Annotated in this window: 56 protein-coding genes, 2 riboswitches and 1 other annotated feature (1 of these 59 running past the window's edge); of the genes, 11 read left to right on the top strand and 45 right to left on the bottom strand. The window is 37.8% G+C overall.

The features are described from left to right. From ATZ99_RS07800 to nhaC, 4 genes are all read right to left on the bottom strand, one after another. Positions 1-16, bottom strand: partial view of a DUF488 domain-containing protein gene (locus ATZ99_RS07800; protein WP_068748679.1) — the start only. 434 nt of this gene lie to the left of the window's left edge; 16 of the gene's 450 nt are visible here — the first part of the coding sequence; the start codon lies at positions 14-16; its stop codon lies off the left edge, out of view. A gap of 117 nt (positions 17-133) precedes the next feature. Next, entirely contained in the window at positions 134-805 is a 672-nt protein-coding gene (locus ATZ99_RS07795) for a M48 family metallopeptidase (RefSeq protein ID WP_068748678.1), read from the bottom strand. A 447-nt stretch (positions 806-1252) separates the two neighbouring features. Further along, the gene (locus tag ATZ99_RS07790; protein WP_068748677.1) at positions 1253-2389 is read right to left on the bottom strand and encodes a M20 family metallopeptidase; all 1137 of its coding nucleotides are present in this window, start codon (positions 2387-2389) and stop codon (positions 1253-1255) included. A gap of 42 nt (positions 2390-2431) precedes the next feature. After that, the gene (nhaC, locus tag ATZ99_RS07785; protein ID WP_068748676.1) at positions 2432-3814 is read right to left on the bottom strand and encodes a Na+/H+ antiporter NhaC; all 1383 of its coding nucleotides are present in this window, start codon (positions 3812-3814) and stop codon (positions 2432-2434) included. A 181-nt stretch (positions 3815-3995) separates the two neighbouring features. Between nhaC and ATZ99_RS07780 the strand changes: the two genes are divergently transcribed. After that, positions 3996-5186, top strand: a complete 1191-nt coding sequence (locus ATZ99_RS07780; protein ID WP_068748675.1) for an MFS transporter — start codon at positions 3996-3998, stop codon at positions 5184-5186. Between the two features lie 7 nt (positions 5187-5193). Here ATZ99_RS07780 and aroQ read toward each other — a convergent pair whose 3' ends face one another. From aroQ to ATZ99_RS07730, 10 genes are all read right to left on the bottom strand, one after another. Continuing rightward, complete coding sequence (gene aroQ, locus ATZ99_RS07775) at positions 5194-5643, bottom strand: type II 3-dehydroquinate dehydratase (RefSeq protein ID WP_068748674.1); 450 nt, start codon at positions 5641-5643, stop codon at positions 5194-5196. Further along, positions 5643-7295, bottom strand: coding sequence for a 3-dehydroquinate synthase (gene aroB / locus ATZ99_RS07770; RefSeq protein ID WP_068748673.1), 1653 nt, complete (start codon positions 7293-7295; stop codon positions 5643-5645). The genes aroQ and aroB overlap by 1 nt, the downstream gene beginning before the upstream one ends. After that, positions 7289-8377, bottom strand: a complete 1089-nt coding sequence (aroC, locus tag ATZ99_RS07765; RefSeq protein ID WP_068748672.1) for a chorismate synthase — start codon at positions 8375-8377, stop codon at positions 7289-7291. Before aroC ends, aroB begins: the two co-directional genes overlap by 7 nt. Then, positions 8377-9261, bottom strand: a complete 885-nt coding sequence (locus tag ATZ99_RS07760) for a shikimate dehydrogenase family protein (RefSeq protein ID WP_068748671.1) — start codon at positions 9259-9261, stop codon at positions 8377-8379. Before ATZ99_RS07760 ends, aroC begins: the two co-directional genes overlap by 1 nt. Continuing rightward, positions 9248-10558 (bottom strand): 3-phosphoshikimate 1-carboxyvinyltransferase, encoded by a 1311-nt coding sequence (gene aroA, locus ATZ99_RS07755; protein WP_068748670.1) that lies wholly within the window; start codon positions 10556-10558, stop codon positions 9248-9250. Before aroA ends, ATZ99_RS07760 begins: the two co-directional genes overlap by 14 nt. After that, the gene (locus ATZ99_RS07750) at positions 10542-11429 is read right to left on the bottom strand and encodes a prephenate dehydrogenase (RefSeq protein ID WP_068748669.1); all 888 of its coding nucleotides are present in this window, start codon (positions 11427-11429) and stop codon (positions 10542-10544) included. The genes aroA and ATZ99_RS07750 overlap by 17 nt, the downstream gene beginning before the upstream one ends. A gap of 1 nt (position 11430) precedes the next feature. Next, positions 11431-12444, bottom strand: a complete 1014-nt coding sequence (aroF, locus tag ATZ99_RS07745) for a 3-deoxy-7-phosphoheptulonate synthase (protein WP_068748668.1) — start codon at positions 12442-12444, stop codon at positions 11431-11433. Next, positions 12441-13310 carry a prephenate dehydratase gene (pheA, locus tag ATZ99_RS07740; RefSeq protein ID WP_068748700.1) on the bottom strand — a complete coding sequence of 290 codons (870 nt, stop codon included), beginning with the start codon at positions 13308-13310 and terminating at the stop codon, positions 12441-12443. The genes aroF and pheA overlap by 4 nt, the downstream gene beginning before the upstream one ends. 44 nt (positions 13311-13354) lie before the next feature. Next, positions 13355-13598: a binding site (T-box leader), on the bottom strand. Between the two features lie 172 nt (positions 13599-13770). Then, positions 13771-15285, bottom strand: a complete 1515-nt coding sequence (locus tag ATZ99_RS07735) for a MutS-related protein (RefSeq protein ID WP_068748667.1) — start codon at positions 15283-15285, stop codon at positions 13771-13773. Then, positions 15282-16817, bottom strand: a complete 1536-nt coding sequence (locus ATZ99_RS07730) for a MutS-related protein (RefSeq protein WP_068748666.1) — start codon at positions 16815-16817, stop codon at positions 15282-15284. Before ATZ99_RS07730 ends, ATZ99_RS07735 begins: the two co-directional genes overlap by 4 nt. A gap of 101 nt (positions 16818-16918) precedes the next feature. After that, a riboswitch (Fluoride riboswitch) is annotated at positions 16919-16977 on the bottom strand. A gap of 223 nt (positions 16978-17200) precedes the next feature. Between ATZ99_RS07730 and ATZ99_RS07725 the strand changes: the two genes are divergently transcribed. The 3 genes from ATZ99_RS07725 (at position 17201) to ATZ99_RS07715 (ending at position 19326) form a co-directional block, all read left to right on the top strand. Continuing rightward, positions 17201-17695: an NUDIX domain-containing protein gene (locus tag ATZ99_RS07725; protein WP_068748665.1), complete on the top strand. Its 495-nt coding sequence runs from the start codon at positions 17201-17203 to the stop codon at positions 17693-17695. Between the two features lie 193 nt (positions 17696-17888). After that, positions 17889-18362 (top strand): C-GCAxxG-C-C family protein, encoded by a 474-nt coding sequence (locus ATZ99_RS07720; protein ID WP_068748664.1) that lies wholly within the window; start codon positions 17889-17891, stop codon positions 18360-18362. 22 nt (positions 18363-18384) lie between these two features. Further along, complete coding sequence (locus tag ATZ99_RS07715) at positions 18385-19326, top strand: TDT family transporter (protein ID WP_068748663.1); 942 nt, start codon at positions 18385-18387, stop codon at positions 19324-19326. Between the two features lie 49 nt (positions 19327-19375). Here ATZ99_RS07715 and ATZ99_RS07710 read toward each other — a convergent pair whose 3' ends face one another. Next, a complete protein-coding gene (locus ATZ99_RS07710; protein WP_068748699.1) occupies positions 19376-19771 on the bottom strand; it encodes a pyridoxamine 5'-phosphate oxidase family protein in 396 nt (131 codons plus the stop codon). 289 nt (positions 19772-20060) lie between these two features. Here ATZ99_RS07710 and ATZ99_RS07705 point away from each other — a divergent pair, with 289 nt between their 5' ends. Genes ATZ99_RS07705 through ATZ99_RS07690 form a run of 4 tightly spaced genes read left to right on the top strand, consistent with a single transcriptional unit; the run spans position 20061 to position 23061 of the window. Next, positions 20061-20411: a winged helix-turn-helix transcriptional regulator gene (locus ATZ99_RS07705; protein ID WP_068748662.1), complete on the top strand. Its 351-nt coding sequence runs from the start codon at positions 20061-20063 to the stop codon at positions 20409-20411. Next, positions 20412-21374 (top strand): DNA adenine methylase, encoded by a 963-nt coding sequence (locus ATZ99_RS07700; protein WP_068748661.1) that lies wholly within the window; start codon positions 20412-20414, stop codon positions 21372-21374. It begins immediately after the preceding gene. Between the two features lie 5 nt (positions 21375-21379). After that, a complete protein-coding gene (locus tag ATZ99_RS07695; RefSeq protein WP_068748660.1) occupies positions 21380-22294 on the top strand; it encodes a type II restriction endonuclease in 915 nt (304 codons plus the stop codon). After that, positions 22282-23061: a TRM11 family SAM-dependent methyltransferase gene (locus ATZ99_RS07690; protein WP_068748659.1), complete on the top strand. Its 780-nt coding sequence runs from the start codon at positions 22282-22284 to the stop codon at positions 23059-23061. The genes ATZ99_RS07695 and ATZ99_RS07690 overlap by 13 nt, the downstream gene beginning before the upstream one ends. Here ATZ99_RS07690 and ATZ99_RS07685 read toward each other — a convergent pair. Next, positions 23053-23838, bottom strand: a complete 786-nt coding sequence (locus tag ATZ99_RS07685; RefSeq protein ID WP_068748658.1) for a PhzF family phenazine biosynthesis protein — start codon at positions 23836-23838, stop codon at positions 23053-23055. The two genes, ATZ99_RS07690 and ATZ99_RS07685, sit on opposite strands and share 9 nt — an antisense overlap. A 115-nt stretch (positions 23839-23953) precedes the next feature. Here ATZ99_RS07685 and ATZ99_RS07680 point away from each other — a divergent pair, with 115 nt between their 5' ends. Beyond that, positions 23954-24838, top strand: a complete 885-nt coding sequence (locus tag ATZ99_RS07680) for a foldase protein PrsA (RefSeq protein WP_068748657.1) — start codon at positions 23954-23956, stop codon at positions 24836-24838. Between the two features lie 65 nt (positions 24839-24903). Here ATZ99_RS07680 and ATZ99_RS07675 read toward each other — a convergent pair whose 3' ends face one another. From ATZ99_RS07675 to ATZ99_RS07660, 4 genes are all read right to left on the bottom strand, one after another. Then, a complete protein-coding gene (locus ATZ99_RS07675; RefSeq protein WP_068748656.1) occupies positions 24904-25731 on the bottom strand; it encodes a transglutaminase-like domain-containing protein in 828 nt (275 codons plus the stop codon). Positions 25732-25744: 13 nt separating this feature from the next. Continuing rightward, positions 25745-25832: riboswitch (cyclic di-GMP riboswitch) on the bottom strand. 73 nt (positions 25833-25905) lie between these two features. Continuing rightward, a complete protein-coding gene (locus ATZ99_RS07670; protein WP_068748655.1) occupies positions 25906-26589 on the bottom strand; it encodes a class D sortase in 684 nt (227 codons plus the stop codon). Positions 26590-26651: 62 nt separating this feature from the next. After that, complete coding sequence (locus ATZ99_RS07665; RefSeq protein ID WP_068748654.1) at positions 26652-28448, bottom strand: MucBP domain-containing protein; 1797 nt, start codon at positions 28446-28448, stop codon at positions 26652-26654. A 185-nt stretch (positions 28449-28633) separates the two neighbouring features. Then, positions 28634-29737 (bottom strand): AfsR/SARP family transcriptional regulator, encoded by a 1104-nt coding sequence (locus ATZ99_RS07660; RefSeq protein ID WP_281178175.1) that lies wholly within the window; start codon positions 29735-29737, stop codon positions 28634-28636. A gap of 293 nt (positions 29738-30030) precedes the next feature. Between ATZ99_RS07660 and ATZ99_RS12385 the strand changes: the two genes are divergently transcribed. Further along, a complete protein-coding gene (locus ATZ99_RS12385; RefSeq protein WP_157074738.1) occupies positions 30031-30165 on the top strand; it encodes an iron-containing alcohol dehydrogenase in 135 nt (44 codons plus the stop codon). A gap of 46 nt (positions 30166-30211) precedes the next feature. Here ATZ99_RS12385 and ATZ99_RS07655 read toward each other — a convergent pair whose 3' ends face one another. From ATZ99_RS07655 to cdaA, 7 genes are all read right to left on the bottom strand, one after another. Continuing rightward, positions 30212-31684, bottom strand: a complete 1473-nt coding sequence (locus ATZ99_RS07655) for a subtype B tannase (RefSeq protein WP_068748698.1) — start codon at positions 31682-31684, stop codon at positions 30212-30214. Positions 31685-32159: 475 nt separating this feature from the next. Beyond that, positions 32160-32297, bottom strand: a complete 138-nt coding sequence (locus ATZ99_RS11865; protein WP_157074737.1) for a hypothetical protein — start codon at positions 32295-32297, stop codon at positions 32160-32162. A gap of 650 nt (positions 32298-32947) precedes the next feature. After that, positions 32948-33703, bottom strand: a complete 756-nt coding sequence (locus tag ATZ99_RS07650; protein ID WP_068748652.1) for a gluzincin family metallopeptidase — start codon at positions 33701-33703, stop codon at positions 32948-32950. A 263-nt stretch (positions 33704-33966) separates the two neighbouring features. Next, positions 33967-35796 carry a glutamine--fructose-6-phosphate transaminase (isomerizing) gene (gene glmS, locus ATZ99_RS07645; protein WP_068748651.1) on the bottom strand — a complete coding sequence of 610 codons (1830 nt, stop codon included), beginning with the start codon at positions 35794-35796 and terminating at the stop codon, positions 33967-33969. 302 nt (positions 35797-36098) lie between these two features. Beyond that, entirely contained in the window at positions 36099-37439 is a 1341-nt protein-coding gene (glmM, locus tag ATZ99_RS07640) for a phosphoglucosamine mutase (protein ID WP_068748650.1), read from the bottom strand. Positions 37440-37464: 25 nt separating this feature from the next. Next, entirely contained in the window at positions 37465-38670 is a 1206-nt protein-coding gene (locus tag ATZ99_RS07635) for a CdaR family protein (protein ID WP_068748649.1), read from the bottom strand. Continuing rightward, positions 38663-39484: a diadenylate cyclase CdaA gene (cdaA, locus tag ATZ99_RS07630; RefSeq protein ID WP_068748648.1), complete on the bottom strand. Its 822-nt coding sequence runs from the start codon at positions 39482-39484 to the stop codon at positions 38663-38665. Before cdaA ends, ATZ99_RS07635 begins: the two co-directional genes overlap by 8 nt. 135 nt (positions 39485-39619) lie before the next feature. Here cdaA and hydF point away from each other — a divergent pair, with 135 nt between their 5' ends. Then, positions 39620-40843 carry a [FeFe] hydrogenase H-cluster maturation GTPase HydF gene (gene hydF, locus ATZ99_RS07625; protein WP_068748647.1) on the top strand — a complete coding sequence of 408 codons (1224 nt, stop codon included), beginning with the start codon at positions 39620-39622 and terminating at the stop codon, positions 40841-40843. 9 nt (positions 40844-40852) lie between these two features. On the opposite strand, the gene ATZ99_RS07620 is transcribed toward hydF, so the two are convergent. The 18 genes from ATZ99_RS07620 to ATZ99_RS07535 all read right to left on the bottom strand — a co-directional run bounded on the left by ATZ99_RS07620 (position 40853) and on the right by ATZ99_RS07535 (position 57345). After that, on the bottom strand, positions 40853-41482 hold the full coding sequence (locus tag ATZ99_RS07620; RefSeq protein ID WP_157074736.1) for a V-type ATP synthase subunit D: 630 nt from the start codon (positions 41480-41482) through the stop codon (positions 40853-40855). Between the two features lie 5 nt (positions 41483-41487). Beyond that, positions 41488-42861, bottom strand: coding sequence for a V-type ATP synthase subunit B (locus ATZ99_RS07615; RefSeq protein ID WP_068748646.1), 1374 nt, complete (start codon positions 42859-42861; stop codon positions 41488-41490). After that, positions 42858-44645: a V-type ATP synthase subunit A gene (locus tag ATZ99_RS07610; protein ID WP_068748645.1), complete on the bottom strand. Its 1788-nt coding sequence runs from the start codon at positions 44643-44645 to the stop codon at positions 42858-42860. Before ATZ99_RS07610 ends, ATZ99_RS07615 begins: the two co-directional genes overlap by 4 nt. Positions 44646-44650: 5 nt before the next feature. Continuing rightward, positions 44651-45265, bottom strand: coding sequence for a V-type ATP synthase subunit E (locus ATZ99_RS07605; protein ID WP_068748644.1), 615 nt, complete (start codon positions 45263-45265; stop codon positions 44651-44653). Positions 45266-45274: 9 nt separating this feature from the next. Further along, positions 45275-45583, bottom strand: a complete 309-nt coding sequence (locus ATZ99_RS07600; RefSeq protein WP_068748643.1) for a V-type ATP synthase subunit F — start codon at positions 45581-45583, stop codon at positions 45275-45277. Between the two features lies 1 nt (position 45584). Then, the gene (locus ATZ99_RS07595) at positions 45585-45986 is read right to left on the bottom strand and encodes an ATP synthase subunit C (protein WP_068748642.1); all 402 of its coding nucleotides are present in this window, start codon (positions 45984-45986) and stop codon (positions 45585-45587) included. A gap of 23 nt (positions 45987-46009) precedes the next feature. Next, on the bottom strand, positions 46010-48073 hold the full coding sequence (locus ATZ99_RS07590) for a V-type ATP synthase subunit I (RefSeq protein WP_083947416.1): 2064 nt from the start codon (positions 48071-48073) through the stop codon (positions 46010-46012). A 32-nt stretch (positions 48074-48105) separates the two neighbouring features. Continuing rightward, complete coding sequence (locus ATZ99_RS07585) at positions 48106-49143, bottom strand: V-type ATPase subunit (RefSeq protein WP_068748641.1); 1038 nt, start codon at positions 49141-49143, stop codon at positions 48106-48108. A gap of 5 nt (positions 49144-49148) precedes the next feature. Further along, on the bottom strand, positions 49149-49469 hold the full coding sequence (locus ATZ99_RS07580; RefSeq protein ID WP_068748640.1) for a hypothetical protein: 321 nt from the start codon (positions 49467-49469) through the stop codon (positions 49149-49151). Between the two features lie 230 nt (positions 49470-49699). Next, a complete protein-coding gene (dhaM, locus tag ATZ99_RS07575; protein ID WP_068748639.1) occupies positions 49700-50092 on the bottom strand; it encodes a dihydroxyacetone kinase phosphoryl donor subunit DhaM in 393 nt (130 codons plus the stop codon). A gap of 14 nt (positions 50093-50106) precedes the next feature. Next, positions 50107-50736, bottom strand: a complete 630-nt coding sequence (gene dhaL, locus ATZ99_RS07570) for a dihydroxyacetone kinase subunit DhaL (RefSeq protein WP_068748638.1) — start codon at positions 50734-50736, stop codon at positions 50107-50109. A 23-nt stretch (positions 50737-50759) separates the two neighbouring features. Beyond that, the gene (dhaK, locus tag ATZ99_RS07565; RefSeq protein ID WP_068748637.1) at positions 50760-51758 is read right to left on the bottom strand and encodes a dihydroxyacetone kinase subunit DhaK; all 999 of its coding nucleotides are present in this window, start codon (positions 51756-51758) and stop codon (positions 50760-50762) included. Positions 51759-51824: 66 nt separating this feature from the next. Continuing rightward, positions 51825-52181, bottom strand: a complete 357-nt coding sequence (locus ATZ99_RS07560) for a DUF1667 domain-containing protein (protein ID WP_068748636.1) — start codon at positions 52179-52181, stop codon at positions 51825-51827. Further along, positions 52174-53439 (bottom strand): NAD(P)/FAD-dependent oxidoreductase, encoded by a 1266-nt coding sequence (locus tag ATZ99_RS07555; protein WP_068748635.1) that lies wholly within the window; start codon positions 53437-53439, stop codon positions 52174-52176. The genes ATZ99_RS07560 and ATZ99_RS07555 overlap by 8 nt, the downstream gene beginning before the upstream one ends. Then, positions 53429-54895, bottom strand: coding sequence for an NAD(P)/FAD-dependent oxidoreductase (locus ATZ99_RS07550; protein WP_068748634.1), 1467 nt, complete (start codon positions 54893-54895; stop codon positions 53429-53431). The genes ATZ99_RS07555 and ATZ99_RS07550 overlap by 11 nt, the downstream gene beginning before the upstream one ends. A 169-nt stretch (positions 54896-55064) precedes the next feature. Then, positions 55065-56558 (bottom strand): glycerol kinase GlpK, encoded by a 1494-nt coding sequence (gene glpK, locus ATZ99_RS07545; protein WP_068748633.1) that lies wholly within the window; start codon positions 56556-56558, stop codon positions 55065-55067. Between the two features lie 44 nt (positions 56559-56602). Beyond that, positions 56603-56947: a Lin0368 family putative glycerol transporter subunit gene (locus ATZ99_RS07540; protein WP_068748632.1), complete on the bottom strand. Its 345-nt coding sequence runs from the start codon at positions 56945-56947 to the stop codon at positions 56603-56605. After that, complete coding sequence (locus ATZ99_RS07535) at positions 56947-57345, bottom strand: Lin0368 family putative glycerol transporter subunit (RefSeq protein WP_068748631.1); 399 nt, start codon at positions 57343-57345, stop codon at positions 56947-56949. The genes ATZ99_RS07540 and ATZ99_RS07535 overlap by 1 nt, the downstream gene beginning before the upstream one ends. Positions 57346-57671 lie beyond the last annotated feature (326 nt).

Genomic DNA, 57671 nt, shown 5'->3' with positions numbered 1-57671 from the left:
TAGTAAATATTTTCACCTAAATCTCTCCCTTTATTTTCGATTAATTATAAGCATTTTTTAAAAACATTCTATTAAATCAAATAATCATTACACCATTACATCGATTACAATACTTTCATTTTATATGCAAAACTTATATACGCAACAAATAACCGTTTTCTTTAAGCCATTTTTCGTATTTTTCATAATCAGACATAAGGTTTTTTACCTTAGCCCAGAAGGATTTTCCGTGGTTTTTTATTTCAAGATGAATAAGCTCATGGATTATTACGTAATCAACCACCGGTAAGGGTGCCATTATAAGCCTCCAGGAAAAGTTTAAATTTCCGTTAGGAGAACAGGAACCCCATCTCTTTTGGGCATTGGTTATATTGATTTTGTTATATTTGAATCCGTATTTTTTTGCAAATTCCGATGTCCTCTCGTAAATTTTTTTATACGCCTCTTTTTTGTACCATTTAATAAAAATTTCTCTTGCAAAGGGCAATGCATCCTTTGAAAGAAAAAATGCATCGTTAAAAACAAATGGCTCTTTTAGCTCATCAACTATTTTCAGTTTATAACTTCTTCCAAGATATAAAAAATCTTCGTCGGCCGTAAACTTCTTTTCAGGAAAATTCTTCACCCTTTTTTCTATTTCCTGCTTCTTTTTTTCAATCCAACCTCTGTGTTTTTCGATAACCTTTAAAATAACTTCCTCACTAACTTGAAACGGAGCCCTTACTATCAGGGCTCCATTTTCATTCACCTGCAGGCCTATGGTTTTCCTTTTTGACCTTATTATTTTTTCAATTTTTATTTCCATGGAATCACTTCCTATTTTAATATACCTGCCAAACAGTTTGTTTAAAAAGCAGCTCGAATCTGCTTCTTCCACGCTGCATTCACAATTTGATACAATGTCTATGTTTTTCTAAGTATTTCTTCTATTATAGCTTTATCCGCAATTCCTTTCACATGTGCTGCACCGCCCGGTAAATTATCAAAAATGATTATTTCCGGACCATAGGGATTCTGTGCATATGGGATAAAGTTCCGTCTGAATCCTGGCGCTCAATATCCAATGTATTGCTTGCGCCTTCCAAAATGCCATAAATAAGAGAATGCCAAAAACCTTTTCTTTCATCCCTGCTTATAATATTCCACATTTTCCTTAAAATTCCTTCACAGAATATTCAACATATTTCTACACAAAAAGCGGGGAAAACCCGCTTTAATAAAAATTTGTATACATTTTTTTTTTTTTTTTTTTTCAAAACATCAATTCCTTTATAGTCTCCAGATAGATTTGCCTGCACGCTATTATCTGGCTTATATAGCCGCATTCATTGGGTGAATGCATATTTTCTCCACCAGGACCGAAAGTAACTGTAGGGATATTGCCTATTCTATAAAGATAATTGGAATCGCAGACCGATTTATCATACCCAATAGGCAAATTTTTTCCAACCACTTCTTTATACTTATCCCTTATAATTTCTACCAGTATATGATCTTCAGATATTACAAAAGGTTCCATATAAGGAGTTTCTCTGGGTACTAAAAAAACTTTTACTTTTTCTTCAAGACCCAGTTTATTTGCTAAATCAATTATCTGCCTTATGCAAAATTCATAATCCTCTCCTGGGACTACAAACCTATCTATAAATAATTCGCATTTATCGGGGACGTTCAAAGTAGTTTTTATACCGCCGATAATATGGCGTATGCACCAGGAGCCACTTCCGAGTCGTGGATGTATCATTGTCGGCAGTTTTTCTATTTTTTCAGCTATTTTTGCCGCATAAATTATTGCATTTTCACCAATTTCAGGATATTTACTTGAATGAGCACTTTTTCCGTACACCTCCACTCCTATACTGTACCTTCCCCTAAAGCCAAGAGTTATCTCATTAAATCTGCATTCTGCCATTATGGCCATGTCAGCTTTCAAACCATTTTCCAATAAAGTAAAAGTCCCCCTTGAGAGATATTCCTCATCCGAAACAAATGCCGCTATTATACTACCTTTCAAATTAGCTTTTTCCTTCGAAATAATATTCAACACATCAAGAATACAGGTTAATCCACCTTTCATATCGCAGGCTCCAAGCGCATAAACTTTATCGCCCTCCACAATCGGTGTAAAAGGATCGGTATTCCAGCCCTGCTGTACTGCAACGGTATCTATATGTCCTATTAAAAGCAATGTGGGACCTGCTTTTTCTCCCTTCACAACCGTATACAATGAAGGGCCTTCCGGTTCATTATAGTAGTAAATTTTTGTTTCCAATCCCATATTTTTAATGGCCTGATTGATATACTGAGCTATATTTTTTTCATTTCCCGTAGTACTGTCTATCTTCAATAAATCAAAATAGGTTTTTAATAGTCGTTTCTCACTGAACATTTTAATCCCTCAATTCTAAAAGCATATTACGTGTAATTATTTTTAAACTTTATCTATTTTAATTATCTTAAATCCTGTTATTGAATAGGTTATACCTAAAATAATTCCGAGGTAAAGCATTGGAGCAAATAACGCAAATTCTCCCGTAGCCACTCCCAGGGTAGACGCCACGAAAGCTCCGGTTACGCTCCAGGGAACTAATGGTGCAAAGGCTGTCCCGGTATCTTCTAATAGTCTTGATAAATTTTTACCATGCAGATAATATTTATCAAACACCTTCTTAAAAATGGGACCAAAAGCTGAAAATGTCACGTAATAACTGCCTATTATAGTAAATAGCAATGAATGAAGTATATAGGTGGAAACCATAATTTGCTTGTCATTTTTTGCAACTTCTTGAATTTTATTTACAATCATATCTATAACACCTGCTGTCTTAAGCGGTGATCCGAACACTGCAGAAAAAATCAACAAAGCTACCGTGCCCAGCATACTGCTTAGTCCTCCGCGCATTAGCATTTTATCCACCGCTGCCACACCCGTAGATATCTGAAAGCCTGAGTTTAAAGTGGTAGCAATAGTTTTTACCCCCGCACCTTGAAACACCAGAGCAAAAATTGCTCCCAGGATAATCCCTGCACCAAACACTGGAATTGCCGGTTTTCCTTTGAATATTAAATATAAAACAATGATCGGCGGTAATAATAAGAGTATATTTAAATTAAATTTGTCCGCTATTGTCTTAATTATTAAATCAGTCATCTCGGCATTAAATGTGCCTTTTTTAAAACTTAGCCCGATAAATAAATACAAAATTAATGATATTATCCAACCCGGCAAAGTGGTATAAAGCATATGTTTCATATGTTCACGTATATCTACTTCTGCTACGGCAGAAGCAAGTACCGTAGTGTCGGATAAAGGTGATAACTTATCGCCGAATATTGCGCCAACGGTAACAGCCCCTGCAGTATAATAAGCTGGAATACCAAGACCGGCAGATACTGCCATTAAGGCAATTCCTACAGTGCTAAGCGTTCCCCAAGAAGTACCGGTAAAAATTGAAGTAATAGAACAGATAATACATGCCGCAAACAGGAAAATGCCCGGGCTTAAAAATTTTAATCCATAATATACCAGCAATGGGACAGTACCGCATAAAATCCAGGACCCTACCAGCATTCCTACGCACAGGAGAATCAATACCGCCGGCATCATTCTTTTTACATTTTCGATAATATCCCTCTGAAGCTCATCCCATGTAAATCCCCAGACCATGCAAAAAATAATTTCAATCATCGCTGATATTGCCAAAGATATTGTAGTAGGTGATTTAACAAAAATTACCAGAGTTAACAATGTAGCAACGGCAATTATTAATAAAAAAATAGACCTTCCTGTACTTAACTTTTTTTCATCTGTCATTTTTATCCCCCTCTAATCTAAAATCTTTAATTAAAAACTATGCTATTAAAATCAGTATTATTCCATCTTCCAAATTATTGCAAATTATTTCAAATTTCCCGGGAAATATTGCGCCGTGTATATAATTTTTTTCCAATTTTCGATATAATATTTTTGTATAATATATCGGGGTGAAAATTTAATGAATAATACTGAAACGAATAAAAGCTCATTATTAATATTAATAGCCTTATGCTTGGGATGGACGTTAATATACGCAGACAGGACATCACTTTATCCGCTTCTTTCGGTTATTGGAAAAGATTTTAATCTCAGCAGCACTTTACTGGGTACCATTACTGGAAGTTACTTTTTGGTATACGTGGCAATGCAAATTCCCGCAGGTATGCTGGCAGATAAAATAGGAAAAAAGAAGCTATTAATAATCACTTTTTTAATAGCGGGAACCGGTTTACTGAGTTTTGGATTGTTTGCCCGAAGTTACTTTCTATTACTGCTTTTTACCGCTTTACACGGTCTTGGAGCGGGGGCTTTTTACCCCTGCGCTTACGGCATAATGATGAATGCCACGGATTCTAAAAATTGGGGTATATCTGCAGCTATAATAAACCTTGGAATGTCCTTGGGACTTGTAATAGGCCTTGCTATAAGCGGCCCTTTATATTTAAAATTCAAAAGCTATTCTGGAATCTTTACGGCATTAGGATTATTTACAATCTTAACAGCCCTTGTTTTTACAAAAATCCTGCCTAATGCGGATAAAATCAGCAAAGATAGTCTTAAATCTTTTCCCCTTATTAAAATATTAAAAAATAAAAACTTTTTGTTTATTACTCTCGCCCAGTTCTGTGCCCTGTATGAATACTGGACTGCAGTTACCTGGGGTGCCACCTTCTTCCAAGAAGAACGGGGAATCAGCATGCAACTTGCAGGCCTTTTTGTCGCCATAGTTGGAATAAGTGCTGTCCTACCAAGTCTTTTTATTGGAAGGATTTCGGACAAATTTGGGCGAAAAAAAATAGCCCTAATGCTATTTCCATTAGGAGCTTTTACAATATTCTTAATGACTTATGCCCGTTCTGCTTTTTCTATAATACTATGCCTGGTGGCTTACGGAATTGTGGGTAAGTCCTCCTGGGACCCCATCGCGGTAGCCTGGGCAGGCAATCATGCAGCAGCCATTGATAAAGATGCGATGGGTACTGCCATGGGAATTTTTAATTTTATAGGTATGATGTCGGCTGTGGTTGCTCCAATTATCACCGGGTATTTAAAGGATATAACAGGTTCGCTGGTATCGGCGTATTATGTAGCCGCCGCAATGTCTATTTTAGGAGGACTTTTAATATTTTTTGTCGAAGATGAGGCTTAACCTTTTTTTATGTTTTTGCTGTATTTACCCTTGCATTGTTTACTAAATAATCCAGGGCATACAGATAACCGTAAGGCCCGAGCCCTACGATGACGCCGTTTACCACAGGGCTTATTACCGATTTATGCCTGAATTTTTCCCGGGAGAAGGTATTCGATACATGCACCTCCACCGCAGGAAGATCTGCTGAACACAGGGCGTCCCTTATGGCGATGCTGTAGTGAGTGTATGCACCGGCGTTTATCACTATGCCGCAAGCCCATTCCTTTGCGCTTTGAATCTCATCTATAATATCCCCTTCGGAGTTATACTGCACTATGCGGACTTCCACATCCAATTCCCTGGCTTTTTTCATTATCATTTTGTTAATTTCCTCGAGGGTTGTCATGCCATATATATGGGGTTCCCTTGTTCCCAGCAAATTAAGGTTTGGCCCGTGAATCACCAGGATTTTCATCAGTTTTTCCCTCCTTTTTCATCCATTGCATTTTTCAACAGGATTTTCAGATCTCCCGGAAGCTTTTCGACAACCCTTACATCTCCAATGTCGTAAGGAACTATAAATCTTGGCCTTCCCGCTACAGCTTTTTTATCCTTTAAAAGAAAGTTTAAAATTTCTTCTTCCTCTATTTTATAGGGCAGCTCCTTTACTGATACCGGCAGGTCAAAAAAGGATAAGAGTTTCTTAACCCTTTCAAGCTCCTTTTGAATGTTATTGCCCAATAAAAGGGAAAGCTTAAAGGCCATTACGGTACCAATTGATACCGCCTGCCCGTGGCTAATTTTATATCCCGAGGCCGCTTCCAATGCGTGCCCGAAGGTGTGGCCAAGGTTTAATACCATCCTCTTGTCTTCATCCCTCTCATCTTTTTTTACTATTTCTTTTTTGAACTTAATACATTCATAAACGATATTGAAAAGGGTATCAGGGGCTCTTTCCTTTATTTTTATAGCATTTTCTTCTATGTTTTTAAAAAGCCCTCCCTGTAAAATAGCCGTTTTTATTACCTCCGCCATTCCGTCGCTGAAAATTTTATCGGGGAGGGTAAAAATATGGCTTATATCGGTAATCACCAAGTCCGGCTGGTAAAACGCCCCTATGAGGTTTTTCCCTTCTCTGTAGTTTACCGCCACTTTGCCGCCAACACTGGCGTCCACCTGAGCCAAAAGGGTAGTGGGAACATATACCCACTTTATCCCTCGCATATAAGTGGCTGCGGCAAAACCTGCTACATCGCCGGTTATTCCGCCTCCCAGGGCAATTATCAAAGACTTTCTATCAACCCCGAGCTTTATAAATTCATCGTATATTTTTGAAAGGGTACTTATATCCTTTTTTTCTTCCACATCTTCTATAAAAACGGTTTTTATATCAATTCCTTTTTCTATAAAGACCTCCTTCAAAGGAACACCGAAAAGCTGATTTATTAACGGGCTTGTTACTATCACAATACTGGAAAAATTATTTCTCTTTATATAATCTGTTAACACTTTATTTAAAATTTTATATCCCACAACTACCTCGTAATTTTTGGATTCGGTTTTTACAATAATCTTATCAATAATTGAAAAATCATGTTCTTCCTTTGCCTGCAAAAAAAGTTTTTCAAGTATTTTATCAGCAGTTCTTTCTGGATTTTCATCCCCTTCTACTACCAAATCAGCACTTTTAAGATAGGTATTTATCCTTTCCTCGTATAGCTTTTTTAATTTTTCCTTTTTCTCTTTAATATCTTCGGCTTTTAAAAGGGGCCTCGTGTCATCTCCCTGCAGGCGCTTTAACAGGGTATCCAAAGGAGGATTTAAAAACACTACGTTACCGTTTTTCTTTAAACTTTCTCTATTTTGAGGCCGCATCAGCGTCCCCCCTCCCAGCGCGATAACCGAATTCCTGAGTTCCGCGACTTTTATTGTGAGCTTGGATTCTATTTCCCTGAATTTTTCTTCACCAAATTTTTGAAATATCTCCGGAATGGTCATCCTTTCGGTTTCTTCAATTAATATATCCAGGTCTAAAAAAGGCCTTTTTAGCTTTTTTGCTATAATCTTACCTACGGTAGTTTTCCCACTTCCCGAAAGGCCACTTAAAATTATGTTTTTTTCTACCATCGACTGCCTCCCCTCTCTTCCAGCAGAGCATCGGCCAAAACCAGGGCTACCATGGATTCGGCCACCACAGCAGCGGAGCCTACCGCGCATACATCGGACCTTTCTGCGTGAGCCAAGGTTTTTTCCATAGTCCTTAAATCTACCGACGGCAGAGGGTTTTGAAGGGTGGGTATTGGCTTCATGGCAGCCCTTAAAAAAATCATTTCGCCGTTGCTCATTCCGCCTTCTATTCCCCCCGCATTATTCGTCAGCCTTTTTTCGCCGCCTATTATATCTTGGGCTTTACTTCCAAAAAGGTTTGCCACCTTAAATCCAAGGCCTATTTCCACTCCCTTTATCCCCGGGATGCTCATAACCGCCGTCGAAAGCCTTGCATCCAGCCTTCTATCCCAGTGGACGAAACTGCCGAGCCCTGCGGGCGCATTTACCGCAGCCACTTCAAAAACCCCGCCCAGGGTATCACCTTTTTCTCTTGCTTCATCTATTATTTCCTTCATTTTTTGAGAAGCTGTAAGGTCTGGACACCTCACCTCGGACTTCTCCGCAAGTTCAAAAAGGTAAAAAGCGGTCTTTTCGTCTTTCATCCTTTCTTCTTCGGAAGGAAGATTTGCAAAAATTTCTCCGATGCTGATAACCCAGCTTACCACCCTTACCCCGGCTTTTTCTAAGAGTTTTTTTGCAAAATACCCGCAGGCAACCCTCGCTGCAGTCTCCCTGGCGCTTGCCCTTTCGGCTACGGGTCTTGCGTCTTTGAACCCGTATTTTAAAGCTCCGGGATAATCCGCATGACCGGGGCGGGGTGAAAATATGGGCACGTATTTTCCCTTCCAGTTTTCGTAATCTTTATTTTTCAATACCACGGCAATAGGAGCACCCGTTGTTTTACCGTTTGAAACCCCCGATATTATTTCAAACTCGTCGTCCTCTATATTTGCCCTTTTGCCCCTTCCGTAACCCTTTCTTCTCCTGGAAAGCTCCGATAAAAGCTCTTTTTCATACACATCAATTCCGGCGGGCATGCCTTCCAGAATAGCCACCAATCCTTTACCGTGGGACTCTCCGGCCGTTAAAAATCTCAGCATTAAAACCACCAGCTTCCCGCTATGCTTTCCAGTGCTTTTCTCATGACATCAGCAGGTGCCTTTTTACCCGTAAATATTTCAAAGGCAAAAACTCCCTGCCAGAGAAGCACTTCAAGTCCGCTCACCGTTATAAAACCTTCCTTAGCAGCTTTTTTAAATAACCTTCCGGGATTTTCCCCATAGCTCAAATCGCAGTATATTTTTCCCGTTTTTCCTGTTGTTTGGAGAAACTCCTCATATAAGTAAGCTCCTTTTTCTGGAATACAGCTGACTATAAGTTGTGAATCCTTCAGGGTTTCGGAAATTTTTTCTTTTTCTTCAACACCAAGGGCTAAAAATTCTACCCCATCAAATTTGGTTTTTAAATTGTCGGCCATATTTTTTGCTTTTTCTACATTGCGGTTTACCAATGCTATTCTTGTCGTTCCCGAAAAAGCGAGGGCTGCAGCACATCCGGCGGCAGCTCCCCCTGCACCGAATATAACGGCTACATCGGATTTAAAATCTTCTTTTGCTCTTTTCGAAAGGGATTTTAAAAGCCCCGGGGCATCGGTGTTGTAACCTTTTATAAGGGTTTTACCATCCTTTCTTTCAAATACCACTGTATTTACTGATAAACTCTTTTGAGCAAAATCATCAACGGTATCGCAAAATTTATATGCATCGCCTTTATGGGGCATGGTGACGTTAAACCCTACCATTTTTTGAGAAGCCAAATGAAAAAATTCCTTTAATTCTTCCTGCGGCACCGGGATGGGTTCGTACCTCCAGGGTATCTGCAATTCCTTCAACGCTGCATTTTGCATTGGAGGAGAAAAAGTTTTCAAAAGCGGCCACCCAATTACCGCAAGTTCGGGGAGGTTTTTTATATCAAAATTGCCCATCCGCGTCGCCCCCTTTTACCACATTATTGAGTATATCAAAAAAACCCGGAAAGGATATTTTTACGCAGTCGGCATTCTTTATCTTCGATATGCCTTTTATCGAAATTGCCGCGACCGCCATAGCCATGGCTATTCGGTGGTCTTTAAAGCTTTCCACTTCGGCGGGTTTAAGGTTTTTGTTACCCTCAATTACCATGCCGTCTTCCAGTTCTTCGATTTTTGCCCCAAAACGCCTTAGGTTTTCAACAATAGCTTTTATCCTGTCACTTTCCTTTACCCGAAGCTCCGATGCATTTTTTATAACCGTTTCCCCTTCTGCAAAGCAGGCAGCCACCGCAATGACAGGTATTTCATCGATAAGTCTCGGGATAATATCGCCTTCCACCCGGGTGCCCTTCAAACCTCCGCCTTCAATTAATATATCGGCAATTTTTTCGCCGTTTAGTTCCCTTTCATTTAATACTTTAAGGCTGCATCCCATATTTAAAAGCACATCGATTATACCTGTCCGCGTAGGGTTCAGCCCCACATCCCTTATTAAAAGCTTTGAGCCTTCGTTTATAGCCGCAGCCACCAGAAAAAAGGCTGCAGAAGATATATCACCGGGCACCACTAAATCGTTTCCGGTAAGTTTTTCTACCGGTGCTACCGTAACTTGATTACCTTTAACAGTAATGTTTCCACCAAAGTACAAAAGCATCCTTTCCGTATGGTCCCGGGTTTTATGTTTTTCTACGACGGTGGTTTCTCCTTCGGCGTATAAACCTGCCAGCAATACCGCCGATTTTACCTGGGCGCTGGCCACCGGCATTTCATAACTTATCCCTTTAAGCCGGCCACCCCGTATTTTAAGCGGCGCAAACTTACCGTCTACAGTGCATTCTACCTTAGCTCCCATTTGTCGAAGGGGTAATGCCACCCTTTCCATGGGCCTTTTCTTTAAGGATTCATCCCCTGTAATAATCGCTTCAAAATCCTGTCCGGCTAAAATCCCTGAAAGGAGCCTCATGGTGGTCCCCGAGTTCCCGGCATCCAAAATAGTTTCCGGTTTTTTCAGCCCTTTTAGCCCTGCACCCTTTATTATCAAAGTCGTTTCATTGACAAATTTTATATCAACGCCCATTTTCCTGAAACAATCTACCGTCCTTATACAGTCTTCGGCGGGCAAAAACCTTTCTATCCTCGTAATTCCTTCGGAAATAGCCCCCAGAATCACGCCTCTGTGGGAAATAGATTTATCCGGAGGAGGGGTAATTGTCCCTTTTATTACTTTTTTCCCTTCAATCAGCACATCCACCCTGTTCACCCCTTTTTAGATATTCCCGGGCTTTAAAAAGAAAGTTTTTAATCCTTTTATCGTCTTCTTTTTCTAAATAATTTCTTATATGTTCCAGTTTGTCAATAAAAATCGAAATTAAGTTGATTAATTCATCCCGGTTACTGAGCAATATATCCACCCATATTTCCGGCGATGAGCGGGCAATTCTCGTGGTATCCTTCAATCCCCTTCCGGCGAATTTAAGAATTTTACCGTTTTCGTTTACTTCGCTCAAGGTGTTCCCCAGGCAGGTAGCAACTACCTGGGGAAGATGGCTCACCGCTGCAACTACTTTATCGTGTTCCAGGGGTGAAAGAATATATACCGTAGCCCCCAGCGCTTTAATGAGGGATATTAATTCTTCCAGGATTTTATCCGGTGTATCGTTATTAGGAGTCAATATCCAGGCACATCCTTTGAATAAATTTTCGTTGCTACCTCCATACCCGCTTTCGTGGGAACCCGCCATGGGATGCCCTCCGATAAAATAAATTTTCTCTTTTACTACCTTTTGAGCCGATTTCACTATTTGCCTTTTTGTGCTCCCCGTGTCAGTAATTATACAGCCCTCTTTTAAAAAAGGCTGGATTTTTTCTATTGTGGAAACTATTCTGAAAACCGGTGTGCATACGAACACCGCATCGGCTCTCCTTAACGCTTCAAAGAGCTTTTCATCACCGGTGTTTATATTAAAACTGTCCTTAGAGATAACATTGTCTTTTAAGGCCTGTTGTAATGTCTCATCAGCCCTATCCACACCTATTACATCATAACCCAGTAATTTAAAAGCCTTTGCGATGGACCCCCCTATTAAGCCCAATCCTGCTACAGCTATTTCCTTTACGCTCATATTAAAGCGTCCTTCCCATAATAGGAGCAAAGGTTTTTAATTCCCGGCATAAATGCTCAAATTTTTCGGGATTCAGCGATTGAGGTCCATCCGAAAGGGCTTCTTTGGGGTTGGGGTGCACTTCTATCATAAGCCCGTCGGCTCCTGCAGCCAGTGCCGCCCTGCTCATTGGGGCTACCCAGCGCCAGCTGCCGGTGCCGTGGCTGGGATCAACTATAATAGGTAAATGGCTAATATGCTTTATAATAGGCACGGCGCTTATATCCAGGGTATTTCTCGTCATAGTTTCGTAAGTTCTTATTCCCCTTTCGCATAAAATTACATTAAAGTTACCCTCGTTCATGATGTATTCGGCAGCATTAAGCCATTCTTCAATGGTGGCAGCTATGCCTCTTTTTAAAAGAACGGGCTTGCCTGTTTTCCCCGCTTCTTTTAGAAGCTCGAAGTTCTGCATGTTGCGAGCTCCAATTTGAAGGATATCGGCGTAGTGGGATACAAGTTTCACAGCCTCTGTGCTCATCACTTCCGTTACTACCGGAAGCCCGGTTATTTCCCTGGCTTTTGCAAGGATTTTTAATCCCTCTTCGCCGATGCCCTGAAAGGAGTAAGGAGATGTCCTGGGCTTATATGCACCGCCCCTTAAGATTTTTGCCCCGCATTTTTTTACAATTTGAGCCGTTTCTATAAGCTGTTCTTCGCTTTCTACTGCACAGGGGCCCGCAATTATAATAAAGTTGTTGCTTCCTATTTCCACATCTCCTACCTTTACCACCGTGGATTCGGGTTTAAAGCTTCTGCTGGCAAGTTTATACGGTTCCATTATTGGCACCGTCTTTTCCACTCCATCTAAAAGCTCGATAGGTTTATCCTGCAGCTTTCTCCTGTCGCCTATTACGCCTATAACCGTGACATCCGTTCCTTTTGAAATATGAACCCCGAGCCCGGCATTTTCAACCACCTCGCAAACCTTTTTTATTTGTTCTTCGGTAGCATTTTTCTGCATCACTATGATCATGGCTTTACCTCCTTTTGCTCTCCCCCCGAGGGGGGATAATATTCTTTTCCTTTCGGGTATGAACCGAGCAGTTTATAAAAAGTAGAGTTTTTCTTCACCTTTTCGAGAACTTCCTTTAATATTTTGTCCTCTCTGTGCCCTTCAACTTCAAGAAAAAAGATATATTCTCCAAGAATCCTCTTTGAAGGCCTCGACTCTATTTTTGTAAGGTTAATATTTTCTTCTGCGAAAAATCCGAGGACTTTATAAAGCCTCCCCGGTTTATTTTCCGTGGAAAACACCAGTGATGTTTTATCGCTTCCCGTGGCAGATTCATCATTTCTCGAAAGAACGATAAACCTTGTGTAGTTTTCAGCACAATCCTGAATGTCCTCAGCCAGCATCAAGAGATTGTAAATTTCAGCTAACCTCCTGCTTCCTATGGCTGCGCAGGGAATTTTAGATTGAAGCACTTTTTTTGCTGCCCGGGATGTGCTCTCGCTCTCTTTGATCATTGCCCCCGGCATTCTACTATATAAAAATTTCCTGCACTGGTAAAGGGCTTGAGGATGAGAGTAAACTATCTTTATATTTTCAAGAGGATACATTTTCCTGGCAAAAAGGCAGTGTTTTACGGGCATTACTATTTCTCCCTTTATTTTTATATCTTTTTCCTTTATCAGCAAGTCGATGGTAATATTTACCGAACCTTCGATAGAATTCTCTAAGGGAACAATCGCTTCATCTATATTAATCCCTATATCGGCTACCAGAGATTGTATATTGGGATATTCAATTTTTTCATATTTCTCAGATTTTTCAATGTATATATTTGCCGCTTCTTCCGAAAAACTGCCTGCCGGTCCAAGGTATCCAACTTTTATCATTATATCCCCTTCTTTCAAAAAAGTGTAAAAAAAAAACCGCCCACAAAAGGGGCGAGTTTTTCCCGCGGTACCACCCTAATTGGCCTTAAAAGCCCGCTCATTTTTCGGGTACGAAGCAGAAAGCTTTTATACCCGCCTCATTTTAACGGCTGAGGCACCGTTGAAGCCTACTTAATTTCAGCCCACAGCTCCGGAGGGAACTTCGGAAGACTCCTTCATGCCGGCTCTCACCCGCCCGGCTCGCTGTAAATCGAGAGTCAACTTACTTTCCTCCATCACAGCTTTTTTCTTTTCATTTTTATTGGGTAAAATTATATAAAGATTTTCCATATTTGTCAATAGGAATTAAAAATTTTTGTAGTTAGATTAATTGTAAAATTAAATGCGACACCAAAAAGTAGTTGAACCATAGCATGAAATCCGATATGATGTTGGTTGGCAAAAAGCTTCTTGTTTAAAATTAACATCGTGTTAATTTGTCTGTTCCGAATATCCTGTTATATAAATCTTCACCGAAACTCGTTTGCAGTGGTTCCCCTTCAATTATTTTAAAAGTTCGTTTTCCATCATTTTGTCTTTCCGCCCGCAAAAAAATAACATTTTTCATCTTTTTTTCACAAAAACTATGGGCAAATTCATATAAATGCGTGACGAAGAAAATTTTAATTCCTTTTTCTAATAATGCGCAGATTATTTGCCTTGCAATCTCCGAACCTTCTCTTTCGTTTGTCGCGGCAAAGGATTCATTAAACAGCACTATGGAATTTGGAGTTATATGTTCAACAATGTCTCTCATTCTGCTGAGTTCTTCATCAAGCTTGCCGCTTTTCATAGTAGCATCTTCTTTCCGTTTGTAGTGTGTGAAAAGGCCATCGCAGATATTAGCACAGAAATACTCAGCCGGTACAAACATACCGCATTGCATCATCAATTGAGCCAAACCTATGCTTCTTAAAAATGTTGATTTGCCGCCCTGATTTGCACCAGTGATTATCACAAGGTCTTTATTGTCGGCATTCAAATCATTGTCCACAATTTTTTGTTTCATCGTTAATGCAAGACTAACATCATATAACCCTTTAAAAGAAGACTTACGCTCATAAGAAGCTACAGGCAGGGGAAAACAGACCGGTTCCCCTATTTGGGAAAGTTGTTCGTATAAATTTAAACAACCTATATAAAAGGCCAACTCGGTCCGCAATACGTTAAAAAAACCAAGAATATGATCGTTTGATTGAGCAAGCGCATTGGCAACAAGGTTGATCCCTCTCTCTTTTAATTCAGACAAGGCCCTGGCGCCGCTTTCATCACGGCTGTGAATTTGAAAAGAGTAAATGGGTGTTTTTGGGATAAAAAACCTTTCTATCCAACTTTGTTTTTTGGTTTTAGGTTTACGAAGCGTGTAATTGATACCCTTATTGCCTTTCCCTAATTCAGCGCTGATCAAAATTCCTTCATCAAATTTCAGTTCCTTTAGGTGATTCTGAACGCTATCGAAAAATTCGTCATCAAGTTCTTCTTTGAGCATTGTAAAAAATGCTGTAAAGCCCTCAGACTCAAATTTATCCGCATGTTCATCAGCGATAGTTTTTAGTTTTTTGAGCATTTCCATAAACATCTGTAATACTTCTATCGATCTATCCAGTATGTATTCGGGATATTTGCTAAAAATGCCAAAATAATGTTTTTTCTCTCTTTCAATTGATTCCACCGCAATATTGTAAATATTTCTGACAATAAAAGAATTTTTAAAACAATCCCTAAGAATATCTTGTCGATAAAGTATTGTATCCAGACTACTATTTAAGCCAGACAAAACAGCTTTCTTTGCCACTTCAAATAAGAATTTGTCACCAAGTGCCATGGCGTTGAACAATGTGTTTAGTTCTAAGTCTTGTATCAATATTTGCTCATTCCAGGGTAATTTTTGCTGAAAATCAAAATTATGATCCTTATACATGAGATAAACCTTCATGATTTTATACGCTCCTTTATATGATCATATGTGAGCCGGTACTTTTCAGCGATGGATATTGCATATGAAAGTCCATCCGGAGGCTTCCTTAAAATTTTATATGTTCTGAGTGCCGGGTTTTCTGGCACTACCGTACCGACCATGCTTACGATTTTCTCGCTAATAAAAGCCAATTCATATACGAATGTTACCCAGACGCAAATCAAATCCTTATGGATTATTTTTTCCATTATTTTTTTGCTCAGGAAAATAGCGTCTTTTAATGTGGTAGAAGTAAAAATTTCGTTAATTATGATAATGCTGTTTGATGTGGCCTGATTTAAAATGTGGTAAATTCTTATCAGTTCATCTTCCAGTTTGCCCCTGAGATCTTTTATATTTTCTTCCCTTTCAAAATGTGTAAAAAGCCTGTCGAATAAAAAAAGTTGCGCTTCTCTGCCGGGAACGGCACACCCTAAACTTGCAAGATAATGTAATTGGCCGAAAGTGCGGGCAAAGGTCGTTTTACCGCCCTGGTTAGGTCCAGTTACCACAAATATTCGTTCTTTGCCTTTTAAGTAAAAATCATTACAGACGATGGTTGAGTTTTCATTGATGAGTTTATAAGCCAGAGCCAGATCAAATCCTTCGTAACTACAAACTTCCTTGATTTTATCGGAAATTTGCGGATAGCAAAATTTAAGTCCTGCTCGTTTAAAATTATCAGTATACTCTAAATAGGCGATATAAAATTGTATTTCCCTATCAAATACGGCTATAGTTTCATCCATAAAATTAGTGTTTCTCGCACAAAATTTATCAAGACTTAAAAAAATATCCGGATATAATTTAGCTACCAAATTAAGTATTTCCGCTTCCACATGGTTCATTTCCGGATAGTCAGAAAATTCAACTCTATAATCTTTTACAGCCCCCTGTTTGAATCTCTCGAATGTTTTCTCCACTTCCGCACTGTTATCAATTTCAGATTCATATTTACGAACCTTGATACAGTTACCTTTGATGATCAGGCAATACTTTACCGTGGCCAAATCGTCTTTAAGCCTTTTCGTTTCCTCCAGAAGTAACTTAAAACGATCGGAATTGGTATAGTTTGTCAAATATTCGCGGAAGGCTAAAAAACCGTCGGATTTTAAATCTATAAGGCTCAAGTCATGGGCTAAGCAATTAACGGCATCGCAATAAATTTCTACAGCATCTAAAAACCATCGTTCCTTCTGGTATTTATAGTAAAGTTTTCCTACCCGTGCAAGATGTTCTCGCATTATACGCATTTTTTGGGCAAATGATTTTACATTTTCAAACAGAATTTTATTTTCAAGATCCCGCATTATATCCTGACGATACTTGATTGCACCGATATCGTTCAAAGGAGTGTAAAAAAACGGTTTTAAATTATATTCCTCCCTGCCGGCCGTGATTGCGTCTACAATCTGGTCAAGGTTTAAATCCGCAAAAAAGTCAGGCGCTTCAAGTGTTTCTTTTTTTGTACTGTCTTCAGTTCTTTTAAATAGTATGCTGTGGAAAGTCATAGAAGAACCACCTCCATGCCATGACGCGGATGCATTTTCTGGCTTAAAAAAAGTTTGCGCAATAATTTAAAAAAATATAAAATGGCTCCTACTATATCCGTGATATAGCAGGAGCCATCAGCATACTGCTTTTATGGTGAGCTCCATCACCATACTTTTAATTATATTGCATTTTATTATTATTATACAGAAAAAAAATAAAATATCAATATAAAATAAAAGTTTTTAAATTTGACAAATCCACAAATACATGTTTAAATTTTATTATAATAGTAAAAATATAATATAGCCAGCGATGGAGCTCGCTTATGTGCCGGAAGGCTAATAGCTCCTACCAAAACTGATTTTGGTAGGAGCTACAATTTTTGGGGGAGGGTTTTGTAATGATAAAATTAAGAGCAGGAATTGTCTTGATAGAAAATGAGAAGATACTTCTTATACATCACAATTTATCAATACGTATGTATAAACCACATTATAAAAATTCCAATGTAATTAAAGACTACTGGGTGTTCCCTGGAGGAGAAGTTTTACATGGAGAGACATTAGAAGCTTGTGCTAAACGTGAAACTCTTGAAGAAACTGGTATAGTCGTAGAAATAGGCCCATTATTATTTTTTGGTGAAACCATTTGGCCTGACGGAAATCGACATATAGTTAATTTCTTTTTTGCGGCAAAAAGAATAAACGGAGAGGTAATAAAACCAAAACAGCCTTTACCTGATGAAAAATTTGATATGCCTTCCTTCGTTCCTTTGTCAAAAATAAATGAAATCACTTTATTGCCAGATATAAAAACATACATCAAGCGTATATATGAAGGAGAAAAATTTCGGAGAGTCTATTTAAAAAACATGTGGAAAGATATTTCTACATGATATTTAATACTTCTATATAAAAGGTGATATTATGAATAAAAGAAAAAAGGAATTGTTTTAAATTATATATGTTGCCAAATATTCTTTCTATATATAAAATAAATCGGTTTTGTATTTTGTATTCGGAATTTAAATGATTTGTAAGGTTTAAGATTGATATAATTATACAGGAATATGTGAAAGGAGGAACATTATGAATAAAGATTCAATTATTAAAGAAGTTAGAGAAAAGGCTGAAGGATATTTTCAAAGAGGAGAGTTTTTCTGCTCGGAAGCGGTAGTGCATACAATTAATGAGCTCCTGGAGTGGCCATACCCGGAAGAGGTGGTGAAAATGGCATCCGGATTCCCCATAGGTATTGGTAAATCCGGCTGTCTTTGCGGAGCTGTAAGCGGCGGAGTGATGGCCCTTGGAATGGCTTATGGAAGGGTTTATAAAGAACCAATGCCTGAAAAAATGTTCCCTGCAGCTTCCGCCCTTCACGATTATATAAAAAATCTTTACGGCAGCACCTGCTGCAGGGTGCTTATAAGAAATTATGAATTCACAAGCCCTGAAAGGAAATCTCATTGCGTAAAAATCACCGGCGAGGTAGCGGCATGGATTGCCTCAAAATTCCTTGAAGACCCGGAAATCTCTAATAAAATAGCATGCAAAAATTCTTAAAGTTTATACCGGAGGTTACACCATGAAGGAGCTAATAAAGAAAGTTCCCATTCCCATTTCTGGATTAATGCTGGCATTAGCTTCACTGGGAAATTTTCTTTCTTCCTATGGAACTATTTATAAAACTTTGCTGGGGACAATTTCTTTTTTAATTTTATTTCTATTAATTATCAAAATCCTTTTAATTCCACAAGAAATACTGAAAGATCTGGAAAATCCTCTTGTAGCCGGAATAGCCCCCACATTTTTTATGGGGATTATGATATTGTCAACATATGTAAAACCTTATTACCCTGAAATAGCTTTAATCCTATGGAGCCTTGCACTGGTGGGGCATATATCGTATATCCTTTTCTTTACGAAAAGATTTATTTTTTATTTTGATATCAAAAAGACTTTTCCAAGCTTTTTCGTAGTATACGTTGGTATAGCAGCGGCCGCTATACCTGCCCCATCCTACGGGATGAACATCATGGGAAGATATATTTTCTGGGTCGCTTTTGTTTCTTATCTTGTACTTTTGCCCGTCCTTTTGTACAGGGTTTATAGATACCCCAACTTACCAGAACCTGCGATTCCATCAATTACAATTTTCACCGCACCTGCAAACCTCTGTATTGCCGGATATATGAGCTCTTTTGATATAAAAAATATGAACTTCCTAATATTTCTTTTTGTTCTATCATCCATATTCTTTATCGGAGTCCTGTTTTATCTTCCCCGGATGCTTAGAATAAAATTTTATCCCAGTTTTTCCTGCTTTACATTTCCTTTTGTTATTACCGCAATCGCAGCAAAGAATTTCTACGGGTATTTAATTAAAAAAGGATTTACCCTGACCTTCTTGAGTATCTATGTCAATCTTCTTACTCTTTTGGCAGTAATTATGGTGGTTTTTGTGCTATTTAAATATATAATATTCCTCTTTTCATCGCCCAAAGAAACTATTGCAATAAAAAATTAAATTTAAAAACCGGCGGATGATCGTCATTATTTCTCCGCCGGTTTTTTTATTAAAGCTTTAATGTCCTATTATCACCGGTCATGGAACAGAATGTAACTTCTCCATCCTCTACGTAAAAAAGCTCAAAAAGATTGTCATCCGCTGAATACATAGTTTTCAAGTATGGAGCAATTTCCAAAGCCTTTTCTTTTATCTCCCGGGTAGAATTAAAAACAGCCTTCCCCCTCAGCCTTATCCATCTTCCTTCCTTATCAGCAGTGCATATTTCAAAATAAGGTTTTTCCTTTAACTGTTTATATACGTTTTTTTGGTTATTTGTGCAAAAATAAAGTTTTCCCTCATGTTCCATTACAAAGCCGAAGGGTCTTACCCTGGGTTTATCGCCTTCCACCGTAGCTATATAAAAGGTTGGATTTTCTTTTAAAAACTCCAATACTTCTTTAATTTCACTGCTCATATCCACATCTCCTTTACTAATTTTATATCTGCTGATATTATTAAATAAAAACAAATGATTTAGCTCCTGTATTTGTCATGGCTTTTCCTTAAAACCGTAATAAAACCTTCCAGGATTTTATGGCTCACTTTAAAACCTTTACATCCAATTTATCACCCCTGACTATGGTTTTTAAAATTTTTTTCAGTTATAATTATATATGTTGCTCTAATTTTCACAAGTATGCAGCATTTTCTTACTTAGTATGAAAAAACTGAGTATTTGGAGTGTGCTTGAAATGGAAGAAAAAAATACGTATAACAACAATTACGATAATAGCCCGTTGGCTTATGCATTGAATCTCATAGGCGGCAAATGGAAACTTCCCGTAATATGGGCTTTAAGCAAAAACGGAACTATGAGATATAATGAATTGAAAAGAAATATAAACGTTATTACCAACATGATGCTAACCCAGGTGCTAAGGGAACTGGAAAACGACGGTATAATCAATAGAAAACAGTATATGGAAATCCCGCCGCGGGTAGAATACTCCTTAACTGAAAACGGTAAAGAACTCATACCCGCTCTAAAAGCCTTAGCCCACTGGGGAAGCAATATGAAAAAATTTAATGGGGAAGGGATGTAAATGTACATTATTAATTCAATTAATCCAAATGAACAATTAATTGGGAATGTTAATCCAAAACCATTTTTAAAATGGGCAGGAGGAAAAAGTCAATTAATAAAAGAGTTATATAAAAGATTACCAATAACAATCATTAAAACTGGATTAATAGAAAGTTATGTAGAACCTTTCGTTGGTGGTGGTGCCTTTTTCTTTTTTTTAAAAAAGAATTTTAAAATTAATAAGTCTTATTTATTTGATATTAACAGAGAATTGATTGTATGTTATAAAGTAATTCAAAATAACATAAATGAGTTGATTTACTTTTTAAGTAATCTTGAAACAGAATATCTTAATTACTCTGAAGATAAAAGAAAAGAATTCTATTATAAAATAAGAGAAAATTACAACTTACAAAGAAAAGAATTTAATTATTCAAATTATAATTCAGACTGGATAGTTAGAGCAACATACATGATATTTTTAAATAAAACATGTTTTAATGGTTTATTTAGATTAAATAAAGCAGGAGAATTTAACGTCCCCTTTGGGAAATATAAAAAACCCACCATTTGCGATGCAGATAATTTAATAGAAGTATATAAAGCTTTAGCAGATACTGAAATCATCTGTTCGGATTTTGAAGAAAGCAAAAATTATATACAAAAAAATACACTGGTTTACCTTGATCCCCCTTACCGTCCGTTAAATAACACTTCTAATTTTACAAACTACAGCGAGGACGGTTTTGATGACAATGATCAAAAACGATTGGCAAAATTTTTTAAAGAAATGGACAAAAAGGGGGCTTATTTAATACTCAGCAATTCTGACCCCAAAAATGAAAATATTAACGACAATTTCTTTGATGAATTGTATGCCGGATTTATAATCGAAAGGGTAAAAGCAAAAAGGTATATTAACAGTGATGGAAATAAACGGGGAGAAATAAATGAATTAATTATAAGAAATTACGAAAGGTGATATGAATGAATAAGTTATATTTAGATTTTTTAAATTTGAATGATCAAGAAAGCGTTATAGAAAAATTTCATGAAACAATTATAGATACAAACAGAAGCTATGATTTTTTTACTGATTGGAGTAAAATAAAAAAGCATATCAATAAATTTAAAATAGAACTAAATATTTTTAATAGCTTAATTTGGAGCAAAGAATTTGAAAAGGATTTAAAAAAAATTCTTAAAGATTATCCTCAAGTAATACCCGTAATACCGTTATTGTTAGCAATAAGAGAAAAAAATCTTAAAATAATTAAAGATTTAAATAGTGGTGATTTTTGTATTGTAAATTATGATTTTAATGCCAGAACCCTTTCAGATAAAGAAATTGAAGATTTGGTAGAATTTTTTAATAAAACTGGGCTAAAAAAATTTTTTCTTGAGATGGGGGCAAAAAGTATCCAGGATTATGCAATCGGGGTAGAAGTAGGTTTAGATACTCACGCAAGAAAAAATAGAAGTGGAAGAGCTATGGAAATATTATTAAAACCTATAATTGAAAATATTTCAAATAAATTAGGATATAAACCTTTGTTCCAAAAAAAATTTGGATATTTGGAGGATAAATATAAAATAAGAGTTAACCCTTCAATAAAAAACAGAAAAGCCGATTTTATATTAATCAAAAATAACAAAATTATCAATATTGAAGTTAATTTTTTTTCGGGAACCGGCTCAAAACCTCAAGAAATTGTTGATTCTTATATAGAAAGGCAAAATGAATTAAAAGAAAATGGATTCAAGTTTATCTGGATTACTGATGGTGAAGGATGGAAAGGACAGAAAAATCAGATACATAAAGGATTTGATAAAATAGATTATCTCTTAAACATTCATTTTGTACGACTTGGCTTATTGGAGGAAATAATATGCAGGATTTAGAATTTAAAAAAGAAATTACCACCGTTTGGTCTTTTCCTGAAAGAGGAAAATGGGTTACACACAACGGAAGTTATAGAGGAAATTTCGCTCCGCAAATTCCAAGAAACATAATTTTAAGATATTCTAATGAAGGAGATATCATACTTGACCCTATGGTTGGTAGCGGTACGACTTTAATCGAAACAAAATTATTAAAAAGAAAAGGTATTGGTTATGATATTAATCCGCAAAGTGTAGAACTAACAAGAATTAATTTATTATTTGAATATGAAAATACCTATGAACAGATAGTAAAAGTAGGAGATGTAAGAAATTTGAATGAAATAGATGATAATAGTATTGACTTAATAATAACTCATCCTCCGTACTTAAATATAATAAAATATTCAAAAGGAAATATCGAAGGAGATTTATCAAATATAGCAGATGTTAAAGAATTTTGCAATGAATTGGAAAAGGGGGTAATTGAATTATATAGAGTACTAAAAGACGATAAATTTTGCGCAATATTAATTGGAGATACCAGAAAGAATGGACATTACGTCCCTCTTTCATACTTTGTTATGAGACTTTTTTTAAATCAAGGATTCGTTTTAAAAGAAGATATTATAAAAGTTCAGCATAATTGTAAATCAACTCCATATTGGGAAAAACAAGTAGAAAAATATAAATTTTATTTAATAATGCATGAACATTTATTTATCTTCAGAAAACCTAAAAAAACAGAAAAATTAGCGAGAATAAAATATAGCTCCCGTTTATTTTAGAATTTCAGTCCTGAAAAATGTAATTGCTTTTCCTCCGATTAATATTCTATCGTTTAAAACTTTCAGCTTTAATTTTCCTCCTCTTTTAGAGGCCTGATATGCTATTAAATTGTCTTTATTGAGTTTTTCCTTCCAGTAAGGACCTAAACAGCAATGAGCAGACCCGGTGACGGGATCCTCATTTATGCCTACAGCCGGTGCGAAAAACCTGGAAACAAAATCGTATTCAGGATTTGATGATGCACTGGTTACAATAATTCCTCTTGCATTTACTTTTTTTAAAATCTCAAAATCGGGTTTTAAATTTTTCACGCTTTCCTCATTTTCTACTTCAATTAAATAATCCATTCGGTTTTTCCCTGTAAAAATTACAGGAACTTTTAGAGCTTTTTTTAATTCTTCGGTTAATTCTGCGGCTTCTGCCGGTTCTAATGGAAAATCAAGGATAATGTAATCCTTATCTTTGAAGGCTTTTAGTACTCCACTTTTCGTGTAAAAAACAGCTTCCTCATTATTTTCTAAAAACCCTTCTTCCCATAATATGTGAGCGCTGGCAAGGGTAGCATGTCCGCAAAGGTCAACTTCACTTTCAGGAGTAAACCACCTTAAATCATACCCTCTTTCTTTTTTTAGCAGAAAAGCCGTTTCAGAAAGGTTCATTTCCATAGCTATTTTTTGCATTAAATCCCGGTCAATTTGCTTTTCTAAAAGGCATACTCCTGCCGGGTTACCTTCAAATAAATTTTCCGCAAAGGCATCCACCTGAAATAATTTCATAATTTTCTCCTCCTTTTTATTTAGCCATACATTTACATATAGAAAAAACCGCTACTTTCTGTTAATATTATAAATATGTGGTTTTTAAAATTCAAAATATGGAGCGTGAATATAAATGAGAAATTTGTCCCTTAAAAAAGCAGCGATTATTTTTATAATTGCTACCCTGATAATAGGTCTAATTGCCGGCTGCAGCGAAAAGAAAAGCGAAGCAGTGGCAAAGGTAAACGGAGAAGTTATAAGCAAGGATGAACTATACGATCTAATGGTAAAAACCATTGGCGAAGAAGCCTTAGATTATTTAATTTCTCAAAAAATTATTGATTTGGAAGCCAAAAAACAAAACATCGCTGTTACCGATGAAGATATTAATAAAGAACTGGAAAAAATATACGAAGCCTATGGCGGTGAAACCGCTTTTAAACAAAACTTAGCAATGGGTGGTTATTCCTTCGAAGAGTATAAAAAGAATTTGGCCATGAGTATAAAGACTAAAAAGCTTATTGCTCCCAGAATCAGTATCACCGAAGAAGAAATGAAATCCTATTTTAATGAGCATAAAGATGAATTTGCTCAAAAGGAACAGGTAAGAGCCCGCCATATTTTAGTGGATGACGAAAAGCTTGCTAACGAAATATCGGCTAAATTAAAGAACGGCCAGGATTTTGCAGAACTCGCAAAACAGTATTCGAAAGATACCGCCTCCAAGGAAAGTGGAGGGGATCTGGGCTTTTTCAGCAGGGGAGATATGGTAAAGGAATTTGAAGATGCAGCCTTTTCTCTAAAAGTAGGAGAGATAAGTTCGCCGGTAAAAACCCAGTACGGTTATCATATCATAAAAGTGGAAGAAAAAAAGGATGCCCAGGAAGCCAGTTTTGACAAGAGCAAAGAAAAAATAAAGGATATCCTTTTCAATCAGAAATTCCAGCAGGAATACGATCCGTGGATGCAGGAATTATACTCAAAATACAATGTGGAATACCTGTTAAACAAGAATTAGGATTACAAATGGTGAAAAAAAGGGAGAAAGATAAAACTTTCTCCCTTTTTTTATATTTTACAGGGTTAATACACTTTATCAGCAAAGTATTTATCCGGGCTTTTCTCCATACTGTAAGGTTTATTTGCGTTTTTAAAAGAGGCATCGACGGTAGTATCGATTATTACCCATTTCCCCGCATCGGAAATATATACTTCATTCCATGCGTGATAACTGTCTTTCGTTAAACTGCTTGTCCCCATCACAAGTTTAGCAGGAATATTTAAACTTCTTAGCATTGCCGCAAATAGCGAAGAGTAATCGAAACAAATACCTTTCTTTTTGTTGAAAATATCAGTTATATCAGGTATATACGGCGAGCTAACCGTCTTCGCTTTTTCTTTATCATATTTGTAATTGCTTATTATATAATTATAAATTATTTTTATTTTTTCAGAATCTTTTGTCACTCCTTTTGTAAGTTCTGCTGCTTTTTTTATCGCCGCATCCTCCATCATCCATTTTATATTTTGAACTGAGTTCAGGAAAACCTGTTTTTCGTCTTTAATATTTAACGTAACTTCATCGCTTTGCACTACTTTGTATTTATTCCCTGAAATTTTTTCGAGAAGAACCACTTTATACTTCCCATTTCCCATTTGAAGAGGAAAGTAATCCTTTTTACCATTATTCAAATAGTAATAATAGGTTTTATCGTCTTTTTTAATCATCAACATATAACTTTGTGAAGAATTTTCTGCTATATGATAACCGATTACCCCTTTATCAATATTAGATATATCTAAGGCTCCCACTTGCGCAAATACCGATTCAGTTTGTAAAAATAAAGATAAAAATATCGCTACCGAAATAACAAATGTCTTAAAATTTTTGGGTATTAAAATTTTAGGCATAAAAAATCATCCTTTCGGTAGCTGGCTGCCATGCCGCTTTTGGCGGTTTAGGCCCTTTAGCTTTGCGTCGCCGGCTTTCGCCGGTTTTGCCTTTATCGGGGATTTCTTTCTAATTACTATTATATTATACCTATATTATATTACAATAGGGTCCGGGAAATATTTATTAATTTTTTACTTTTTCAAATTTGCTGTTACAACCAATCTGTGGGTGGAAACATATATTGGGGTACAGGTTATAAGGGTAAGTCTGTATTCCCCGGGCGCCGGTAATAAAACGCTTACATCCTCTGGCTTTACAACTTTTGAACCGCTTACGATATAGACAAATTCGTTTCCATTTTTGTCTTTTATAATAATTTCGTCTCCCTCTTTTAGTTTATCAATGTATCTAAAAAAATTATTGTAAGAAGAGCTGCGATGCCCGAGAAGTACGCAGTTCCCTTCTTCTCCAAAACCTGCGGTCTTTGGTACATGCCCTGCCCCTACTGCTAAATCCGATTTTTCCACACCTTCAACAATTTTTAAATCCAAGTTTATTTTTTTTATTACTATATTGCCTAAATAAATAAACTCCTTTTTATTATTAGTTTTTTTATTATTTTCATCTATGTGTGAGATATTATCTTCTTTTTCATCAACCGCTTCATTAATTACCTCTGCCAAAGCTTTCTTGGTTAGTTGAATATTTTCTCCTTCCTCAATTATATCAATATTTTCTTGTATTGCTGTTTCAATTTTTTTAGTTGAAATAGACTCAATATTTTTATTGTTATATTTGTATACGATTTGTGCACCGGCAGGAATACAAATTAAAATTATACCTATAATGATTAATATTTTTGAAAAATTTCTCATTTTTATCTTCCTCCAAAGCAGAATAAAAACGGGCGGTAAATGTTTACCACCCGTTATATCAGCTACTTCCGATTAGACCTTCTTTTATTAAGTATGCTTCCTAAGGAAATCAGTGATAAACCTGCTGCGTAAAATATTTCGGGAGCCACGCCACCTGTTTGAGGTATCTTGTTCAACGGGGGAGTGGGTTCTGCCAGCGGCACCTGTTGCTCTGGAACTTCTATTTCTGTATTTCCTTCGCTTCCTATAGGCCCTTCAAAAGCGCCTCCTAAGGGGACCTGGGGTGCCTCGGCCTCTACTATTTTATCATAAAAGAAAGTATAAGTAGCATCCTCTAAAGTAAAGGTATGGATGTAAGTGCCTTGCGATCTTAAAACATAGCCTGCAAATTCCGGAGCCGTAATCGTTAGGCTTGTTCCAGACCTTCTATTGAAAACATCCGGACCCCTTAAATATTCCACAGGATCACTCCCGGCTAATGCGTAATACACCGTGAGGTTACTGTAGTATACAGGTTCACCAGTGCTTCCTCCAGGACTTAGCGGCTCTCCAGGTGTTTCAACTGCCACATACCAGAATATATACTCTCCATTTTCACTGTCAAAGGTATGCGTGTAGCTGCTACTTTGCCCGCTCTTTAAGGTATATCCATTTATCTGCTTTGCATTTATGGTAATCGTGCTTCCTTCTTCCTGTGTATAAGTGTCAGCCGAAGCTATCTCCGTTCCTGTCCCATCCAGCATATACTTTACTGTCAGGGTGCTTTGTGTTACTTCGGGTTCTTCGGGTTCTTCAACTGCTACATACCAGAATATATATTCGAAATCGCTGTCGCCAAAGGTATACTGGTAACTTCCAGCCTGGTCTTCTTTTAACTCATACCCTTCAAATGCCTTTGCCGTTATTTCTATGGACGTACCCTCATCCTGTGTAAATGTTTCCGTATATAGTACTGTGCCCGTACCATCAACCATGTATTTTACCGTTAATGTGCTCTGCGTTATTTCGGGTTCCTCCGGCTCTTCTATTGCTAAATACCAGAATGTGTACTCTGCATCGGTATCTCCAAAGGTATGCGTGTAACTGCTACTTTGCCCGCTCTTTAATTCATACCCTTCTATTTCCTTTGCATTTACCGTTAATATACTTCCTTCATCTTGCGTATAGGTGTCAGCCGAAGCTATCTCCGTTCCTGTCCCATCCAGCATATACTTTACTGTCAGGGTGCTTTGTGTTACTTCGGGTTCTTCGGGTTCTTCAACTGCTACATACCAGAATATATATTCGAAATCGCTATCTTCAAAGGTATACGTGTAGCTGCTACTTTGCCCGCTCTTTAAGGTATATCCATTTATCTGCTTTGCATTTATGGTAATCGTGCTTCCTTCTTCCTGTGTATAAGTGTCAGCTGAAGCTATCTCCGTTCCTGTCCCATCAAGCATGTATTTTACCGTCAATGTGCTCTGCGTGGGCTCTTCCGGCTCCGGTTCAATTACCCCCATTCTTATATTAATCGATCCTTCTCCATCGCTTCCTTCAGGAGTTATATTCAATTTTGATGCAGGATAAAACTGTGATATTATTTCATCATTCACCAGAAAATTTACCGTAACTCCCAATAAATTCACGCCCACATCAATTCCATCATCTTTAACCATCCAGTGTCCGCCCTGTTTATTCATTTCTAAACTCCTTCCGGTGAGCTCTAAAAATACCGAATCCACTTCATAGGATGTAGTAAAAAATACATGTACGGAGGTCTCTTTGCCTTTGGCAAATATTATATTTGGTAAAAAACATGCGACTATGATTAGTGTTATAAGAAAAAGGCTTATTGTTTTCCTAAGAATGCTTTTCACGAGTTTCACCTTCTTACTTTTTTATTTTAAGAAAAGTTTATTGTCTTTTCCTTTATTATTAGAATATCATGGAAGGGTTACAAAAAGAGTTACATAGCAAAAGATTTTTCGAAATTTTATTTTTTTAATAATTTTTTGTCTTTTTATGATAAAATAAAAAAGAGAATTTTTTATTCTCTTTTTTTCTATAGTATTGATTCAAAATCCCTTGCCGGCAGTATTTTGCCTTCAATTTTTAAACCTTTGCCCTTATACATTTTATGAAACTCTTTTTTTATACGTTCCACTATAGCATAACAATTTCCTAATTTTGCACCAAGAATCATAATTAAAATCCGATTTTGACCCACTTGAGTATATATATCGCCCATTCTGAGATTTTTCCCAATAATTTCCCTTAGAACTTTCATGTATTTAATAATCTCCTTCTCATCCTTAGCTGCCCCTTGAGTCTCCATTATAGTAAAAGAGATTATATGGGCATTTGTCTTACTTCGAACAGTAGCCCTTAAAAGAATTTTACAATTTTCAATGAAGGATAATAAATTACAGTAATAAGCATTTGGCTCATCATTTTGCTTCAATATTTTAACAACGTCCTCAATGTTATATTCTTTTTCAGCCATTTCGTTTGAGATTTCAAGGTACAATTCCCGGAATCCCTGGGTAACATTCATCCCTAATTCATTAAAAAATAAATTGGTCACCGTAGTAAAATATTCTCTTGCCTCATTAAAACGTTTAAGTTTTATTAAACATTTTACATAGTAAATATGAATTTCCTCGCTATATTTCAAAACATTAATTGCTTTTTCCAAAATATTAAGTAAAGCTTCATATTCATTAAGATAAGACAATAAGTTATACAACGTTTTAATGCAATTAATATATAAATTCTGATATCGAATTGAAGAAAAAATTATCCAGTCTTCTATTTCACTTGATGCTAAAAAATCCCCTTTATATAATTCAGCCGCTTTTTTGTAAAGTTCTATCCGTTTTTCCAAAGGATAATCCTTCTTTGAAGCTTCAGAGAGAATTTCTTCAAAATTTTCCGAATCTATTTCGCAAGGGATAATATTATTCCAGCAATATCTCCCTTTATCAAATATAATCCATTCTTTTCCGGGTAACCCTGCTTCTATAAGCATTTTCCGCAACCTGTGAATTATCACCTTTAAAGCATTCACGGGATCCTTTATTTCAGAATCTTTATATAAAATTTCAATGAGCTCGTTCTTTGTAAAGCATTTTTTTCTATTAGAAAGAAAAATTTTTAATAAACTCATTTCTTTTTTATGACGTACTTCGTCATTTAATACCACTTTATCTTCAAAAGAAATTGAAAACCCTCCAAACATTTGTACTTTTATTGTCGGATTCTCCATACTTATCACCACTTTATTTTTTTTAATTATATCAAAAAAAGGGGGTAGATAAGTGGATATTGTAAAAAAAGTTATGAAAATTGCAAGGTAAAAGTGTCCTGCAGCTACAGATTTATAAATCTTATTTTAAGGAGGTCGAGAGGTATGACGATTTCAAGTGTGGGTTTTGGAACTGACTATCTCCAAGAACAGCCATGCTCGAAGCTTCTATGATGGCAGGTTTTGCATTTAATATTAACGGTTTGGGCTTGTGTCATCAAACAGCCCATCAATTGAGTGCCCATCCAGAAGAGTGTACTCAGGTTTATTTAAGCGCTTTTAGAAAATAAAAAAGAGGTAAGCAATATTGCCTACCTCCCATATTTACAAAAACTGTTATTTTGCTTTTTTCACGGTATCCTCAATCCACTTAAAAAGCTCTTCTAAATCATAATCTCCACCATGTCCCACACCCCAGGGCATTTCAAAATCCACATCATAGCCTTCATTTTGCAGTTTTGTCGCAAGGATTACCGGAATTGCAAAAGAAGTGTCTCTGTCCATTGCCCCGTGGCGTATTCTCCAGTATTTTGCAGTTGTTGTCCCTTTAGTCCCGATATAGTACATTGGGTTCATCATCTTAATTGTCTTTGCATCGGCAAGAGTTCCAGCCTTTGTGCTGTTTTCCCTACTGAATTTTGTAAAATGCTGACTATCTACAGTTGCTGTTCCAAATAAGCTATTCTCCCAGCTGCTTAAATCCAAAGCGTCAAAAGCGGGTGTTGGTTTCATCCTGGTAATGTATTTTATATATTTTTCAAAATCAATATCCACTACTTTCCCATCTTTTATTGTTAAAGCATCTATACTTGATAAGTCTACTCCTTTATCTAATGCTTTTTGAGCAGAAGCAATTAAGAAGGATTTAACATATTCTTTGAAAGTGCCATTACCGTTTGAATCTAACGTTAGCGGCGTGCCGTCAGCTTTCTTAAGCCCTAAACTATTTACATATGCTGGGAACATTGCTTTTAACTGATTAGATACCTTAATCTGCTCTTCTGTTAGAGTACCTTTTCTTCCGGCAAAATTAAACTCATTTACACCATTGAACTGCCATTCATAAGCCGTATCAGAATTATCCAGATTTGTTATGGGGCAATAGCAGGAAGCTGCAAATATATCATCCCTTACTTTAGCCGCACCAATTTCTTCTAAATATGGTTCATAATCAGCATTATTTCCTGTCGCCCCGAGAAGTGCAGATATCGCTCCTCCAGCACTGGTACCATTGGATATTATCCTTTCCGCACTGCCCGGCATTATTTTATCGTTTAAACGCAAATATCGCACGGCTGCTTTTAAATCTACTATGCAGGCAGGTGCCTTGCCAGTGTTTAATCCCTTTTCATCTTTTAAAGTGCGTCCACGGGCACCCGGCGATGCTACTATATATCCCTTTGATAGAGCTACTAATGAAGCATTAGGGCTACCATCTTGTTTAAATCCGGGGCTATCTGGTTTTGCAGGCATGTACCCCCCTACCTTATTAGGCAAGAAGATCGGTGCAGTTTCAGCGGTATATCCCCCTATAGTTTTACCTTGGTAATATTCCTCAGGCACGTAAATATTCATTATTTCGTAACCAGCATCCACCGGATTAGATACATAGATTACATTTTCATAGGCACGGTAAGTAATAGCTTTATCACCGATATTCATTGTCTTTATAGAATAATTCTTTTCGTCAAAAATAAGGCTTATCCTTCCTGTTACTAAAACAGTCGAGCCTGAATTAACATCAAATGTTACAGAAAATCCGAATACCGGTCCTAAATCCCTGAGTTTAAAATAATGGTATCCGCCTATGAGATATTTATCTGCTTCGACTTCAAGACCGTTAACTATTAATTTCCATGTGCTTTCTTTGCATAATTTTGAATTATCAGACCCTATTTTTAATTCGCTTCCATCAGGTATGTAAGAATCTTTCAGAAAAACTTTAATTTCTTTCTGATTTTCATTCCCTTCTACATAAAACTGGGATTTTGTATTATTTAATATTTTTGCTAAATCCCTTAATTTGTAGTAGTTGTAGCCATTAATGTTATACGATTCCAGAGTATATTTTTTGCCATCTACTATCACAGTTTGGGGGCTGAATACAGCTTTAACCGTTACCGAAGTTTTTGGTGCAATTAATGTAGTTGTCGCTGCCTTAGTTTCCTGCGGAACAATGAATACCGAAATAAGAGACATCAAAGAAAAAATTAGAATAACAGCAATCAACCTTTTGAACTTCATAAAAACCCCCCTTTTTTTGTTTTAAAACTTGAAAATTATGTTAAATATATAATTGCAAAATTTGTGCCATATAGAATATTTCGATTTTTGGGGAAATTATTAATCCTTTTATTTCAAATTTTACTATTTTATTACATTTTGAAAATTTATTTTTCATTTTTGAAATGACCCTTTCCATTTCCAATCCCTCAAACCCGCATAAAATCTGTCTGGCATTTCCTGGGAGGCAATAAAGTTTTTCCGTTATTGAGTTGTTTTTATACTAAATTTTCCCAAAAACTACCCTATTTTGTGCGAAAAAAGTCTTTCCAAATGGACAGTGTTAAGGAGAAAAGGAAAAAGGGATAAGTGGCGAAAAACCCTCATCTATCAAGGCTTTACCACTTATCCCCCTTCTTGTTCAATGCTGCTTGACCCTTAAACCCTTTCCCTTAACATTCTCTCAACAGAACCACTTTTTGATAATTTAAAAAAACCCTTTTCCTTCCCCATCCCTCAAACCCGCATAAACTCTACATAGCATTTTCTGAGATTAATAAAGTTTTTGTGCGAAAAAAGTTGTTCCAAATAAGCAGGATTAAAGCTTAAGGAAAAAAGGGATAAATGGCGTAAAACCCTCATATTAGATGGAAAGTCCTGAACGCTCACCTAAGATTTGTAATTCTCTCCTTACCCCTGATACCTTCAATAAGCCTTCGAAAAAAATAAGAAATATAAGAGTTATGAGAAAAAGAGTATCAAAAACAAAATCAAACAAATCTCTATAAACCTTATCTTCGGATTATTCTCTATAAACATAAATCTCTTCAAATACGATAAAAGTGTATTTCAATAATTATCTTTGATATATTGGGTCCACTGTTTATATATTTCTTCTTCAGAAACGCCAAATATTTCTTCATAGGCTAAAGGATTTTTTATTAAATCCATTATTTTATTCATACCATAATTCTTATCTAGAAATTCAATATATGTATAAGAAAAACCATAAAGTCCTTTGTTACCAAATTTAATTGGGTTACTTATCCTTGTATCTTTTATATCAGGCATATTTTCCAATGGATAATTTGGTTTAGCATTACCTGACAGATAACCTGCCAACCCCTCATTTAAAAACTTAGGTGTTTTTTTATTTATCTGGTAAACTACTGTATGGATATATTCATGCACAACAGTCTGAACTACGCTATTATAGTCATGCACCGGTCCTGGATTTAACGGCGAAACGATAATCACTTTATCTTTTATATTATCTCCTATATACCATTCAGGACTTAAAATCCTGCCTAAAAAACCATATTTTTTTGTCTGAAAGGTTTGGAGGTTAGGATAAATATAAATTTCTGTATTTTCCGTTCGGTTAAAGTTCATAGCAGAGTTAATTTTTTTGTATGTTTTCTCCAAAATTTCCGCCATGTCTAGTGCGGCATTTTCATCTTGTTTTTCATAATAAAAAACAAAATTATCTGTTTCTCTAGATATCATTTTATTTGTCTTCAGATTGAATGTAGGTAGAAATGTAATTATTGACATAAATATTAGTGCCATGATAATGATTAATGATATTTTTGCCTTTTTTTGCATAAATGTTCTCCTTTCTTCTTAGTATGTAGGGAAAAGGTATAGGGTTCCATTGTCCATGTCAAGGATAAAAGGGAAAAAGGGATAAGTGGGGTAAACCTTGATTTTTAAGGCTTACTACTTATCCCTTCTCTATTCCTTTACCCGTTATCCTTATCCCTTAATCTATCCTTTTCCCTTTTCCCTACCCAAACAGAACCCCTTTTTTCGCATGCGGAAAAGGTTTAAATGAAATATACAACAGTTTCACCACTTATCCCTTATTTTTACTCTACAGTAACGCTTTTTGCCAGATTCCTCGGTTTATCCACATCGGTACCCCTTGCTACAGCCGCATGGTATGCAAAAAGCTGTAAAGGTATTACGGTTAAAATGGGCATCAGCATCGGATGGGTTTTGGGGATATAAAATACGTGGTCTACCGATTTTTTGATTTCTTCATTCCCTTCCTTTGCAAAACCTATAACAACGGCTTCCCTTGCTTTAACCTCCTTTATATTGCTCAAGGTCTTTTCAAATAAATGTTCCTGAGTAGCAAGAGCAATTACCGGAGTGCCGTTTACTATCAATGCGAGGGTTCCGTGTTTTAATTCCCCTGCTGCATAGGCTTCTGCGTGTATATAGGATATTTCCTTCAGCTTCAATGCACCTTCCAGGGCTACGGCATAGTCAAGTCCCCTTCCGATGTAGAAAAGGTGCTCCACCTGGGAGTATCTTTCTGCAAGTTTCTTTATCTCTTCTTCCTTGGTTAATAAAAGGTCGGCTTTTTCAGGAAGTTTCTTTAGTTCAACAGCTACTTCGTCAAATAATTCATGGGAAATTGTGCCCAGTTCTTTTGCAAATCGAAGAGCAATTAAAGTAAGAGCAATAAGCTGGGTGCTGTAGGCCTTCGTTGATGCTACCGCAATTTCCGGTCCCGCCCAGGTGTACAACACATCATCGGCTTCTCTTGCAACGGAGCTTCCAACCACATTTGTAATTGCTATTACCCTTGATCCTTTATTTTTTGCTTCTCTAAGAGCTGCCAATGTGTCGGCTGTTTCTCCGGATTGGCTAATAATTATCACCAGGGTATTTTCATCCATCATGGGCTCTCTGTATCTAAATTCCGAAGCTATATCCACTTCTACTGGGATTTTGCAAAGTTTTTCTATAATGTATTTTCCTACTACTCCTGCATGATATGCGGTACCGCAGGCTACGATGAATATTTTTTCAATTTTCTCCAGCTCATTCCTCGTTATCTTTATATCATCCAGTTTTACTTCATGTTTTTCAAGATTTAGCCTTCCCGTTAATGTATCCTTAAAAGCTCTCGGTTGTTCGTGGATTTCTTTTAGCATGAAATGGGCATACCCGCCTTTTTCCGCAGCTATCGCATCCCATTTTACTTCAAAGACTTCTTTTTCTACCTTCTCCCCGTTAAATTTACAAAGTTCTATGTTCTCTTTGGTTATTTTTGCCATTTCTTCGTCTTCTAAAATGTATACCTTCCTTGTATGCTGCAATATAGCAGGTATATCCGATGCGATATAATTTTCCCCTTCACCTATGCCTACTATAAGGGGGCTTGATTTTCTTGCAGCGATTATGCAGTCGGGTTCCCTCTTTGTAATAACGCCAAGGGCAAAGGATCCCTTCAGCATATTGACTACTTTTTTTACCGTTTCAAAAAGGTCACCGTCGTAATAATGTTCAATTAAATGAGGGATAACTTCCGTATCCGTTTCTGATTTGAATTTATGCCCCTGTTCTTCAAGCCATTCCTTTATCTCTAAGTAATTTTCTATAATCCCGTTGTGAACAACGATAAAATCCCCCGTGCAGTCTTCATGGGGATGGGCATTCACATCGGAAGGTTTACCGTGAGTAGCCCAGCGGGTATGTCCTATACCCAGACTCCCCTTTGGCAGTTCTCCTTGCAGCTTTTCTTCCAGAATCTTAATTTTGCCTTCGCTTTTTACCACCTTTAAATCAGCAGAATCTATAACGGCGATACCCGCCGAATCGTACCCTCTGTATTCAAGCTTTTTTAAGCCATCAATCAAAAATGGAGCGGCCATTTTATCTCCAATATATCCAACTATACCGCACATCTTACTTCCTGCCTTTCTAAAAACCATTTACTTTTCAAGGTTCACTTTAAAAAGATTCTTTCTGCCTGGAAGCCCCTTTGTCCCGGCAATCGCTTGCCGGTTTTGTAGGCTTCCTTCGGAGGGCAGGCTCCGTGGGGCACCCGCCGAATTCTCGATAAACCCCATCCTCGTCAGCTTAAAAGGAAGGTCCCTTTCAAGCTCAGGCGCTTTTTGATTTTACTTCTCTCACCTTAAATATTTAAAATAATAACCTTTTGAAGATCATCACCCCCTTTAAAAGATACTTATATATTTTAATTTATTCAGCTCAAAGCCTTTTGGATAATTTCCGCTACCCTTTTTGCAATATCCTCGATTGTATCCTTTCTTTCTCCTTCTACCATTACCCGAATTAAGGGTTCGGTTCCCGAAGGCCTTACTACTATTCTCCCGTTTTCCCCGAGCTCCTTCTCTGCCCTTTCAATCTCCTTTTTTATTTCAGTATTTGTCTCAAATCCGTCCTTGCTCCTGACCTTGACATTAATAAGCACCTGGGGAAAGACCTGCATTATGTTTTTTAACTCGGAAAGCTTAGCTTTTTTTTCTTTTAATACGGCCAAAAGGTTAACTGCTGTAATTATGCCATCTCCGGTGGTATTATGATCTAAAAAGATAATGTGCCCCGATTGCTCTCCTCCGAAATTATATCCATTCTTTAAAATTTCTTCCATCACGTATCTGTCTCCAACTTTTGTCCTTACCATTTTAATTCCCATTTTTTTCAAAGCTACTTCCAGGCCCATATTGCTCATAATAGTAGCTACAACCGTATCCTTTAATAGCTTTCCCTTTTCTTTTAGATAAACACCCCATATAGCCATTATATGATCTCCATCTACGACTTCCCCGTTTTCATCTACCGCAATTAGTCTATCCGCATCTCCATCAAAGGTAAAGCCTATGCCTAATCCCTTGCCTTTAATAAATTCGGAAAGAGCCTCGGGATGAGTTGATCCGCATTTTACGTTAATATTGCACCCATCGGGTTCGTTATTTATGACCGAAACCTCTGCTCCGAGTTTTTCAAAAACAAGGGGGGCTGCTTTAAAGGCCGCTCCGTTGGCACAATCCAGCGCTATTTTAAAACCTTTAAAGCAATTTGCCTCAAATAAAGATGTGACGTAATTTACATAAAGGGAAATTCCGTCTTCTTCCATTACACTTCCCACTTCTTTTCCTGAAGGCAGGTTTTCCTTAAAATCAGCGCCGTTTATTATGCCTTCAATTTCGTCTTCCAGTTCATCGGGAAGTTTATACCCCCGGCTGTCAAAAAACTTTATACCGTTGTACTCCATGGGGTTGTGAGAAGCAGATACCACCACCCCCGAATCCGCTTTAAAATGCCTGGTAAGGTAAGCTACTGCCGGTGTTGGAACTATGCCCGCTTTTATCACATCCGCCCCACAGGAGCAAAGTCCTGCAATAACGGCCGCTTCCAGCATATCTCCTGAAATTCTCGTATCTTTCCCTATGACGAATAAAGGTTTTTTATGAAATTTTGAAAGCACCTTTGCAGCTGCTCTTCCCAGATTAAAAGCAAGTTCCGGTGTAAGCTCTATATTGGCTATTCCCCTAACACCGTCAGTTCCAAAAAGCCTGCCCATAAATTTCTCCTTTCCTTCACATAAATTACTCAAGTTTTGTAATAGTAACTTTTATACTGGAAGGTTCTATTTTTTCTACAGCATAGGGAGTTGAAGCTTCCGCTTTCACCCTGACTTCATGTTTGCCTTCGGATAAACCGAAAAGATCAACGTATAAACGTATGTCTGTCTTATTCACTTTTTCTATCATACTCTCGGGTCCCAAAACTGTCAATATAAATCCTTTTTCTTCCAGTAAGACCTGGGCTCCCTCCAAAAGGTTCCTTACTTCCAGATCTTCGGTGTTATAATATATTTCTTTTAATGCGGCCTTTTCCACGGATATCGTTATCCTTGCCTTTTTCATCGTTTCATCCACGGGTATTACGCCTTCGGGAAATACTATCTGCGTTTCCACAACCGTATCCGTGGTTATCTCACTTATGTCCACCGGTTTTGTAGTTAGCTCTAAAAGATTATTTATAATTTCATCCCTTCCGGTAATGATTAAATTTTCCGGTTCTATTTTGATATTTTTTAGCACATATCCCGAAGGCGGGTTACCTGCTACCGCAGGTTTTAAAGAAACGGCGGCTGCTTTTACTACTGGCACCGTTACTTCAACCGTCTCGGGCCTGATGATGATGTCTTTATACTCAGCACCTTTATCATCAAGGATTTTTACAGGTAATTTCAACTGGACGGGAGAGCTTTTCCCGGAAATATCAACTTCCACTACCGCACTTTTTAAGGTATCTACAACGCTTTTAGGCCCTCTAATTACAACGGTTTCCGGTTTTATCAAAGGAGTTTTGGCGACAAAACCATCGGCCGGAACCCCTTTTATATTTGCCGAAACATTTAATTGACTTTCTACAACCTTATCCAGCGAAATAAGGACTTCCCGGGGGGTAAAATCTATAAGTTCTAAAAAATTAGGCACCGTAACATTGACAGGGAGCAGATTATCCCCTTCGGTCCTTCCCTGGAGGTTCACCTGAGCATTTATATCTTCCGGCTTAATCCCTACTACCATGCTTCTCCTGGCTTTTATTTTTACATTTACAAAATATTTCCCTTCTCCTTTTATTACGTATCTTTCAGTGTCCAGATTTACAAATTTAATTGGAACATTTTTTATGACGTAAGTAACCTGGGGATTCTGCTCGTTCATTACATACATCCACATGAGCAGGGCTGCCAGAACGGACAAAACTTTTAAAATAAAGTCATTCGATAAGATACTACGCATTAGTCTTCCTCCAGTTCCACAGATTTCCCTTCTTTTCGCCTACCTGGTAGATTTCTTTTAACATGCTCTTTAAAGTTTTAATATCTAAATACCTGCTGAGTTTTCCTTCCCTTGCTACGGAAATTACCCCCGTTTCCTCAGATACTATAACAGCCACGGCATCCGACTGCTCGGTAATTCCAAGGCCTGCTCTATGCCTGGTACCCAGCTCCTTGCTCAAATTAGGGTTCTCGGTCAGGGGAAGGTAACAGGAGGCTGCCATTATTTTGTCGTTCCTAATAATTACCGCCCCATCGTGCAGCGGAGTGTTGGGAACAAAAATATTTATCAAAAGCTCGGGGCTTACCTGTCCACCTATCATTACACCCGTTTCGATGTATTCATTTAAACCCGTTTGGCCTTCCAGAACCATTAAAGCTCCTATTTTATTTTTTGAAAGCTCTTCACAGGCTTCGGCAACCGAATCTATCAGGCGGAGAATCTCCTTCTCACCCCATCCAAATACCGTTCCGGAAAAAAATCTGCTCCTCCCCAGCTGCTCCAAAGCCCTCCTCAGCTCCGGCTGAAAAACAACGAGCAAAGCAATAGCGCCTACCGTCATGGCATTTTTTAAAATCCAGTTGATGGTATAAAGACCCAGCCATTCACTAACCTTCGTAAAAACTATAAAAAGTACAAGTCCTCTTATTAATTGAACCGCTCGGGTCCCCCTGATTAGCTGAAGGGCTTTGTAGGAAACATAAGCCACCAGAGCTATGTCCAGAAGGTCCATAAGCCTGAATCCTTTAAAAAGCTCCGCGATTTGAACTAACATTATTTCACCCCAACCAAATTTTTTTCTTTATTTATTATAACATTTTAATATATAATGGTGTAATAAATTAAATCCCTTTTTTCTAAATCTATGGTATAATTCTGTTAAGAATACCTTGTGAAGGGGGTAACAATTTTGTCATTACCCGAAAACAGTTTAAACTCTACACCTCTGGCCAGCAGGCTGCATATTGCTATTTTTGGAAAAAGAAATGCCGGAAAATCCAGTCTCATAAACGCCATCACAAATCAGGAAATAGCCCTTGTTTCTCCGGTTGCTGGCACAACCACCGACCCGGTATTTAAAGCCATGGAGCTTTTACCTATTGGGCCGGTAGTAATAATAGACACGGCGGGAATCGATGACGAAGGTGCTCTTGGAGAACTCAGGGTAAAAAAGACCTATCAGGTTTTAAATAAAACCGATGTGGCGATTCTTGTAATAGATGGAGAAACCGGGGTATCGGACTACGATTTGGAGATACTCGCTAAAATAAAAGAAAAAAACATTCCCGTAATAGGTGTGGTGAATAAAAAGGATTCATCTAATTATAGGAGAGAAGAAAAAAAGAAATGGGAAGATTTACTGGGATTTTCCCTTCTTGAGGTCTCGGCTTTCAGGAGGGAAGGAATAGAAGAACTAAAAAGGCAGATAATAAACAAGGCTCCCGGCAGTTTTACCGATATCCCTTTAATTTCTGACCTTTTAAACCCCGGTGATGTGGCCGTTTTGGTAGTCCCCATCGATAAAGCGGCTCCTAAGGGAAGGCTTATTTTGCCCCAGCAGCAGACTATCAGGGAACTATTAGATAGCGGCTGCATTGCTATGGTTGCAAAAGAAAGCGAACTTAATATAGCTTTAAACTCGTTAAAACAAAAACCAAAATTGGTGGTGACTGACTCCCAGGCCTTCAAGAAGGTTGCCGAAATAACCCCTCAAGACATACCGCTCACTTCCTTTTCAATATTATTTGCCCGCTACAAAGGCGACCTTGTACAATTGGTGGAGGGGACAAAAGCCATTAAAAATTTAGAAAACGGAGACAAGGTTTTGATTTCCGAAGCTTGTACCCACCACCGGCAGGAAGATGACATCGGCACCGTAAAAATCCCCAGGTTATTAAAGGAAATCACCAAAAAAGAGCTTTCCTTTTCCTGGTCTTCCGGATTTACTTTCCCCGAAAACCTGGAGGATTACAAACTGGTAATACACTGCGGCGGTTGTATGATTAATAGAAAAGAGATGCTTTACAGGCTTTCGGTATTAAAAGAAAAAAATATCCCTGTGGTAAACTACGGGGTATTTATTGCGTTCGCTCTCGGGATACTGGACAGAGCCTTAAAACCTCTAAAAAATTAAAAAGAAGGGTTAACTTTTGACCCTTCTTTTTAATTTCTTTTTTAAAGTCTTTAATCGGAAAAAATCTTCCCTCTCCTTTTCCTCAAGTACTTCTGAAATAAATTTTACAATTTTCTCATACTTAGGTATTTGTATATTCTTCAAGGCATTAGCCCTTTTTTGCGTCTTTTTTATTTCTACGGCAAGTTTATATATAGAGTCTTCTATCTCAGCAAGCTCCAGTAAAAGGTATTTTACTTCGTAAAACCTGGTTACCGCTATATCCAAGGCGGTATTAGTATGATAAAAACTGTAATAGTGCTCTAAGGGCTTTTTTTCGTAAATTATTTTCGGAATTTCCACCCCCATAACGCTTTTATACAGAATATCGAATTCTTCCATAAGGGGGATGGAACAGGCCACTTCGTAGACCTGATTTACACCCAGGGTAATGTTGGCTATTTTAAGAGCCTCATAGGCTTCCTCAAAAATTGTGTTGATCTTTTCTTGAAGCTCCTCGGCCCTTTTCATGATGCTCATCAATTCTCTTATTAGAACATTTCTTTTTTTATCCAAAAGCTCATATCCTTTTTTTGAAAACTCCAAGGTAGCCTGTGCCGACAGTAAATTTGCTTTGGTAGGTGCTATGTTAAACAGCAATTTTATCAACCCCTTAAGTATTTTTTAATGAGCGAAGGGTTGATTCTGGTAAGTTCCTTTTCGGGTAAAATTTTCAAAAGCTTCCACATTAAGTCCAGGGTTTGAAAAATATCTCTTTCTTCATCGAAATCCTGATTAATAAATTTTTCTTCAAATTGCCTTCCGAACTCCATATAGCCCTTATCCACATCGGAAAGTTCTTCTTCCCCGATGACCTGCGCCAAAGCCCTTACTTCCTGAACCCTGGAATAAGAAGAAAAAACCTGGTTGGCAAGATCAGGATGATCCTCCCTCGTATACTTTTCGCCTATGCCGTCTTTCATAAGCCTCGAAAGGGAAGGCAGGATATTTATAGGGGGATATATCCCCTTTTGATAAAGGGCCCGGTTCAGCACTATCTGTCCTTCGGTTATATACCCGGTGAGGTCGGGCACCGGGTGGGTAATGTCATCGTTGGGCATTGTGAGTATTGGGATCTGAGTTATGCTGCCCTTAGAACCCTTTATCATCCCCGCTCTTTCGTAAAGGCTTGCTAAGTCCGAATACATGTACCCGGGATAGCCCTTCCTGGAGGGCACCTCCTCTCTTGCGGAAGATATTTCCCTTAAAGCATCGCAGTAACTTGTCATATCGGTCAGAATAACCAGGATGTGCATTCCGCACTCAAAAGCTAAAAATTCCGCTGCCGTTAGGGCGCAACGGGGTGTAATTATCCTTTCCACCACCGGGTCATCTGCCAGGTTTACATACATTACTACCTTATCCATTACCCCCGCTTCTTCAAAAGTTTTTACAAAGAAATCAGCCTCATCGTGTTTTATACCCATTGCCGCAAATACCACTGCAAAATTTTTTTCCTCATCCCCCGAAATTTTAGCTTGCTTTACAATCTGCGCTGCTAATTCATTATGGGGAAGTCCGTCGCCGGAAAATATGGGCAGTTTTTGCCCCCTGATAAGGGTCATCAGGCCGTCTATGGCAGATATACCAGTCTGAATAAAATTCCGGGGGTATACCCTTGCCACCGGATTCATGGGCCTGCCGTTTATGTCGTAGTAGCGTGTGGAAAAAATCTCTCCGGCTCCATCGATTGGTTTTGCTATTCCGTTGAACACCCTGCCGAGAATTTCTCTTGAAAGGGGGATCTTCATGGGATTCCCCGTAAAAGCCACCGTAATATCGGGAAGGGAAATCCCTGAAGTGCCCTCAAATACCTGAATGACTACTTTGTTTTTATCTATCTGAACAACCTTCCCGAGCCTTGAGGTTTTATCGGGCATTTCGATTTCCACTATTTCATCAAAAACCGCATCCCTTATATCTTCCATTATAAGAAGCGGACCTTCCGCTTTGTCCGCCCTTTTGTACTTTACCTTCATATGGAAGCACCTTCTTTTTCATACTTGGATTCGATACCATCGTAGTAATCATCTATTTTCTTCAGGATTTCTTCAAAAAATCCGCTGTTTTCCGGAGAATAGTTGTATTTCATCCGGATGACCTGGTCAAAAACATCATCATTTTTCACTTTGGAAAGGGGAATTCCCTTTTTAACACAGGAAAAAGCCCTGTCGTAAAGCCTGTTTATTACTTTCAGCATCTTGTACTGCCTTTCAAGAGGTACATAGGAATCTTCCCTGTGATAGGCATTCTGCTGAAGAAATCCTACCTTAATGACTTTCGCGATTTCCAGTATCAATTTCTGATCGTCCGGCAACACATCCTCCCCCACCAGTTTTACTATATCCAGCAGTTTACTTTCCTCCTGCAATATCCTCATCATCTTTGACCTTAAATCCAGCATGTCCGGAGCAACATTTTCCGAAAACCATTCTCTGAGCATTTTTATATAACCGCTGTAGGATAAAAGCCAGTTAATGGCAGGAAAATGCCTGGAATAAGCCAGTTCTTTGTCCAATGCCAAAAAAGCGCCAACCACCCTTTTGGTGGAAGCCGTTACGGGCTCCGAAAAATCCCCTCCCGCCGGAGAAACCGCACCAATTACAGTAATTGAGCCCTCGGTCCCGTTTAAATTTTCCACATATCCTGCCCTTTCGTAAAATTGAGCGAGCCTGGAAGCAAGATATGCAGGGTATCCTTCTTCAGCGGGCATTTCTTCAAGCCTGCCGGCAATCTCCCTTAAGGCTTCTGCCCAGCGGGAAGTGGAATCGGCCATTATAGCCACATTGTATCCCATATCTCTGAAATATTCTGCAATGGTTATTCCCGTATAAATCGAAGCCTCTCTTGCAGCAACGGGCATGTTGGAAGTATTCGCTATAAGAACGGTTCTATCCATCAGGGGCTTTTCGGTCCTCGGATCGATAAGCTTCGGGAAATCTTCCAGAACTTCCGTCATCTCATTGCCCCGTTCACCGCATCCGATGTATACAATTATATCCGCATCGCTCCACTTGGCGAGCTGATGTTGCGTTATCGTTTTTCCCGTTCCAAATCCTCCGGGGATGGCAGCGGTACCCCCTTTTGCCAGTGGAAAAAAAGTGTCGATTACCCTCTGGCCGGTAATTAAAAGTCTTCCTATCGGCAGTCTCTTCTTCACAGGGCGTGGTAACCTCACCGGCCACTCCTGGTACATTTTAAGAGGATATGTTTTTCCTTCCTCCTCAAGAACTACCAGGGTTTCCTCAATGGTGTAACTGCCGTCCTTTTTTACCTCTACCACCCTTCCCTTAAGAAAAGGAGGTATCATTATCTTATGGAGGATCATAGAGGTTTCCTGAACTTCCGCAAATACATCCCCACCCTTTAGATAATCCCCTACTTTTACTTTTATCCTTACATCCCATAATTTTTCTTCATCGATGGAAATTAGCCCTATGCCCTCCGGAATGAAGCTTTCTCCTTTTTCGTATATCTTCGAGAGCGGCCTTTCGATGCCATCAAAAATATTGCCCAGAATCCCGGGCCCCAATTTAACCGATAGCGGCCTTCCCGTTCCCAGTACCGGCTCTTTAGCTTTCAATCCCGAGGTCTCTTCATACACCTGTATAGTAGCCAAATCCTTTTCTAAGGAAATTATCTCTCCGATCAATTTTTTGTTCCCTACCATGACCATTTCCTGCATGGTAAATCCCGACATGTTGTTAGCCCTGACTACCGGGCCGTTGATGTAAACTATGTTCCCCGCCTTAAAATTCGTCATAAAACTTATACCTCCTCGCCCAGCTTGGAAAATAATAGCTGAGCAAGTAATGATTTGCCCTCTTCCAGCAAACTGCCTACCGAGAAATCTATTCTCACCCTTCCATCAGCACTCTCTGCTATTATGCCACCTTTAACCTCTTCAGTCCCCATCATGAATTCAAGGTTTTCGTCAAATTTGCTTTTTAAATAGTCCATGTACTTTTCAAAATCGTTTTTTGAAAGATATACAATTATTTTATCTTTTTCGGGAAATTTATTTTTTACTTCTATTATTGAATTTACAAGGAATTCGGCGTAACCTTCCTGCTTCAAAAAATCTTCCACCTTTTGAAGCATATCTTCTATCAACTTTTCCAGGAGTTCCTTCTTTTTCTTTAAAATATCCTGCTTTTTGTCCGTCAGCGCTTTTGAGATTATCCTTTGTTTTTTAATTTCGGCTTCTTTTAATGCCTCCCTTATGCGATCTGATTTTTTCCTCTCATATTCTTCCTTCACTCTTTTTATTTCCGCCTCATAGTATCCAATAATTTTATTTTTTTCATTCTCGTATTCTTCCTCAATTCTCTCAAACAGCACTTTGGCAAAAAGTGAGATCTTGTCTTCAATAGTAGTGGACATCCTATCACCTCAAATCTTCACTCCAATTGCTTCTTTTATATAACGAGTCAAAAAATCCTTCGGCCTTATACTGCCGTGCCGATCCGGAACCTCCAATATAACGGGGTAATCCTTGGAAAGTTTCATTCTTCCTATTTCATTTTTTACTTTTTCTGCAAGGCTTTCGGTAATAATAATAATGCCTGTTTCCTCAATTTTTCTTAGCCTTTCTATTTCCTCCAGAACTTCCTGACCTTCTTCGATGTATTTTCCCTCTATTCCCGCAAGCCTGAAACCGGTAATGGTATCCGAACTGTCGCTTATCACGAACATCTTCATTTTAGACCCTTCCCAGAATCATTATGGATATAATAAGACCATATATGGCGATACCTTCTGCAAGCCCTACGTAAATAAGGGTTTTACCGAGTATTTTGGGGTCTTCCGAAACTGCCCCCAGAGCAGATGATCCTACCGCTCCCACGGCATAACCGGCCCCAATAGTGGCAAGACCCGTCGATAAGGCTGCAGCCAGGAAAGCGCTGCTGGAAGCAGGGTTATCGCCACCCTGTGCCCTTGCCGCTTGAGGCATCAGGAAGAACAAAAAGAAAGCCAATATCAAAGAAAAAGCAAACACGCTTAATCCCAGGGCTTTTTTAGCCTTGATTCCATCCAGGGATGCAAAGCCTGCAAGAACCGTTAACACCGATACCATTATAAGTAAAAAAACAGTTAACATCATAAAGCAATTCCTCCCCGATATTTTTATACCATTGCCATTTTAATCATTTTCATTTTTAAGGTTTTGCCGAACTGGTCCATAAATGCCTTCCTGCTTAAAGTTTTAACCTTACGAATATATTCGGAAGATTTCATAATAAGCGCTGGAGAATACTCCACCCCTTCTCCTTTGAAGTACTTGCTGAAAAGTTCATAGTATTCAAGCCTCAATGCCTGTATAAACACTATCAGCCCTTCAAGACCTATAATGATGGCATTCCCGAGGATTAAAAGCATTATCCCTCCTATTCTGGACCTGGTCATTTCAGCCATGGTCGCAAAGGCGATGTATAAGCCTACGTGGTTTAGTGCAAAGGCTCCAACCCTTATAAAGGAAATGGTGTTGGATACCATAGAAAGCAGTGTTTCTAATACTCCAAAACCTTCTTCCACGAAATAATCCCCGGCTGGCTCCGAAAAAAGTTTTTCCTTTTTAAATAATATATTGGTTAAAGGTTCTCTAAGTACGATAATCATCAATGATAAAATCAAAAGAAAAGTGATCATAGGTGAAAGCCCGATGTTTTTAATCGAATAATTATATATGCTGTAAAGAAGCAGGATATAAAAGGAAAGTCCTGCTGCTCCGTTCCTTCCAAAAATTCCTTCCTTAAAGTTACCCGACAGGCTTGAATTCAAGATTCCAAAGATAAAACCGGCAATTAAAAGGCAGATACCCAGCGCCACCGCACTCAAAAGCATAAAATTTATATTTGCCATGGGCCTTACGATTAGCGCAGGGATTAACTCTTCAGATCCAAAAACGCTGCCGTATAAAAGCCCGAAAATTGCGGAACTCAAGCCAATTCTGCTCAACACCCCTCCTAAGTTGGGTCTTCTCATAAAAAGATTTAATACAATACCTGCGGTAAATAAAACAAGCCCCTGCCCTAAGTCTCCAAACATCGCGCCAAAAAGCAGCATGTAGGTTAGCCCAAAAAATACCGTCGGGTCCTTTTCGTCATAAGAAGGAATGCCGTACATTTTAACCATTTCTTCAAAGGGTCTGAAAAGACCCGGGTTTTTTAATTTGGTCGGTGGGGTTAAACTCGAATTTTTATTACCCGTTTCTTCAATCAGAATTATAAGCTCATCTTTGAAGTTTTTCTCCAGTTCATCTTTTAAACTTTCCACCTTGCTCACCGGGACAAAACCGAAAAGGTAAAACAAATTCCTGCTTATGGCCACATCGGATTTCAATTCTTCAATCTTCTTTTCCATTTCCAGCCTTGCAAAGGATTTTCTTATTTCCTCCTTAAACTGCCTGCCAAAGTTTTCAATGTCCCTTTTAAGCTGCTCTATCCTGCTTTTGTACCGGTCAATCTCTTCTTGAAGTTTTCGGATAATCTCCGAAGCATTGCCTTCATAATCAATAGGAAGCTTTAATTCCTCAAAATTTAATGAACTTAATATCCTTTCCACCGTTTCCTGAAGGGTATTAGGTGTAATCGATGCCACATAAACGTATTTTGATTCCGCTTCTACTTTTATCACTACGGCAGGTATATTTTCGTAATTCTTCTTTAGCTTTAAATAATTCTCTTTTGTTAGTTTTAAAAATTTGAAGGTCATGAATTTCATTTTTAAAAGCTCCGACAGATCAAAATCATACTTTTCAAGGTATTTCAGGTTTCGTATGAATTCCATATTTTGTTCGCATAAGTTGCTTTTTTCTTTTATCTCCTGGGCATATTCCCGTATTTTTAAATAAATTTTATTCAGGCTTTCCATATATTCCGAATAATCGTAATCCTGCCCCAAATACTCCCTTTTAATTTCGGGCGAAAGATTAAAAAGCCCTAAGAGGGATACTATCATTTCTTCTTCCTTTGAAAAATCCCTTTTTGCACTGTAAGGTTTGACATAGGGAAGTTCCTCTAAGGCTTCTATATTCTTTTCATTGGGCGGCAGCACAAAATCCGTAGCACTTATGCGGGAAAAAGCATTTAAAAAATGCATGCTCCCGTTTAACACAATCTGTCGCATTACCCTGTCTAAAAGTTCTTTTTTACCGATAACGCCCATTATATTCATTTTTTCAATTGCCATAATAAAACGCCTCCTGAGTTAATAAAGGCAAATCACAAAGGACGAATCAGAAATTTTTTTGCCGTCTCCAAATATATTTCATATTTCAAACTTTCGGCTATGGAAATTATATCCCGTATCTCAAAATCCAAAAACCATATATAAGATACAATTTGAATTATAGTCAAAGGTGCGGCTCTCGTGAGATTTTTAAATTTAAAATATAAAAATCGATTAATCCGCCTTTCCATATATATATCCTGCTGGGCGTCTTTTTTAAATAAAAAACCGTATCCTTCTTTTTCCGCAATGTTAAATACCTCATTTAAGTCTTTTGCGTAGCACATTTCTTTTCGCTTTTTAAAATTAATCTTGTATCCAAAATCTATGGTGTAGTTCAATATTTCTTCGGCAGAAAGGTTGTAAAATTTTTTACCCCTGTAAATCCACTGAAGATTGTATAAATCCGCTACCATGCCTTCCCATAAACTCAAAACCTTTTTGTCCTCTCCCGAAAGCTTCTCCCATTTCCTTCTAATGATGGTAAAATAAGCTGTATCTAAAGCCATTTCGAGCCTGAATAGATTTTCTCTTTTTCCATCCAAAAGGGGCTTTAAATAATCGTAAATTTCAGACCCCTCGAGGGCTAAAATAAAATCCCTTATGGTACGGGCTTTTATTAATCTCTCCGGATCCGCTTTGCTGTACTTCCCTATGAAAGAATAGTTTTCTATAGTCCGTTCCGTTCCATTGTAAATGTCCCTTGCAAGATTTTTCAAATCCTCAATCTCGTACTTTAAAAAAAGGGTTTTTACAAAGTCCCGGTACTCATCGTTCAAATAAAAAAGCAGTTTATCTATAATTTTAACCATATTTCTTCTTAAGGCATTTTCCAGGGTTCTTCTATTGGCCTCTTCTGGCTTTACACTATTTAATAGTTTTCCGTAAGAAGTTTTTTCCTTTAAATACAGAACCATTTCGGGAATGCTTTTTTTCTTCAAGAGCTCTAAATAATCCTCATCCTTTAAAAATTTGCCTTCCAAGGACTTTATTTTAGTATTCACCGCTGCAAATCTAACCACATTTCCCATAATGATTACCTCTTTACTTTAAAAATCCTTAAAAAAAATTCCCTTTCTATTTCATCCTTAACCTCTGAAAATACTTCCTCTAAGTTATTTAAAATTTTTTCCGTATCCCGCCTTATCTCTTCCGCTTCCCTCTCTCCTTCTTCTACCGCTTCATTAAAAGCTTTTTTACTGCTTTCATCTATTTCTCTTTCGTATTTTTCTATAAGTTCCCTGATTTTATTTTTGTAATCCTCCTCCAAACTGCGAAGCCCTTCTTCCCTTTTTCTTTGAACCTCCTGAGCTTTCCGGTCAATCTCCAAAAGTCTTTCTATGACCTTTTCTTCCATATTTTCCACCTTCTTTAATTTTCTTTATACCGTTATACTCCTTTTTTTTAATACTTACAAACAATTAAAAAGCTTAATTAATGTATGTTTTAGCTATATATATTATTTTCCCGGTATACAATATTATTTATCTTATTTTATCTTTGTTTTGCCCTGTTTTTTTCTTTTTTCCTTTATTTCATTAGCGTAAAATGTCCAAAAATAAAAACCCCCTTTGGGGGGAAAAATTATTATATTTTGTTCATATTTTTTGCCTCTTCCGCCGCATTTTTTACTTCGTATATATTTTTTCCTATGCTTGCCTCTACAGCAGCAATAAGGGCACCCTCAATGAAAGGCGCATCTACTATAAATACCTTGTTTTTTACACCTTCTTCCAAATCCTCTAAAGCCATTTGTGCGCTCATAACAGCACTACCTAAATCTACAAAAATAAGCACTCCATCTTCTGTCCACATTTCTTTTATTTTTTCCTCTATTAAACAAGCATTTGTCCCCAGTCTGCCATCAGTTGTTCCTGCTGCAATTTCAATCCTCACCTTTTCTTGCGTCATCTGCTTTATTAGTTCCAAGGTGCCCTCTGCGATTTTTGTGCTATGAGAAACGAGCAGAATACTTACCATATAACCTCCTCCATTTATTTCTTCAATATTTTATCTGCTACGGTTTTAAGTATTATATAGCAGGATGTAGCACCGGGGTCTTGATGTCCTATACTTCTTTCTCCCAAGTAACTTGCTCTTCCCTTTTTAGCAATGATTTCTTTTGTATATTCCATCCCTTTTTCAGCCGCTTTTAAAGATAATTCCAATGCAATATCCTTTCCTTTATCTTTATTTATTTTAATCTCTTCTATAGCCGGTTCAAGGGTATCCACAATTGTTTTTTCGCCCTTTTCCGCTTTTCCTCTAGTCTTTATACCGTCTAAAGCTGCCTCTAAAATTTTAATATAATCTTCAAAATCTATACTTGTTTTTTGAGCTACCACCTGACCGGCTCTCATAAATGCCGTTCCGTATAAAGGGCCGGAAGCTCCGCCAACAGTTGATACAAGAGTCATCCCAACCGTCTTCAGTATTGATCCGCAATCCTTATCACCCATATTCTCTATTTTTTCCATAACCGACTTAAATCCTTTTGTTAAATTAATTCCGTGGTCCGCATCCCCGATAGCTGAATCCAATTGTGTTAAGTATTCTTTGTTTGCTGAAATGTTTTCGTATATATCTCTGAGAATTTCTATAAGTTCTTTTGCAGTTACAGGCATTTTCCATATACTCCTTTCGGTTATTATAACTGTTTAAATGCTGGTGTATCTGCAGGTGCATCCAAAAGTTCTTTCAATTCATCATCCAATTTTAAAAGGGTAATGGACCCTCCAGCCATTTCTAACGATGTCATATATTCTCCAACGAAGGTCTTATATACTTTTATTCCATTTTGATCTAAAATTTCACTTACTCTCTTATTCATAATAAAAAGTTCCATCAATGGAGTCCCGCCAAGACCGTTTATCATTACAGCTACTTCATCTCCCGAATTATACGGTAAATCTTTTAATATCTTTGACATAAGATGATCTACTACTTCATCGGCCTTCATCAATTTAGTCCTCATTGTTCCGGGCTCTCCATGAATTCCCATACCTATTTCCATTTCATCATCAGCCAAAGTAAAATTAGGCTTTCCAGCAGCCGGAACTATGCACGGAGTAAGGGCCATTCCCATACTTCTTACATTTTTTATAACCTTTTCCGCTACAGCTTTAACTTCTTCTAATGTTCCACCTGCTTGAGCCTTTGCACCTGCTATTTTATGCACAAATACGGTACCCGCAATACCCCTCCTACCTACTGTATAAGTAGAATTTTCTACAGCTACGTCATCATTTACTATTACGCTTGCAACATTTATTCCCTCTGTTTGCGCCATTTCCCCTGCCATTTCAAAATTCATTACATCACCGGTATAGTTTTTAATAATCAATAGTACACCAGCCCCACCATCAACAGCTTTTATTGCTTCAAAAATCTGATCTGGAGTTGGAGAAGTAAAAACATTTCCTGCTACGCCGGCATCCAGCATACCTTTGCCTACAAAACCAGCGTGTGAAGGTTCATGACCGCTGCCACCACCGGAAACAAGTGCTACTTTCCCTTTTACCGGTGCATCCTTTCTTACTATTACATTATAGCCTTCAAGCTTTTTAACATACTGCGGATAAGCCTTCACCATACCCTGAAGCATTTCTTCCACGACAAATTCAGGATTATTAATTAATTTTTTCATAAAAAAACCCCCTATTTTTTTATTTTTAGCTGAAGGTTTATAACCTTCAGCTAATCTCCATAGAGTTTAATTATAACTTCTTGAAGCAATAATATTTATCCCCGTTCCTGCAATGTTTTCTTTAATTACATCACCCATACGAACCGGAGGTTTTACTCTAACATTTTTTAGTTCTTCCATTGCCTTAAATAATAATTCTTTTGGAATAGGTTTTTCTGTTTTAACGGGAAGCAGTTCTCCATTTTCCAAAAAAACAGTGGTAGTAAGCATTCTCTTAGGGGATATTACTTCTTCTTTTGCATAGTCAAAGCCTCTTTTACATTGATTTCCGGCAATTTCTTTTATTTTTTTATCTTCAAAGGTAACCTTAATCCTGCACCCGGTAGGACATACAATACATGTTACAGTTTTTTCTTTAAGCATTTAAGTCACCTTCTTCAATAAAAAATTTCATAAACTCTTCTGCCAATATTTCTTCTTTTTTTAGTTCAATATTAATCATTTCACTGGGCTTTACATGCCTTAAAGTTTTCTTTTTTATAATACCTTTTTCCGATTCAATTACTAAAAGACATTTTTCAAAAGGTAAAGTGCTTCTCATGAAAAATTTTTGTTTTCCATCGATGATGTTTTCTTTATCAATAAAATTAGGTATAACATACCTAATATTTTTATCCGGAATAATTTTTATATTTTTTGCACTTAATTTTCCATCTTTAATATATCGAGCAGCTCCTTTAGCTGCCAGCTGTGCTTCCATCGTGACAAAATCCACCAGATCGTGCACATGCAGGACATTACCGCATGCAAAAATCCCTTCTACTGAAGTCTGCATGCTCTCATCTACTATAGGCCCACCGGTAATCTCGTTAATTTCTACCTTTGCCATTTTCGAAAGCTCATTTTCAGGTATAAGCCCCACTGATAAAAGCAATGTATCGCAAGAAATAAACTGTTCTGTCCCTTTAATAGGTTTTAAATTGTCGTCCACCTTCGCAATCATTACTCCTTCAACCCTCTTTGTCCCGTGTATATTCACCACTGTATGACTTAATATCAAAGGGATATTATAGTCTTCCAAACATTGAACAATATTCCTTGTCAACCCATTAGAATAAGGCATTATCTCAACAACACATTTAACCTTTGCCCCTTCAAGGGTAAGCCTCCTTGCCATTATCAGTCCTATATCTCCCGAACCTAATATTACTATCTCTTTTCCGGGCATATAACCTTCAATATTTACATACCTTTGTGCTGTACCAGCTGTAAATATTCCTGCAGGACGAGATCCCGGAATATTTATCGCACCCCTTGTCCTTTCTCTACACCCCATTGCTAAAATTACCGCTTTTGCCTGTATTTCTATTAACCCTTCTTCGGGATTTACTGCAATTATTCTTTTATCCTCCGTCAGCTCAATAACCATAGTATTAAGCTTAAATTCTATCCCTAAGTCTTTAACTTTTTGTATAAATCTCTCTGCATATTCAGGCCCGGTCAACTCTTCATTAAAAATATGAAGTCCAAATCCTGTATGAATGCATTGCTTTAAGATGCCTCCAAGCTCTGATTCCCTGTCTATTACAAGGACATCTTTTATCCCCTGGTTTTTAGCTTCAACAGCAGCTGAGAGGCCAGCAGGTCCTCCTCCGATTATTACTAATTCCCTATTCTGCAAGATGCCCACCACCTTCTATTTCAAATTCTTTTACCCGTCCTTTTAGAATTTCCGAACCGGGCCCAAATTTTGTCACCTGAGTTTGTTCAATGTTTAGCTCCTTGGAAAGAATTTCGGCAATACGGGGTGAGCAAAATCCTCCCTGGCATCTTCCCATCCCTGCTCTTGTACGCCTTTTTACAGCATCCAAACTTTTTGCGCCAAGGGGCCTTCTTATTGCATCAATAATCTCTGCCTTAGTTACGGTTTCACAACGGCAAACTATATGCCCAAAATCTGGATTTTCTTCAATTAACTTTTTCCTCTGTTCATTGGTTAATTCGCGAAATCTAAATTTTTTAGGTCTACCGCATATATAATTTTGTTTATAGTTTAACTGTAGACCTTCATCTTTTAGTATTTCTATTACCATTTCTGCTATAGCAGGAGCGGCTGAAAGGCCAGGTGACTGTATTCCCCCTGCATTAATAAACCCTTTTACCTTTTGCGATGCATTTATAACAAAATCATCTGTTTCGGCTACGGCCCTGATTCCTGCAAAAGATGTAATTACACTTTTTAAAGGAATATTTGGAACAAGCCTTTGTGCTCCTTTTATTATCTCTTCTATGCCTTCCAATGTTACCGATGTATCCTCTTTACTTTCCTGATTGTTAGAATTTGGACCGATAAAAAAGTTCCCATCTACCGTAGGTGATACTAAGATTCCTTTTGAAATTTTTGTGGGAGTTGGAAATAAAACTTTATTAACTATATTTCCAACGCTCTTATCAAAGAGCAGATATTCGCCCTTTCTCGGAATTATTTTGTATTCTTCTGCATTAGCCATTCTTGCTATCTCATCTGCATAAACGCCCGCAGCATTTATTATAAACCTCGCGTGAATGTCTTCATGGGTTGTTTTTACTATGAATCCATCTTTTAATTTTTCTATTCCAATAACGGGGGAATTAAACTTAAATTCCACTCCATTAAGAAAAGCATTTTCCCCAAAAGCTTGGGCAAGCTCATAGGGGCATATTATCCCCGCAGTTTTTGCAAATAATGCTGCTTTAACTTCTTTATTAACATTAGGTTCCATTTTTAAAATATCTTCTTTCCCAATAATCTCTATCTGTGGAATCCCGTTTATCTTACCTCTCTCCAAAAGATTTTCAATCTCTTTGATTTCTTCATCATTAAAGGCAAGGACTAAAGAGCCAATTCTTTTAAAAGGAACATCTAATTCCTCGCATATCTTTGAAAAAAGGAAATTGCCCCTGACATTTAATTTTGCTTTTAATGTTCCCGGTTTTGCATCATAACCTGCGTGTATTATTGCACTATTCGCCTTAGTGGTGCCACTGGCGACATCGTCACCTTTTTCCAGTAAAACTACATCTAAATTATATTTCCCAAGCTCATAAGCTATTGCAGTGCCAACTACACCACCGCCAATGATTACTACATCTTTCAATCTCTTTTACCTCCCTTAAAAAAAGTAAAAAGAGCCACACTTTTTAAAGTGTGGCTCTCCAATTCTCCACCACATCCCGTTCACTATTATATCGTATGTTCTATATTTATATTACATATTATACTATTAAAAACATTTCTTTGAAATATTTTTTTCTTTAATTTTAGACTTATTCCTTTTCCCAATCCAAAGCTCTCTTTACAGCTTTCTTCCATCCGGTATACAACTTATTCCTTGTCTCTTCTTCCATTACCGGTTTGAATTCCCTATCAATTTGCCATTTCTTTGCTATTTCATCCATGCTATTCCAGTATCCTACTGCAAGTCCTGCAAGGTATGCAGCGCCAAGTGCTGTCGTCTCAGTTACCCTGGGTCTTGCTACGGGAACTCCAAGTATATCTGCCTGGAATTGCATTAAGAAATTGTTTGCGACAGCGCCGCCGTCAACTTTAAGGGCTGTAAGGTTTATTCCTGAATCCTTCTGCATTGCTTCAAGAACATCCTTCGTCTGGTATGCAATGGATTCAAGAGCCGCTCTGATAATGTGTTCCCTTTTAGCTCCTCTTGTTAAGCCGACGATTGTACCTCTTGCATACATATCCCAGTAAGGAGCTCCAAGGCCAACAAAGGCAGGCACCAGATACACTCCGTTCGTATCAGGCACTTTTGTAGCATACTCTTCACTCTGGGCAGATGTATCAATAATTCTGAGCTCATCTCTTAGCCACTGTACAACCGCGCCTGCAATAAATATACTTCCTTCTAAGGCATATTCTACCTTACCATCAACGCCCCATGCGATAGTAGTCAAAAGTCCGCTTTCGGATGCAACTGCTTTTTCTCCTGTATTCATCAACATGAAGCAGCCCGTTCCGTAGGTGTTCTTTGCCATACCGGGTTTATAACATGGCTGACCAAAGAGTGCTGCTTGCTGGTCTCCTGCATCCCCTGCAATGGGCACTTTTGCGCCAAATACTTCAGGTTCTGTATAGCCGTAAACAAAGCTGGAAGGCTTAACTTCGGGAAGCATTGCCCGAGGAATATTTAATTCCTTTAATATATCGTCATCCCAATCCAGCTTATGAATATTGAAAATCATGGTTCTTGAAGCATTAGAGTAGTCGGTCACATGAACCTTGCCGCCCGTTAAATTCCATATAAGCCATGTATCTACATTGCCAAACAGTACTTCTCCCTTTTGAGCTTTTTCTCTAACGCCTTCTACATTATCAAGAATCCACTTAATTTTTGTCCCGGAAAAATATGCATCTACTACGAGTCCGGTCTTTTTCCTTATAGTTTCAGCTAATCCTTTTTCTTTTAATTCGTCACAAATAGGGGCTGTCCTCCTGCATTGCCATACAATCGCATTATAAACGGGTTTTCCTGTGTTCTTATCCCAAACAATGGTAGTTTCTCTTTGATTTGTAATTCCGATTGCTGCTATGTCTTCAGGTACAAGTCTTGCCTTTTCTAAAGCTTCTTTTGCTACTCCTATCTGAGTACCCCATATTTCCATTGGATCATGTTCAACCCATCCGGGCTTTGGATAAATCTGCGTAAATTCTTTTTGAGCTACACTTATTATTGAACCGTTTTCATCGAATATAATCGCTCTTGAACTTGTTGTGCCCTGATCTAAAGCCATTACATATTTTGCCATAATAATCCCCCTTTACTTAATTTTTTCTACACTCTTTTGATTTTTTATACCATTGCAAAAAGCAAAAGCCCGCCTAAAACCCCGCCTAATACGCCGCTTATAATTACTTCCCAATCAATTTTCTTTCCGGCAAAAAGATCGGCTACAAAAAGTCCCCAGAATGCTGCAATAGCCATATCACTCCATGCCCCGCCCGCATTCATCTGAGGTTCGTACATTAATCCTATACCGTGGTTTAAAAGCCATATAGTTCCTACTATAAAGAAGCCAGCAAGGACACCGCCAAAACTCTTATAATCTTCCACAAGTTTCCCCCATACCATTCCGATCACCAACGGGAAAATAATTCCTCCAAAAATTGTCGTTAAAACATGCTGCCAGGTCCACATTATGCATCACTCCTTCTTATAGAATAAAGGAGATAACCGGCTATCGTCGCACCAATTAACTGGAAAAATACCGTCGGAAGCGTTACCCCCAAACTTGCCCCGTGAAATAACCCTTGAGCACCCCTCACCAAACCCTTTACTGGGTCTAAAACAACGGTTCCTCCTAAGAGAGCAGAAAGCCATACAGAAATCGCCATATCGACCCATGCTGAATCGGATTTATTCGGCATTAATCCGGCATAATGATTGATAAACCAACCTGTAGTAATGATTATTCCTGCAGCAAGCCAGCCACCAAGCCAGTTCCATCTTGCAAGGCACGAAGGCCAAATGGTAAAAACTCCAAACCCTACGAATGCCCCGGTAATCATACCGGCAAAAATCCTTCTGAAATTCATTTAAACTTATACCTCCTTTTTAAATTTGTAGATTTTCGGAAACTCAGTTTCCTTTATTATCAAACCCTCTTAAGAGGGCTGTTAATTTTTTACCTCCACCTGTCTCTGTTGCAAAAATAGCTGATATTTATAGATATCACGAGGTATTATGAGTATACTCGTAATTATCGCAAATATTTGCTTTAAATCATACTTGACTTTTTTGAATCGCCCCCATAATTGAAGTGGATGGTATTTTTTACCATTACTTCTAATAAATGAGGGTGATTCTTTTATGCTTATTAAATGTTCTTCTCATGTTGAGTTTAAACAGTTTTTACAAAAGC

The organism is Thermovenabulum gondwanense (assembly GCF_001601575.1).
Classification (GTDB): domain Bacteria; phylum Bacillota; class Thermosediminibacteria; order Thermosediminibacterales; family Thermosediminibacteraceae; genus Thermovenabulum; species Thermovenabulum gondwanense.
The sequence above is the reverse complement of the archived record's forward strand: the minus strand, read 5'-3'. Positions and strand labels throughout refer to the sequence as shown.

Bases quoted from the DNA above. Each gene is read 5' to 3' on its own strand.
- ATZ99_RS07795 (WP_068748678.1), bottom strand. From the start codon at position 805: ATGGAAATAAAAATTGAAAAAATAATAAGGTCAAAAAGGAAAACCATA.
- ATZ99_RS07790 (WP_068748677.1), bottom strand. From the start codon at position 2,389: ATGTTCAGTGAGAAACGACTATTAAAAACCTATTTTGATTTATTGAAG.
- nhaC (WP_068748676.1), bottom strand. From the start codon at position 3,814: ATGACAGATGAAAAAAAGTTAAGTACAGGAAGGTCTATTTTTTTATTA.
- ATZ99_RS07780 (WP_068748675.1), top strand. From the start codon at position 3,996: ATGAATAATACTGAAACGAATAAAAGCTCATTATTAATATTAATAGCC.
- aroQ (WP_068748674.1), bottom strand. From the start codon at position 5,643: ATGAAAATCCTGGTGATTCACGGGCCAAACCTTAATTTGCTGGGAACA.
- aroB (WP_068748673.1), bottom strand. From the start codon at position 7,295: ATGGTAGAAAAAAACATAATTTTAAGTGGCCTTTCGGGAAGTGGGAAA.
- aroC (WP_068748672.1), bottom strand. From the start codon at position 8,377: ATGCTGAGATTTTTAACGGCCGGAGAGTCCCACGGTAAAGGATTGGTG.
- ATZ99_RS07760 (WP_068748671.1), bottom strand. From the start codon at position 9,261: ATGGGCAATTTTGATATAAAAAACCTCCCCGAACTTGCGGTAATTGGG.
- ATZ99_RS07750 (WP_068748669.1), bottom strand. From the start codon at position 11,429: ATGAGCGTAAAGGAAATAGCTGTAGCAGGATTGGGCTTAATAGGGGGG.
- aroF (WP_068748668.1), bottom strand. From the start codon at position 12,444: ATGATCATAGTGATGCAGAAAAATGCTACCGAAGAACAAATAAAAAAG.
- pheA (WP_068748700.1), bottom strand. From the start codon at position 13,310: ATGATAAAAGTTGGATACCTTGGACCGGCAGGCAGTTTTTCGGAAGAA.
- ATZ99_RS07735 (WP_068748667.1), bottom strand. From the start codon at position 15,285: ATGAAGGTTTATCTCATGTATAAGGATCATAATTTTGATTTTCAGCAA.
- ATZ99_RS07730 (WP_068748666.1), bottom strand. From the start codon at position 16,817: ATGACTTTCCACAGCATACTATTTAAAAGAACTGAAGACAGTACAAAA.
- ATZ99_RS07725 (WP_068748665.1), top strand. From the start codon at position 17,201: ATGATAAAATTAAGAGCAGGAATTGTCTTGATAGAAAATGAGAAGATA.
- ATZ99_RS07720 (WP_068748664.1), top strand. From the start codon at position 17,889: ATGAATAAAGATTCAATTATTAAAGAAGTTAGAGAAAAGGCTGAAGGA.
- ATZ99_RS07715 (WP_068748663.1), top strand. From the start codon at position 18,385: ATGAAGGAGCTAATAAAGAAAGTTCCCATTCCCATTTCTGGATTAATG.
- ATZ99_RS07705 (WP_068748662.1), top strand. From the start codon at position 20,061: ATGGAAGAAAAAAATACGTATAACAACAATTACGATAATAGCCCGTTG.
- ATZ99_RS07700 (WP_068748661.1), top strand. From the start codon at position 20,412: ATGTACATTATTAATTCAATTAATCCAAATGAACAATTAATTGGGAAT.
- ATZ99_RS07695 (WP_068748660.1), top strand. From the start codon at position 21,380: ATGAATAAGTTATATTTAGATTTTTTAAATTTGAATGATCAAGAAAGC.
- ATZ99_RS07690 (WP_068748659.1), top strand. From the start codon at position 22,282: ATGCAGGATTTAGAATTTAAAAAAGAAATTACCACCGTTTGGTCTTTT.
- ATZ99_RS07685 (WP_068748658.1), bottom strand. From the start codon at position 23,838: ATGAAATTATTTCAGGTGGATGCCTTTGCGGAAAATTTATTTGAAGGT.
- ATZ99_RS07680 (WP_068748657.1), top strand. From the start codon at position 23,954: ATGAGAAATTTGTCCCTTAAAAAAGCAGCGATTATTTTTATAATTGCT.
- ATZ99_RS07675 (WP_068748656.1), bottom strand. From the start codon at position 25,731: ATGCCTAAAATTTTAATACCCAAAAATTTTAAGACATTTGTTATTTCG.
- ATZ99_RS07670 (WP_068748655.1), bottom strand. From the start codon at position 26,589: ATGAGAAATTTTTCAAAAATATTAATCATTATAGGTATAATTTTAATT.
- ATZ99_RS07660 (WP_281178175.1), bottom strand. From the start codon at position 29,737: ATGAGTTTATTAAAAATTTTTCTTTCTAATAGAAAAAAATGCTTTACA.
- ATZ99_RS12385 (WP_157074738.1), top strand. From the start codon at position 30,031: ATGCTCGAAGCTTCTATGATGGCAGGTTTTGCATTTAATATTAACGGT.
- ATZ99_RS11865 (WP_157074737.1), bottom strand. From the start codon at position 32,297: ATGGAAAGGGTCATTTCAAAAATGAAAAATAAATTTTCAAAATGTAAT.
- ATZ99_RS07650 (WP_068748652.1), bottom strand. From the start codon at position 33,703: ATGCAAAAAAAGGCAAAAATATCATTAATCATTATCATGGCACTAATA.
- glmS (WP_068748651.1), bottom strand. From the start codon at position 35,796: ATGTGCGGTATAGTTGGATATATTGGAGATAAAATGGCCGCTCCATTT.
- glmM (WP_068748650.1), bottom strand. From the start codon at position 37,439: ATGGGCAGGCTTTTTGGAACTGACGGTGTTAGGGGAATAGCCAATATA.
- ATZ99_RS07635 (WP_068748649.1), bottom strand. From the start codon at position 38,670: ATGCGTAGTATCTTATCGAATGACTTTATTTTAAAAGTTTTGTCCGTT.
- cdaA (WP_068748648.1), bottom strand. From the start codon at position 39,484: ATGTTAGTTCAAATCGCGGAGCTTTTTAAAGGATTCAGGCTTATGGAC.
- ATZ99_RS07615 (WP_068748646.1), bottom strand. From the start codon at position 42,861: ATGAAGGTAAAGTACAAAAGGGCGGACAAAGCGGAAGGTCCGCTTCTT.
- ATZ99_RS07610 (WP_068748645.1), bottom strand. From the start codon at position 44,645: ATGACGAATTTTAAGGCGGGGAACATAGTTTACATCAACGGCCCGGTA.
- ATZ99_RS07605 (WP_068748644.1), bottom strand. From the start codon at position 45,265: ATGTCCACTACTATTGAAGACAAGATCTCACTTTTTGCCAAAGTGCTG.
- ATZ99_RS07600 (WP_068748643.1), bottom strand. From the start codon at position 45,583: ATGAAGATGTTCGTGATAAGCGACAGTTCGGATACCATTACCGGTTTC.
- ATZ99_RS07595 (WP_068748642.1), bottom strand. From the start codon at position 45,986: ATGATGTTAACTGTTTTTTTACTTATAATGGTATCGGTGTTAACGGTT.
- ATZ99_RS07590 (WP_083947416.1), bottom strand. From the start codon at position 48,073: ATGGCAATTGAAAAAATGAATATAATGGGCGTTATCGGTAAAAAAGAA.
- ATZ99_RS07585 (WP_068748641.1), bottom strand. From the start codon at position 49,143: ATGGGAAATGTGGTTAGATTTGCAGCGGTGAATACTAAAATAAAGTCC.
- ATZ99_RS07580 (WP_068748640.1), bottom strand. From the start codon at position 49,469: ATGGAAGAAAAGGTCATAGAAAGACTTTTGGAGATTGACCGGAAAGCT.
- dhaM (WP_068748639.1), bottom strand. From the start codon at position 50,092: ATGGTAAGTATTCTGCTCGTTTCTCATAGCACAAAAATCGCAGAGGGC.
- dhaL (WP_068748638.1), bottom strand. From the start codon at position 50,736: ATGCCTGTAACTGCAAAAGAACTTATAGAAATTCTCAGAGATATATAC.
- dhaK (WP_068748637.1), bottom strand. From the start codon at position 51,758: ATGAAAAAATTAATTAATAATCCTGAATTTGTCGTGGAAGAAATGCTT.
- ATZ99_RS07560 (WP_068748636.1), bottom strand. From the start codon at position 52,181: ATGCTTAAAGAAAAAACTGTAACATGTATTGTATGTCCTACCGGGTGC.
- glpK (WP_068748633.1), bottom strand. From the start codon at position 56,558: ATGGCAAAATATGTAATGGCTTTAGATCAGGGCACAACAAGTTCAAGA.
- ATZ99_RS07540 (WP_068748632.1), bottom strand. From the start codon at position 56,947: ATGTGGACCTGGCAGCATGTTTTAACGACAATTTTTGGAGGAATTATT.
- ATZ99_RS07535 (WP_068748631.1), bottom strand. From the start codon at position 57,345: ATGAATTTCAGAAGGATTTTTGCCGGTATGATTACCGGGGCATTCGTA.